General features: G+C 70.3%; 46 protein-coding genes (1 of these 46 only partly in view). 20 read left to right on the top strand and 26 right to left on the bottom strand.

Translation table 11 applies throughout. The features are described 5' to 3' along the window. The 5 genes in view from ACAV_RS04190 to ACAV_RS04170 are tightly spaced (at most 4 nt apart) and all read right to left on the bottom strand, a layout consistent with a single transcriptional unit that may run on beyond the window. Positions 1-1,064, bottom strand: the 5' portion of a protein-coding gene (locus tag ACAV_RS04190; RefSeq protein ID WP_013593328.1) for a dihydroorotase. The gene continues 232 nt to the left of window position 1, outside the view; only the first 1,064 of its 1,296 coding nucleotides appear in the window; the start codon lies at positions 1,062-1,064; the stop codon falls past the left edge of the window. Positions 1,065-1,067: 3 nt separating this feature from the next. Next, positions 1,068-2,030 (bottom strand): aspartate carbamoyltransferase catalytic subunit, encoded by a 963-nt coding sequence (locus tag ACAV_RS04185; RefSeq protein ID WP_013593327.1) that lies wholly within the window; start codon positions 2,028-2,030, stop codon positions 1,068-1,070. A gap of 4 nt (positions 2,031-2,034) precedes the next feature. Next, positions 2,035-2,559, bottom strand: coding sequence for a bifunctional pyr operon transcriptional regulator/uracil phosphoribosyltransferase PyrR (gene pyrR, locus ACAV_RS04180; RefSeq protein ID WP_013593326.1), 525 nt, complete (start codon positions 2,557-2,559; stop codon positions 2,035-2,037). Continuing rightward, on the bottom strand, positions 2,556-3,008 hold the full coding sequence (gene ruvX / locus ACAV_RS04175; protein ID WP_013593325.1) for a Holliday junction resolvase RuvX: 453 nt from the start codon (positions 3,006-3,008) through the stop codon (positions 2,556-2,558). Before ruvX ends, pyrR begins: the two co-directional genes overlap by 4 nt. Next, positions 3,005-3,652, bottom strand: coding sequence for a YqgE/AlgH family protein (locus ACAV_RS04170; protein WP_013593324.1), 648 nt, complete (start codon positions 3,650-3,652; stop codon positions 3,005-3,007). The genes ruvX and ACAV_RS04170 overlap by 4 nt, the downstream gene beginning before the upstream one ends. A gap of 21 nt (positions 3,653-3,673) precedes the next feature. Between ACAV_RS04170 and ACAV_RS04165 the strand changes: the two genes are divergently transcribed. Continuing rightward, on the top strand, positions 3,674-5,155 hold the full coding sequence (locus ACAV_RS04165) for a cryptochrome/photolyase family protein (RefSeq protein WP_041828951.1): 1,482 nt from the start codon (positions 3,674-3,676) through the stop codon (positions 5,153-5,155). Between the two features lie 31 nt (positions 5,156-5,186). Here ACAV_RS04165 and ACAV_RS04160 read toward each other — a convergent pair whose 3' ends face one another. From ACAV_RS04160 to ACAV_RS23990, 6 genes are read right to left on the bottom strand one after another with little or no spacing between them, the layout of a single operon-like run. After that, the gene (locus ACAV_RS04160; protein ID WP_013593322.1) at positions 5,187-11,705 is read right to left on the bottom strand and encodes a hybrid sensor histidine kinase/response regulator; all 6,519 of its coding nucleotides are present in this window, start codon (positions 11,703-11,705) and stop codon (positions 5,187-5,189) included. Between the two features lie 60 nt (positions 11,706-11,765). Further along, entirely contained in the window at positions 11,766-14,003 is a 2,238-nt protein-coding gene (locus ACAV_RS04155) for a methyl-accepting chemotaxis protein (RefSeq protein WP_013593321.1), read from the bottom strand. A 30-nt stretch (positions 14,004-14,033) separates the two neighbouring features. Next, complete coding sequence (locus ACAV_RS04150) at positions 14,034-14,561, bottom strand: chemotaxis protein CheW (protein ID WP_013593320.1); 528 nt, start codon at positions 14,559-14,561, stop codon at positions 14,034-14,036. Between the two features lie 16 nt (positions 14,562-14,577). Then, positions 14,578-14,943 carry a response regulator gene (locus ACAV_RS04145; protein WP_011794058.1) on the bottom strand — a complete coding sequence of 122 codons (366 nt, stop codon included), beginning with the start codon at positions 14,941-14,943 and terminating at the stop codon, positions 14,578-14,580. After that, positions 14,943-15,353, bottom strand: coding sequence for a response regulator (locus tag ACAV_RS04140; protein ID WP_011794057.1), 411 nt, complete (start codon positions 15,351-15,353; stop codon positions 14,943-14,945). Before ACAV_RS04140 ends, ACAV_RS04145 begins: the two co-directional genes overlap by 1 nt. Positions 15,354-15,396: 43 nt before the next feature. Continuing rightward, positions 15,397-15,570, bottom strand: coding sequence for a rubredoxin (locus ACAV_RS23990; protein WP_011794056.1), 174 nt, complete (start codon positions 15,568-15,570; stop codon positions 15,397-15,399). Positions 15,571-15,664: 94 nt separating this feature from the next. Between ACAV_RS23990 and thiD the strand changes: the two genes are divergently transcribed. The 3 genes from thiD to ACAV_RS04125 all read left to right on the top strand — a co-directional run bounded on the left by thiD (position 15,665) and on the right by ACAV_RS04125 (position 19,109). Further along, on the top strand, positions 15,665-16,621 hold the full coding sequence (thiD, locus tag ACAV_RS04135; RefSeq protein ID WP_013593319.1) for a bifunctional hydroxymethylpyrimidine kinase/phosphomethylpyrimidine kinase: 957 nt from the start codon (positions 15,665-15,667) through the stop codon (positions 16,619-16,621). Further along, a complete protein-coding gene (hemL, locus tag ACAV_RS04130; protein WP_013593318.1) occupies positions 16,605-17,918 on the top strand; it encodes a glutamate-1-semialdehyde 2,1-aminomutase in 1,314 nt (437 codons plus the stop codon). Before thiD ends, hemL begins: the two co-directional genes overlap by 17 nt. A 159-nt stretch (positions 17,919-18,077) precedes the next feature. Then, entirely contained in the window at positions 18,078-19,109 is a 1,032-nt protein-coding gene (locus ACAV_RS04125) for a pectate lyase (RefSeq protein WP_013593317.1), read from the top strand. A 164-nt stretch (positions 19,110-19,273) separates the two neighbouring features. Here the strand turns inward: ACAV_RS04125 and purH are convergent, their stop codons facing one another. From purH to ACAV_RS04105, 4 genes are all read right to left on the bottom strand, one after another. Next, the gene (purH, locus tag ACAV_RS04120) at positions 19,274-20,875 is read right to left on the bottom strand and encodes a bifunctional phosphoribosylaminoimidazolecarboxamide formyltransferase/IMP cyclohydrolase (protein WP_013593316.1); all 1,602 of its coding nucleotides are present in this window, start codon (positions 20,873-20,875) and stop codon (positions 19,274-19,276) included. A gap of 29 nt (positions 20,876-20,904) precedes the next feature. Beyond that, positions 20,905-21,138 (bottom strand): Fis family transcriptional regulator, encoded by a 234-nt coding sequence (locus ACAV_RS04115; protein WP_011794051.1) that lies wholly within the window; start codon positions 21,136-21,138, stop codon positions 20,905-20,907. After that, positions 21,135-22,196: a tRNA dihydrouridine synthase DusB gene (dusB, locus tag ACAV_RS04110; RefSeq protein WP_013593315.1), complete on the bottom strand. Its 1,062-nt coding sequence runs from the start codon at positions 22,194-22,196 to the stop codon at positions 21,135-21,137. Before dusB ends, ACAV_RS04115 begins: the two co-directional genes overlap by 4 nt. Positions 22,197-22,311: 115 nt before the next feature. After that, positions 22,312-23,586, bottom strand: a complete 1,275-nt coding sequence (locus tag ACAV_RS04105; RefSeq protein ID WP_013593314.1) for a GGDEF domain-containing protein — start codon at positions 23,584-23,586, stop codon at positions 22,312-22,314. Between the two features lie 280 nt (positions 23,587-23,866). Between ACAV_RS04105 and ACAV_RS04100 the strand changes: the two genes are divergently transcribed. After that, positions 23,867-24,349, top strand: coding sequence for a YqaA family protein (locus tag ACAV_RS04100; protein ID WP_013593313.1), 483 nt, complete (start codon positions 23,867-23,869; stop codon positions 24,347-24,349). A gap of 26 nt (positions 24,350-24,375) precedes the next feature. On the opposite strand, the gene rarD is transcribed toward ACAV_RS04100, so the two are convergent. Next, entirely contained in the window at positions 24,376-25,254 is an 879-nt protein-coding gene (gene rarD, locus ACAV_RS04095; protein WP_013593312.1) for an EamA family transporter RarD, read from the bottom strand. Positions 25,255-25,263: 9 nt separating this feature from the next. Beyond that, entirely contained in the window at positions 25,264-26,415 is a 1,152-nt protein-coding gene (locus ACAV_RS04090; RefSeq protein ID WP_013593311.1) for an HPP family protein, read from the bottom strand. Between the two features lie 340 nt (positions 26,416-26,755). Here ACAV_RS04090 and ACAV_RS04085 point away from each other — a divergent pair, with 340 nt between their 5' ends. After that, positions 26,756-28,393: an ATP-binding protein gene (locus ACAV_RS04085; protein ID WP_013593310.1), complete on the top strand. Its 1,638-nt coding sequence runs from the start codon at positions 26,756-26,758 to the stop codon at positions 28,391-28,393. Between the two features lie 148 nt (positions 28,394-28,541). Here ACAV_RS04085 and ychF read toward each other — a convergent pair whose 3' ends face one another. After that, positions 28,542-29,636: a redox-regulated ATPase YchF gene (ychF, locus tag ACAV_RS04080; RefSeq protein WP_013593309.1), complete on the bottom strand. Its 1,095-nt coding sequence runs from the start codon at positions 29,634-29,636 to the stop codon at positions 28,542-28,544. Between the two features lie 81 nt (positions 29,637-29,717). Then, positions 29,718-30,587 (bottom strand): MOSC domain-containing protein, encoded by an 870-nt coding sequence (locus ACAV_RS04075; protein ID WP_013593308.1) that lies wholly within the window; start codon positions 30,585-30,587, stop codon positions 29,718-29,720. Positions 30,588-30,678: 91 nt separating this feature from the next. On the opposite strand from ACAV_RS04075, the gene ACAV_RS04070 reads away from it, so the two are divergent. From ACAV_RS04070 to ACAV_RS04055, 4 genes are all read left to right on the top strand, one after another. Beyond that, positions 30,679-31,836, top strand: a complete 1,158-nt coding sequence (locus tag ACAV_RS04070; RefSeq protein ID WP_013593307.1) for an FAD-dependent monooxygenase — start codon at positions 30,679-30,681, stop codon at positions 31,834-31,836. 79 nt (positions 31,837-31,915) lie between these two features. After that, complete coding sequence (locus tag ACAV_RS04065) at positions 31,916-32,656, top strand: DsbC family protein (RefSeq protein WP_013593306.1); 741 nt, start codon at positions 31,916-31,918, stop codon at positions 32,654-32,656. A 27-nt stretch (positions 32,657-32,683) separates the two neighbouring features. Beyond that, positions 32,684-34,477, top strand: coding sequence for a M61 family metallopeptidase (locus ACAV_RS04060; RefSeq protein WP_013593305.1), 1,794 nt, complete (start codon positions 32,684-32,686; stop codon positions 34,475-34,477). 62 nt (positions 34,478-34,539) lie between these two features. After that, entirely contained in the window at positions 34,540-35,319 is a 780-nt protein-coding gene (locus ACAV_RS04055; RefSeq protein ID WP_013593304.1) for an enoyl-CoA hydratase, read from the top strand. Positions 35,320-35,367: 48 nt separating this feature from the next. Here ACAV_RS04055 and ACAV_RS04050 read toward each other — a convergent pair whose 3' ends face one another. Further along, entirely contained in the window at positions 35,368-36,489 is a 1,122-nt protein-coding gene (locus tag ACAV_RS04050; RefSeq protein ID WP_013593303.1) for a sigma-54 interaction domain-containing protein, read from the bottom strand. A gap of 5 nt (positions 36,490-36,494) precedes the next feature. Next, complete coding sequence (locus ACAV_RS04045) at positions 36,495-37,751, bottom strand: acyl-CoA dehydrogenase family protein (protein WP_013593302.1); 1,257 nt, start codon at positions 37,749-37,751, stop codon at positions 36,495-36,497. A 426-nt stretch (positions 37,752-38,177) separates the two neighbouring features. Between ACAV_RS04045 and ACAV_RS04040 the strand changes: the two genes are divergently transcribed. From ACAV_RS04040 to ACAV_RS03995, 10 genes are all read left to right on the top strand, one after another. Next, positions 38,178-39,362, top strand: coding sequence for an acyl-CoA dehydrogenase family protein (locus ACAV_RS04040; protein WP_013593301.1), 1,185 nt, complete (start codon positions 38,178-38,180; stop codon positions 39,360-39,362). A 221-nt stretch (positions 39,363-39,583) separates the two neighbouring features. After that, positions 39,584-40,168, top strand: coding sequence for an FMN reductase (gene msuE, locus ACAV_RS04035; RefSeq protein WP_013593300.1), 585 nt, complete (start codon positions 39,584-39,586; stop codon positions 40,166-40,168). Positions 40,169-40,243: 75 nt separating this feature from the next. Next, positions 40,244-41,374: a dimethylsulfone monooxygenase SfnG gene (gene sfnG, locus ACAV_RS04030; RefSeq protein WP_013593299.1), complete on the top strand. Its 1,131-nt coding sequence runs from the start codon at positions 40,244-40,246 to the stop codon at positions 41,372-41,374. A 40-nt stretch (positions 41,375-41,414) separates the two neighbouring features. Continuing rightward, on the top strand, positions 41,415-42,224 hold the full coding sequence (locus ACAV_RS04025; RefSeq protein ID WP_013593298.1) for an ABC transporter ATP-binding protein: 810 nt from the start codon (positions 41,415-41,417) through the stop codon (positions 42,222-42,224). After that, positions 42,224-43,117, top strand: coding sequence for a branched-chain amino acid ABC transporter permease (locus ACAV_RS04020; protein WP_013593297.1), 894 nt, complete (start codon positions 42,224-42,226; stop codon positions 43,115-43,117). Before ACAV_RS04025 ends, ACAV_RS04020 begins: the two co-directional genes overlap by 1 nt. Next, a complete protein-coding gene (locus ACAV_RS04015) occupies positions 43,114-44,232 on the top strand; it encodes a branched-chain amino acid ABC transporter permease (RefSeq protein WP_013593296.1) in 1,119 nt (372 codons plus the stop codon). The genes ACAV_RS04020 and ACAV_RS04015 overlap by 4 nt, the downstream gene beginning before the upstream one ends. A gap of 54 nt (positions 44,233-44,286) precedes the next feature. Next, positions 44,287-45,606 carry an ABC transporter substrate-binding protein gene (locus tag ACAV_RS04010; protein ID WP_013593295.1) on the top strand — a complete coding sequence of 440 codons (1,320 nt, stop codon included), beginning with the start codon at positions 44,287-44,289 and terminating at the stop codon, positions 45,604-45,606. Between the two features lie 40 nt (positions 45,607-45,646). Beyond that, positions 45,647-46,936, top strand: a complete 1,290-nt coding sequence (locus ACAV_RS04005; protein ID WP_013593294.1) for an SfnB family sulfur acquisition oxidoreductase — start codon at positions 45,647-45,649, stop codon at positions 46,934-46,936. A gap of 5 nt (positions 46,937-46,941) precedes the next feature. Further along, positions 46,942-47,730: an ABC transporter ATP-binding protein gene (locus tag ACAV_RS04000; RefSeq protein WP_013593293.1), complete on the top strand. Its 789-nt coding sequence runs from the start codon at positions 46,942-46,944 to the stop codon at positions 47,728-47,730. Between the two features lie 116 nt (positions 47,731-47,846). Next, positions 47,847-49,058, top strand: coding sequence for a DUF2252 domain-containing protein (locus ACAV_RS03995; protein WP_013593292.1), 1,212 nt, complete (start codon positions 47,847-47,849; stop codon positions 49,056-49,058). A gap of 19 nt (positions 49,059-49,077) precedes the next feature. Here ACAV_RS03995 and ACAV_RS03990 read toward each other — a convergent pair whose 3' ends face one another. The 5 genes from ACAV_RS03990 to ACAV_RS03970 all read right to left on the bottom strand — a co-directional run bounded on the left by ACAV_RS03990 (position 49,078) and on the right by ACAV_RS03970 (position 57,365). Beyond that, on the bottom strand, positions 49,078-50,484 hold the full coding sequence (locus ACAV_RS03990; protein WP_013593291.1) for an efflux transporter outer membrane subunit: 1,407 nt from the start codon (positions 50,482-50,484) through the stop codon (positions 49,078-49,080). 160 nt (positions 50,485-50,644) lie between these two features. Beyond that, positions 50,645-53,827, bottom strand: coding sequence for an efflux RND transporter permease subunit (locus tag ACAV_RS03985; protein WP_013593290.1), 3,183 nt, complete (start codon positions 53,825-53,827; stop codon positions 50,645-50,647). 85 nt (positions 53,828-53,912) lie between these two features. Continuing rightward, the gene (locus tag ACAV_RS03980) at positions 53,913-55,154 is read right to left on the bottom strand and encodes an efflux RND transporter periplasmic adaptor subunit (RefSeq protein ID WP_013593289.1); all 1,242 of its coding nucleotides are present in this window, start codon (positions 55,152-55,154) and stop codon (positions 53,913-53,915) included. A gap of 109 nt (positions 55,155-55,263) precedes the next feature. Continuing rightward, on the bottom strand, positions 55,264-56,697 hold the full coding sequence (locus ACAV_RS03975; protein WP_013593288.1) for a sensor histidine kinase: 1,434 nt from the start codon (positions 56,695-56,697) through the stop codon (positions 55,264-55,266). Continuing rightward, a complete protein-coding gene (locus ACAV_RS03970; RefSeq protein WP_013593287.1) occupies positions 56,694-57,365 on the bottom strand; it encodes a response regulator transcription factor in 672 nt (223 codons plus the stop codon). Before ACAV_RS03970 ends, ACAV_RS03975 begins: the two co-directional genes overlap by 4 nt. Between the last annotated feature and the right edge of the window lie 306 nt (positions 57,366-57,671).

Raw genomic sequence — 57,671 nt, 5'->3', positions numbered from 1 at the left:
GAAGTCACCGTGGCGAACGCCCTGTCCAGCGGCACGCCATGGTCGCGGGACCACTTGAGGGCGATGCTCGCCAGCAGTTCCAGCCCCGTGGCGCCGGGCTCGGCTTCGGCGAAGGGCAGAGTCTTGGCATCCTCGTCCACCGGCGTGTGGTCGGAGACGAGCGCATCGATGGTGCCGTCGGCCAGCGCGGCCAGCAGGGCGTCGCGGTCGCGCTGCTGGCGCAGCGGCGGCGACAGGCGGGCGCGGCTGTCGAAATAGCCGATATCGGTGTCGGTGAGCAGCAGCGAGTTGATGCTCACGTCGCAGGTGACCTTCAGGCCCCCGGCCTTCGCCTGCCGCACCAGTTGCACGCCCGCCGCGCTGGAGAGGCGGCAGAGGTGGACGCGCGCACCGATGGGCTTGAGCAGTTCGAAGATGGTGTGCAGCGCGATGGTCTCGGCCGCCACGGGAACGCCCGACAGGCCCAGCCGCGTGGCGAGCGGCCCGCTGGCGGCCACGCCCTTGCCCAGGTGCAGTTCCTGCGGCCGCAGCCAGACGGTGTAGCCGTAGGTGGCAGCGTACTGCAGCGCGCGCTGCAGCACCTGGGTGCTGGCGAGCGCCACGTCGGCCTGGCCGAAGCCCACGCAGCCGGATTCGGTGAGTTCGGCCATTTCGGTCAGCACGTCGCCGGCCAGGCCGCGCGTGAGCGCGCCCAGCGGGAAGAGGCGTGCCCGGTGCAGCTTCTCGGCGCGGAACTTGAGCATCTCCACCAGGCCGGGCTCGTCGAGCACCGGATCGGTATCGGGCGGACACACGAGGCTGGTAACGCCGCCGGCCACGGCCGCGGCCATCTCGGACTCCAGCATGCCCTCGTGCTCGTGCCCGGGCTCGCGCAGGCGGGCGGCGAGGTCCACCAGCCCCGGCAGCACGACGCAGCCCGTGGCGTCGATCGTGCGCGCCGGATGGAAGTCCTGCGGCGCGCGGCCGAGCGCGATCACCCGCCCCGCGGCGATGGCCACATCGACGTTCTTGTCGAACCCGCTGGCCGGATCGATCACCCGGCCGTTCTGGATCAGTATCTTCATCGTTTAAGCCTCATTCCCCGCGACGATGGACATCACGGCCATGCGCACGGCGATGCCGAAGGTGACCTGGGGCAGGATCACCGCCTGCGGCCCATCGACCACGGCGGAGTCGATCTCCACCCCGCGGTTGATCGGCCCGGGGTGCATGACGATGGCATCGGGCTTGGCCAGGCGCAGCTTCTCGGGCGTGAGGCCGAAGCTCTTGAAGTATTCCTGGCTGGAGGGCAGCAGCGCGCCGCTCATGCGCTCGTTCTGCAGGCGCAGCATGATGACCACGTCGGCGTCCCTGATGCCCTCTTCCAGCGTGTGGCACACGCGCACGCCCATCTGGGAGAGGTCTCCGGGCACCAGGGTGCGCGGGCCCACCACGCGCACCTCCGGGCAGCCCAGGGTGGTGAGGCCGTGGATGTCCGAGCGGGCCACGCGCGAGTGCAGCACGTCGCCCACGATCGCCACCGTGAGGTTGGAGAAATCCTTCTTATAGTGGCGGATGGTGTACATGTCGAGCAGCCCCTGCGTGGGGTGCGCATGCCGGCCGTCGCCCGCGTTGATCACGTGTACGTGCGGCGCCACGTGCTGCGCGATCAGGTAGGGCGCGCCCGATTCGCTGTGCCGCACCACGAACAGGTCTGCCGCCATGGCCGAGAGGTTGGCGATGGTGTCCAGCAGCGATTCGCCCTTGCTGGCGGACGAGCGCGCGATGTCGAGGTTGAGCACGTCGGCCGACAGGCGCTTGGCCGCGATCTCGAAGGTCGTGCGGGTGCGCGTGCTGTTCTCGAAGAACAGGTTGAACACGCTCTTGCCGCGCAGCAGCGGCACCTTCTTCACCTCGCGGTCGTTCACCGACACGAAGTTCGCCGCGGTATCGAGGATGTGCGTGACGATGCTGCGGGGCAGGCCCTCGATGGACAGCAAGTGGATCAACTCGCCGTTGCGGTTGAGCTGGGGGTTGCGCTTGGAGAGCACGGCGTCAGGCCTCCTGGACGTGGAAGTGGAAGGCGCCGCCGTCCGCGCGGGCCAGCGCCAGGGACTGGGTGGCGGGCAGCGCCACGCGCGCCGCGGCGAACTCGGCCTGCACGGGCAGTTCCCGGCCGCCACGGTCCACCAGCACGGCGAGCCGCACGCGCGCCGGGCGGCCGTAGTCGAACAGTTCGTTGAGCACCGCGCGGATGGTGCGGCCGGTGTAGAGCACGTCGTCCAGCAGCAGGATGTCGGCGCCGTTCACCTCGAAGCCCAGGCGGGTCTGGACGCTGGCGGCCATGCCGCGCTGGGAGAAGTCGTCGCGGTGCAGCGCCGAGGACAGCACGCCGGCCTCGCCCGGCAGGCCCAGGTCCTGCTGCAGGCGCTCGGCCAGCCAGGCGCCACCCGACGCGATGCCGGCCAGGTGCGTCTGCGGGGTGCGCAACGCGCGCACGCCGGACAGCAGTTCGCGGTAGAGCGCCTCGGCGTCGAGGGTGAGGGCCCCGGCCGGGGCGGAAGTTGGCGTCGGAGTCATGGAAGTTGCCTCAAGAACTGCTCCAGGATGATGCAGGCCGATGCGGCATCGGCATCTTTCGCGCCGCCCGCATGGGCCTCGGTGGTGCTGTAGCGCTCGTCCACCTCGAACACCGGCAGGCCGAAGCGCCCGCGCAGCTGCCGTGCGAACTTCAGCGCGCGCGCGGTGTTCTCGTGCGCGGCGCCGTCGGGGTGGTACGGCACGCCGACGACGAGCGCATCGGGCTGCCAGTCGCGCAGCCGCTCGGCCACGGCGGCGAAGCGTGCATCCGCCCCCTCGGCGCGGATCGTGGCCTGCGGGGTGGCGGTGCGCAGCATCCGCGTGCCCACGGCGACCCCGGTGCGCTTGGCGCCGAAATCGAAGGCCAGGAAGGATTGGAGATGCGCCGGAACGGCGGGGGGTGCGGCGGCCGGGGCGGCAGGCAGGGGGTCCGGCATGGGACCGCTCATGCGTGGCCCGCCTCGGGCGAGAGCATCCAGGACTGCAGGCCCAGCAGGGCAAGGGCCCGGTCGTAGCGCTGGCCCACGGGCGTGTCGAAGATCACCGACAGGTCGGCCCCCACGGTGAGCCAGCTGTTCTCGGCCAACTCGGACTCGAGCTGGCCTTCGCCCCACGAGGAATAGCCGAGGGTGACCAGCACGCGCCGCGGGCCGGCGCCGGTGGACAGGGCCTCGAGCACGTCCTTGCTCGTGGTCATCTCGAGACCGCCGGGGATGGACATGGTGGAGGCGTAGGCGGACTCTTCCGCGCCCTCGCCTTCGGCCTGAGTGCCGTCTTCGCCCGCGGAGGCCTTGTCGCCCCCCGTGGACGGGCCCATGGCCTCGTGCAGCACGAACCCGCGCTCCGTCTGGACCGGGCCGCCGCGGAACACCGGCTCGAGCGACAGGTCTTCGCGCCGCAGCGACAGGTCCACCTTGTCGAACAGGCCCTTGAGGCTGAGGTCGGACGGCTTGTTGATGATGAGCCCGAGCGCGCCGCGCTCGCTGTGTTCGCACAGGTACACGACGCTGCGGGCAAACGACTCGTCTTCCAGCCCCGGCATGGCGATCAGGAAGTGGTGCGTCAGGTTCATGGGCGCAGAATCGGCGGGCATCCCGCAATTTTAACGATGATCATGGTGCCCACTTTTTCCAAAGGCCTGGTCTGGTTCCGCCGCGACCTGCGCAGCGACGACCATGCCGCGCTCTACCATGCGCTGCGCCAGTGCGGCCAGGTGCATTGCGTCTTTGTTTTCGATACGGACATCCTGGACCCGCTGCCGCGGGCGGACCGGCGCGTGGAGTTCATCCGCGAATCGCTGGTGCAACTGGACGCCTCCCTGCGCGACCTCTCGGGCCACCGCCATGGCGGGCTGATCGTGCGCCACGGCGTGGCCGCGGAGGAGGTGCCCGCGCTGGCCGTGCGCCTGGGCGTGCAGGCCCTGTTCGCGAACCACGACGACGAACCCGCCGCCCTGGAGCGCGACGACCGCGTCCGCCACAGGTTGGGCGCAGGCGGTGTGCAAATGCTCACTTACAAGGATCACACCGTCTTCGAGCGCGCAGAGGTGCTGACCCAGGGAGGCACGCCGTACACCGTGTTCACTCCCTACAAGAATGCCTGGCTGCGCAAGGTGGACGCGTTCTACCTGAGTGCCTATCCCGTGGAGCGCCATGCGGGCCGGCTCGCCCCCCGCCCGGAAGGGGCGCGCGGCAGCGTACCCGCGCTGGCCGACATCGGCTTCGAGCCCGCGGGACTCGACCGCCTGCCCCTGCCGCCGGGCATGGAGGGCGCGCGCACGCTGCTGGACGATTTTCTCCAGCGGATCGACCAGTACGGCGAGGCTCGCGACTTTCCGGCCGTGAAGGGGCCGAGCTACCTCAGCGTGCACCTGCGCTTCGGCACGCTGTCGCCGCGGCGGGCAGCGCGCGCCGCACATGAGCGCATGCGCCAGGGCAGCACCGGCGCTGCCACGTGGCTCAGCGAGCTGATCTGGCGCGATTTCTACTTCCAGGTGCTGGCCCACCACCCGCAGGTGGCCGGCGGCGCCAGCTTCAAGCCGGCCTACGACGCCATCCCCTGGGAAGACGGCCCGCAGGCGCAGGAGCGTTTCGCCGCATGGTGCGAGGGCCGCACCGGCTACCCGCTGGTGGACGCCGCCATGGCCCAGATCAACCAGACGGGCTACATGCATAACCGGCTGCGCATGGTCGTGGCCAGCTTCCTGGTGAAGGACCTGGGCGTGGACTGGCGCCGGGGGGAGCGGTACTTCGCGGAAAAGCTCAACGATTTCGACCTGTCCGCGAACAACGGCGGATGGCAGTGGGCCAGTTCCAGCGGCTGCGATGCGCAGCCGTATTTCCGCATCTTCAACCCGGTGAGCCAGAGCCGGAAGTTCGACCCCAAGGGCCGCTTCATCCGCCTCTACCTGCCCCAGCTGGCGGCCCTGCCCGATCGCTGGCTGCACGCCCCCTGGGAGGCCGGCCCGCTGGAGCTGGAGGCCGCCGGGGTGCGCCTGGGCGACAACTACCCGCACCCGATCGTGGACCACGACGAGGCGCGCCAGAAGACGCTGGCGCGCTATGCGGTGGTGAAGTCGGAGGCTGCGCCGGCCTGACCGGTTGACCGGCGGCCGGGCGCTCCCCGCGTCAGCCGGCAGTGGCCTCCGCCGGCACGGCGTCCTCGCCGCCCTGCCCGGCCGCAGCAGCGGCCGCGGCACGGGCGTAGTGGTGCACCAGGCTCAGCAGTTCCTCGTCGGAATACGGCTTGCCCAGGTAGTGGTTGACCCCCAGTTCCGCGGCGTGCTCGCGGTGCTTTTGCGCGATGCGCGAGGTGATCATGATGATCGGCAGCTCGTGCAGTTCGCGGTCGGCGCGGATGTTGCGCGCGAGGTCGAAACCATCCATGCGCGGCATCTCGATGTCCGAGAGCACCACGGCCGGACGCTCCTCCTGCAGGCGCTCCAGGGCCTGCAACCCGTCGGCGGCGAGCGCCACGCGGTAGCCCTCGCGCTTGAGCAGGCGCTGCGTGACGCGGCGCACGGTGATGGAGTCGTCCACCACGAGCACCAGCGGTACCTGGGAGACGGGTGCGATCAGTGCGCCACCGCCGCCCGCGGCACCGGCCGCCGCTGCCGGCATGGAGCCGGCCTCCAGGGAGGCGGCCACGGGCGCGGCCATCTGGCCCCGCACCTGCTCGCCATACACCGTCGCGAGTGCCACGGGGTTGTAGATCAGCACGACGGCCCCGGAGGCCAGCACCGACATGCCGGCCAGGCCGGGCAGGCGCGAGAGCTGCGGGCCGAGGTTCTTGACCACCACTTCCTGGTTGCCCAGCACTTCGTCCACGTGCATGGCGATGCGCTGCGATGCGCTGCGCAGGATCACGACGGGCCGGGTGCGGCCCGAGGTTTCCTGGCTGCTGGCCGAGGACTGCAGCAGTGCGCCCGCCCAGAAGAAGGGCAGCGCCTCGACGCCATCCTCGAAGCTGCCGGTGCGGTAGGCCTCGTCCAGTTCGCCCGCGCCGGTGCGGCGCACGATCTCCACGAGGTTGGCCGGAACGCCCAGCGTGAGCGCACCCGCGCGCAGCATCACCACCTGCGTCACGGCCGTCGTGAGCGGCAGCACCATGCGGAACGAGGTGCCCTGGCCCGCTTCGGTGGTGGTCTCCACGCGTCCGCCCAGGGCGTTCACCTCGGAGCGCACGACGTCCATGCCGATGCCGCGCCCGGACAGGCCGGTGACCTCGGCGGCCGTGGAGAAGCCGGGCATGAAGATCAGCTGGGCGGCTTCCGCGGGGCCGACCACGGCGTCCGGGGCGATCAGGCCCTGGCTGGCCGCCTTCGCGCGGATGCGTTCCAGGTCGAGGCCGGCGCCGTCGTCGCGGAACTCCACAGACACGTCGTTGCCGTCCTGCTTCAGGGCCACGGTGATGGAGCCGGTCGCGGGCTTGCCCGCGGCCGTGCGCGCCTCCGGCGCCTCGATGCCGTGCGCCACGCAGTTGCGCAGCAGGTGCTCGAAGGCGGGCGTCATGCGGTCGAGCACGCCGCGGTCCATCTCGATGGAGCCGCCCGCGATGTCGAGCTTGATCTGCTTGCCCGTCTCCTTGGAGGCCTGGCGCACGACGGCGTAGAGGCGCTCGGAAATGCCCTCGAACTCCACCATGCGGGTGCGCAGCAGGTCGCGCTGCAGCTCGCGCGCCTGCCGCCCCTGGGCGATAAGGTCGTCTTCCGCACCTTCCATGGTGCGCTGCAGGTTGCGCTGCACGGTGGCCACGTCGTTCACCGACTCGGCCATCATGCGGGTCAGTTCCTGCACGCGGGTGAAGCGGTCGAATTCCAGCGGATCGAAGTCGGCCGAGGAATCCTTGGACAGCGCCAGCCGCGACTGCATCTGCGTCTCGGCCTGCACCTCGATGTCGCGCAGCTGCTGGCGCAGGCGCTCCAGGTTGCCGGTGAGATCGGCCAGCGAATCCTTCATCTGCGCCATGCGGGCATCCAGGCGGGAACGGGCGATCATCACCTCGCCCGCCTGGTTGACCAGGCGGTCCAGCAGCTGGGCGCGCACGCGCACCGACTGGCTCGACACCGGCCGGGCCGCCGTGAGCTGGGACGCGCCGGGCAGGGCCACGGCGCGGCGCGGCGCGGGTGCCGGAGCGGACTCCGCCACCGTGCCGGCGGCGGACGCGGCGGCCGGGTCTTCCGATGCCAGCGGCTCCACCGCCACGGGCTGGGCCAGCCCCTGGGCGCCGATGGAGCGCAGGGCATCGAAGCTTGCCTGCAGGCCGTCGAAGGACACCAGCAGCGGCTCGATCGCCTCGGCGCTCGGCGCTTCGGAGTCCACCTGCTCCACGGCCGACTCCAGCCGGTGGGCCATTTCCCCCAGCCGCATCGCGCCAGCCAGGCGGGAACTGCCCTTGAGCGTGTGCAGCGCGCGCAGCGCCTCGTTGCGGGCACCCAGGTTCTCGGGGCGGGCCGCCCACTGGCGCAGTGCGGCCCCCAGGGCGGGCAGCAGCTCGATCGCCTCTTCCTCGAAGATCGGGAACAGGTCGGGATCGATCACGTCCAGCGCGTCGATGTCGTCGTCGATGTCGGTGGTCGGCGGTTCCAGCGCGCGGACGGCACCCGGGACCGGATCCTGCGCAGGCAGCGGCACCGACAGCGCGGGCGCCACATGGCCGCGCGAGACGGGCGCTTCCGGCTCAGCCTCGGGCGCGGGCGCAGCCTCGGCCGCGGCGTCGTCGTCTGCTGCGACCTGGATGGCCGGCGGCGCATCCGGCGCCTCGCCGGCCGGCACCTCCCAGGGGGCGGGCACGATCTCGGATTCGAGGATTTCGCGCAGTTCCGCCAGGATCTGGGGATGGGGCTCCTTCAGGAACCCGGCAGCGAACTGGTGCAGCAGGCGGCGGATGTCCTCCGACGCCGCCATGAAGACGCGCGCCTGCTCCGGCGTGCCCTGCGGCTGCAGTTGCACGTGCTGCAGGGCGTGCTCCAGCGCACGGGCCATGTCCGACAACGCCTGGAAGCCCACGGTGGCGGAGCTGCCGGCCAGCGAGTGGGCCAGCGCCACGGCCGTGTCCGGCAGGGGTTCGTGCAACTCCAGCGACCACTCCTGCAGGCAGGTCACGAGGCGGCGCGACCACTCGTCCGCTTCGTTGAGATAGACGTTGTAGAGGGGGATGCCGATGCGCAGGGTCTCGATGACCTTGACGGCCTCCTCCGGCGACTCGGCACCGAGCGCCTGCTCCAAACCGGCTTCCGCCGAGGGAACGTCCTCGGGCTCGGGAACCGCAGCCAGCGCTTCTTCGGCCTCGGCTTCGTCCTCGACCGCGGGTCCGGCTTCCGGCAGCGTCGCGGCATCCGCCAGGACGGGCTCCGGCTCCACCGGCACTTCGGCGGCATCGGGCGCGGGTTCTTCCAGCGCGGCAAGGCCTGCATCCGGTGCGTCGTCGGCCACTCCGGCCGCCGGCAAGGCCACCTCTTCGGCGGCGGCGCCGTCGTCCCCGACGGCATCCCCTGGCGCAGCGGCGGGCTCGCCTTCCAGCGACAGGTCGGGCCAGGCATCGGCCGGCAGCTCCAACGGGACCGGCACGCCCCCGGACGGCATGCCGTCATCGGGAAGCCGTTCCGCTTCCGCCAGCAGGTCGGCCAGCGGCGGCATGCCTGCCGCCTGCAGTGCCGCGTCGGGCGAGGCTGCATCCGGGATCGCGGGCAGCGGTGCATCGTCGTGCCCGGCGGGCAACGCGGCTTCCACCGGCTGGCCTGCGGCACCCTCGGCCAGCGCCTCGGAAAACGCCGAGAAATCGATGTCTTCGGCCAGATCCGCCGACGGCACCTCCGCGGGAGCCTCCTCCGGTAGCGCTTCCGCGGCCGCATCGGGAACCGGCGGCAGGGTTTCCGCGAAATCCAGCGGTGCCTCCAGCGGCACTTCGTGCGCGGCGGTGGCCTCGGAAGGGAAGTCCAGATCCAGGTCCAGATCGAAGGCAGGGACGTCGTCGGTGGCGGCCCCGGGGGTTCCAGGCTCCGCCGCCGCATGGACTGCCGCGTCCTGCTCCTCGATGTCCATGGACAGATGGAAGACCGGCGCGTCAGGTGCCGGATGTTCGTCGATGACTTCAGGGTCCGCCGCAGGGATGGCGGAATGCGGCGCTTCTTCGGCCGCTGCATCGGCAGACACCACCTCCGCAGCCACGCCGGCCGCGACAGCGGCAGCGCCGGCCAGCGGCAGGTATTCACCCCGCTCGCGCATGGCCTGCGCGGACTCCGCGAAGCCCCGGGGCTCCCAGCCCCCGGCCTGGCCTGCGGCGATGTCGTCCGCCCAGCGGCCGAAGGCGCGCAATGCCTCGTCCGACAATTGCAGCATCGGCGGCTGGATGGGCTTCTGCTCCGCCAGCCAGGCATTGAGCACCTGCTCCATCGACCAGGCGGCCTCGCCGAATTCGTCCAGGCCCACCATGCGCGAACTGCCCTTGAGCGTATGGAAGGCACGCCGCAGCGTCGTCTGGGCGCTCAGGTCGGCCGGCGCGGCGCGCAGCGCTTCGACCGCCTCCAGGCCGTTGGCCACCACTTCGCGGGCCTCTTCCAGGAAGATGTCCAGCAGCTCGGCCTCGTCGTCGGCATCGTCCTCGGAGGCGGCAGGCACAGTGGGAGCCACGGCGGAAGGCGCGGGTGCCACGGGCGCCGCATGGGGCGCATCAGCCGGTGCGGCAGGCGCGGCGGCCATGGGAGCATCCGCCGGGACGGGCAACGGCGCGGCCGCAGCGTCCAGTTCATCCTCGATCGGCGGCTGCACCCGGTCCGGAATCTGCGGCAACGGGGCGGGCAGCGGCGCGCGCGCCTCGATGTGGGCACCCTGCTCTTCGGGCAGGTCGCCGGCGCGGGTGCGCGTGCGGCCCATCAGGATGCGCAACTCGCCCGCATCCTCGTCGTAGATGAACAGCTTGCGCGCCATGGTGCGCTGGTAGCTGAGCATGTCGATGAGGAAGCCCAGCGCGCCCAGGTTGCTGCCCAGCTTCTCGAAGACCGCCTGGCGCTCTTCCTCGGGCACATCGCCCCGCAGCAGCCGCTCGACGGTGTCGCGCATGTGGACCACGGCCAGCGAGGCCTGGTCCAGGCCCAGCACGGACAGCACGCCGCGCATCTGCGCGAGGCGGCCGGGCACGCTGCCCAGCACCGGCAGGTCGCCGGGACTGCGGAAATACTGGTCCAGCGATTTCTCGACCTCGCCCAGCGTGGCACGCAATTCGTCCACCACGCTGCCCATGGTCTGGTGGTCGCTCACGCGGCGGTAGAGCTCCTCCATCCAGGGCTCCAACGGCGCGGATTCTCCGCCGGCGGCCACGCTGTCCAGCCGCTCGGCCAGCCGTCTGGCGCGGTCGGCCATGTGGTCCTGGGCGGTCTCCAGTTCCTCGAAGGAGGCCTGGAGGTACAGCACGGCCGTGGCGACCTCCATGGCGAGCGCGGGCAGCGGTGGCTCGCCGGAGCGGACCGTGGAGTCCACCGCGCGCGACAGCGCACGGGACAGCGGCTCGCTGCCGGGCTGCAGCTTGGCCAGGGAATCGCAGACCAGGCTGAACTGGTCGGCCGCCGGCTTGAGCTTGTTGCGGTCGCCGCCGGCCAGGGCGGACCAGGTCTCGGTCGCCGCGGCGATGCGCTTGCGCGCCTGGGCCAGCAGCGCCGGATCGTAGAGCCCGAAGCGCGGCGTGGAATAGTCCACCGGCCGGAAGCGGTCCAGGCTGAACGCCTGGCGCACGGCCTGCAGCACGGACTGGCCGGCAGGCTGCGCCGCGGCATTGTCGGGCGCGGGCCGTGCCTGCGCGCAGAAGAAGAGCAGGTCCTGCACCAGGCGGTCGGCCACCGTGGGCTCGCCGCGGGCCAGCGTGGCGTACTGCATGAGCACGCGCGAGGCCACGCGCTTGACGTACACGTCGGGCGTGATGCGTCCCTGCGCCAGTGCCTCGAAGAAGCCGGCGCAGATCTTCCAGAACGCGCGCGCCTGGCGGTCGGACTGCCCGGCCACGAAGCCCAGGCAGATGTCCTGCATCTCGCGCGCGGCGGCCAGGTCGCCCGAGCGCACGATGCGCAGCACGGCGGCGTCCAGCCGGCTGCGCGCCTCGGCACCGTATTCCAGGGGGGCGGCATCGACGACGAAGTCGGGCTCGCGGAACCGGCGCTCCACCGGCCACAGGTCCGCGGGATGCACGCGCTCGGCACCGGTCAGGGCCTGCGCGTCGCGGTATTGGGGGAACAGCGCCACCGGCGACACCTGCTTGCCCGCCAGCACGCTTTCCAGGTATTCCACCAGCGCGAAGCTCGCGCGCTCGATCACGGCGGCGGCGTCCTGGCTGCACAGCTCGGGCCGCTGCACGAATTTTTGCACGGCCGCTTCCATGGAGCGCAGCACGAGGGCCGGCGGCCCCATGCCCACCATCTCCAGCGCGCCGCTGGCCTGGTGCAGTTGCTGGCGCGCGATGCGCAGGGCGCCGGCGTCCAGCGAGGCGAGATCGGATCCGCGCGCGGCCTCGGCGTCGCGCACGAAGCGGCGCATGGCCTTGACGGCGCCGTCGAGCGACTTGCGCAACTCATCCAGCACCCAGGCCAAGGGCCCGAGATCCTGCTCTCCCTGGCTCCAATCCGCGGCCGGTGCGTTTGCGGCGTCAATAGGTGACATGAATTCGTCCCCGGCTCCGCGAGCCGTTTCGTTGATGCTAGCTGGCTGCAGGCCGGCCCGTCAGGCGATCTTGAAACGCGCCACGGACTGGCGGAGCTCCTCGGCCATGTGCGACAGCTCACGCACCTGCTGTGCCGTGGTGCGCGTGCCTTCGCCGGTCTGCTCGGTCACCGCGAAGATGTGCTGGATGTTGTCGGCCACGCCGTTGGCCAGCTCGGCCTCGCGGGAGGCGGAAGAGGAAATCTGCTCGATCAGCTCGGCGAGGCGCCGCGACACGCGGTCGATCTCGGTCAGGGCCGTGCCGGCGGAGTCGGACAGGCGCGCACCTTCCACCACGCCCTGCGTGGAGCGCTCCATGGCGGCCACCGCATCCTGCGTGTCGGTCTGAATGGCCTTCACCAGCGCCGAGATCTGGCGCGTGGCGTCGGCGGAGCGTTCGGCCAGCCGCTGCACTTCTTCCGCCACGACCGAGAAGCCGCGGCCCGCTTCGCCGGCCGACGCGGCCTGGATGGCGGCATTCAGGGCAAGCACGTTCGTCTGCTCGGTAATGTCCGAAATCAGTTCGGTGATTTCACCGATCTCCTGCGACGATTCGCCGAGCCGCTTGATCCGCTTGGAGGTGTCCTGGATCTGGTCGCGGATGGAGTTCATGCCGCCGATGGCGTTCTGCACGGCCTGCAGGCCGGAGTCCGCGGCCTGCAGGGACTGGCGCGCCACCGCGGCCGATTCCTGCGCCTGCGCGGACACCTCGTTGATTCGGGTCGCCATGTCGAGCACCGAGCGGCCGGTTTCGCGGATCTCGCGCAGCTGTTCGGTGGAGGCGGCCAGCAGTTCGGTGGAGGTGCTGTCCACCTGCGCCGTCGTCTGGGCCACGCGGGTGGCCGTGTTCTGCACGCTGCCCACCAGCTGGCGGAGCTCTTCCACCGTGTAGTTCACAGAGTCGGCGATGGCGCCCGTGATGTCTTCCGTCACGGTGGCTTCCTGCGTCAGGTCGCCCTCGGCGACGGACTGCAGTTCGTTCATGAGACGAAGAATGGCGGCCTGGTTGGCGTCGTTGACGCGCTTGGCTTCCTGCTCCTGGCGGCGGGCGTCGCGCTGCTGCATTTCGGCAGCGGCCTGGCGGGTACGGCTGTCCATCAGCTGGACGCGGGAAATGCCCACGCCGCACAGCAGCACGAACAGGCCGGCGGCCACGAGGGCGGCCAGTTGCCCGGCGCCCAGGCCGGTCTGCTCGGAGAGCTTGGTCTGCAGGCCTTCCAGCTGGCGGCGCAGCGGTTCGCTGTCGGCGATGATGGCGGACTGCGCCTCGCGGGCGGAGACCAGGCCCTGCAGGTTGCCGAGGATGGCGCCGGCCTGCGTGCGGGTCTGGTCGTACACCTTGATCAGGCTCTCGAGCTGCTCGCGCGTCTGCGGATCGCGCGTGGCGGACAGGCGCATCTCGCTGCTGCCGTCGAGCATGCCCTGGGCGATCTCGCGGAAGGAGTTCAGGTCCTTGCCCAGCAGGAACACGGCCTCGGGGCTCACGCCCTCGGTGGTCTGGAATTCGTTGGCGGACTTGCCGATGCGCTGGGTCAGCATCACGAGCTGGCCTGCCGCGGAAATGTCCGTGGAGGGGGCGTTCTGCTGCAGCTTGAGCGAGGAGATCGTCTCGGCGATCTCCAGCAGGTCGGACGACTGGCGGTTGATGGTGCGCAGCGCATCGCCCACCTGCGTGAGGATCTTCTGCTGGCCCATCACGACGCCGGCATTGCGCTCCGCGCGCTCCATCAGCGGCGTGATCGCTTCCAGGTCGGGCTTGAACGGCTCGCCCAGGGCCTGCACGCGCAGGTCATCGTCGCCGGACGACAGCGCGCGCACGTTGCGCACCAGCACGCCCGAGCTGTCCACCACGTCGGGGAAGGCCTGCGGGCTGCCGACCAGTGCCTGCGAGACCGACTTCGCCAGCCGCTGGGACTGCATCAGGGCCTGGCCCGTGGCGGCGAGCTGCTGGGCGGAGCGGTCCGCCTGCTTCAGCACCCAGCCGGCGATCAGCGCCAGCACCACCACGCCCACGGCCAGCAGCGCGAGCAGCCGGCGCTGGTGCTCCGCCGCCGTCGCGCGGCCGAGCAGGGGCAGCGAGATCAGGTCCTCGTCGGCGACCTCGCCCTCCATCGACGGCGGAAGGGCCGAAGGCTCCCCCTGCACGCTCTGCATGCCGTCCGACTGGTAGGAGGCGGCCGCGAGCGAGTCCTGGCCGGCAGAGGCATCTCCCGCGTTCTTGCGAGCGAAGAGTTTTGCAAACGGATTCACGACGGACATGATGGTTCGGCCTTCAGAGAGGGAGTGCGCTCAAGCGCTGATGCTGAGGAATGCGGGGTGTTGGGAGAGCGCCTGCAGGTTCAGCTCCTGCCACGGGGTCCCCTCGGCATCCAGGTAGGTGGTGCCGAAGTACGGGGGTGCGTCGGCACCGGGGGGCGAGGAGTCCACGAAGGCATCGGTGCCGCGCAGGCCCGAGAGGCGATCGACCAGCAGCGCCGCGTTCACCTCCAGCGCGGCGTTCAGGACGAGCAGGCTGGCCTCGCCGAGCGCCTGCTCGGTACGGGTGGCGGACTGGCCCAGCAGGCCGGCCAGATCCACCACGCCGATCAGCGATCCGCGCAGGTTGGCGACACCGAGGAACCAGTCCTGGGTGTAGGGGACGGGCTGCACGCCCGTCCAGGGAAAGATCTCTCCGGACTGGCCCAGGGGAAGCAGGAAACGGCGGCCGGCCGACTCCACGGCCAGCCAGGAGGACACGGACGAGCCCTCGACCCGGGCGGCCTGCAATCGGGCCGCCAGCCGGGTCTGGAGTTCTCGGAGCGCTTCGCGATTGGCCATGGACGGACGGCCGGGATCAGTTCAGCGCGTCGATCTTGGCCTGCAGCTCCGCGGGATCCACCGGCTTGGTGATGTACCCGCGCGCACCCTGGCGCATGCCCCACACCCGGTCGGTCTCCTGGTTCTTGCTCGTGCACATGATGATGGGCACGTCGGCGTACTGGGGATCGCGGCTGATGGCGCGCGTCAGCTGGAAGCCGTTCTGGCCGGGCATGACCACGTCCATCAGGATGAGGTCGGGCTTTTCCTCGGCCAGGCGGCGGAAGGCCTCGTCGGCGTTCTCGGCGGTGCGCACCTGCATGCCCTTCTTCTGCAGCAGGTCGGTCAGGAACATCAGCTCGGTCTTCGAGTCGTCAACAACCAGAACTTTCTGGATGGGCATTACATCGCTCCTTGTTGGGCATTACCGAACTGCTGAACGGCTTTCAGCAGCTGGTCTTTGGTAAATGGTTTGGTGAGATATTCCTGGCAGCCCACCATGCGGCCGCGCGCCTTGTCGAATACACCGTCTTTTGACGAGAGCATGACAACGGGCGTGTCCGCGAAACGCGCATTGCGCTTGATGATGGCGCAGGTCTGGTAGCCGTCGAGTTTCGGCATCAGGATGTCGCAGAAAATCAACTGGGGTTGATAATCATTGACCTTCGCCAGGGCGTCGAAGCCATCGTCCGCCAGCAGGACCTCGTGGCCTCCCTGCTTGAGAAAGATCTCGGCACTCCGGCGGATGGTGTTGCTGTCGTCCACGACAAGCACCTTGAAGGTTGCGCCACTGGTCTGGGTCAATTTCGTCACCGCTGATGATGGTAAAAAACGACGCTTTTTGCCGGAGGCACGCTCAGATCTGGACCATTTCGAAGTCTTCCTTGCGTGCTCCGCATTCAGGACAGGTCCAATTCATGGGCACATCCTCCCAGCGGGTCTGGGGCGCTATTCCGTGCTCGGGCGAACCTGCGGCTTCGTCATATATCCAGCCGCAAATCAGGCACATCCAGGTTTTAGGGTCCGTCACAGCTTAAGGGGCCTTCACATAGAATGCAACGATTGTATCTAGACATCACCGCGGGACGCAGCTTCCGTGCCAACCGTTACGCTGGTGCGGCGCAATGACCACAGATTCCCCCTCCAAGCTCCCCTCCCCTCCCTCCTCCGGCACCGCCGACGACGACGGCGGGGTCCCCATCTGCGTGATGTCCTTCAATGCCAGCGACCCCAGCGGCGCGGGAGGCCTGACCGGCGACATCGCCACCATCGCCTCCGTGGGCGGGCACGCGGTGGCCGTCGTGACCGGCGCGTACGTGCGCGACACCGCGCAGGTATTCGACCACTACGCCCTGGACGACGAGGCCGTGGCCGAGCAGGCCCGCAGCGTGCTCGAGGACCTGACGGTGCAGGCGATCAAGGTCGGCTTCGTCGGCAGCCCCGAGAACCTCAGCGCCATCGCCTCCATCGCGTCCGACTACGACGACGTGCCGGTGATCGCCTACATGCCCAACCTGTCGTGGTGGCGAGACGACCTCATCGACCAGTACCTCGACGCCTTCCAGGAACTGCTGCTGCCCCAGACTTCCGTGCTGGTGGGCAACTACAGCACGCTTTCGCGCTGGCTGCTGCCGGACTGGGCCAGCGACCGCAAGCCTTCCGCGCGCGACCTGGCCATGGCCGCCTCCGAACTCGGGGTGCCCTACCTGCTCGTCACCGGCATTCCCGCGCCCGAGCAGCATGTCGAGAACGTGCTCACCTCCGCGCAGACCGTGCTCGGCACCACGCGCTTCGAACTGTTCGACGCCACCTTCACCGGCGCCGGCGACACGCTGTCGGCGGCGCTCGCCGCGCTCGTGGCCAGCGGCAACGACCTCGCCGAAGCGGCCAGCGAAGCGCTCACCTACCTCGACCGCTGCCTGGACGCCGGCTTCCGGCCGGGCATGGGCCACATCCTGCCCGACCGGATGTTCTGGGCCCAGCCGGACGACGATGACGACGAAGATCCCGACGACGAGCCCGGGACCGATCCCACGTCCACCGACGGCTTCGTGATGCCTCCCCATGACACCCAGCACTGACCTCAACCTTCCCCTCTTCGAACGCGCCAAGGCGCTCATCCCCGGCGGCGTCAACTCGCCCGTGCGCGCCTTCCGCGCGGTGGGCGGCACGCCCCGCTTCGTGCAGCGCGCCCAGGGCGCCTACTTCTGGGACGCCAACGGCCAGCGCTTCATCGACTACATCGGCTCGTGGGGCCCCATGATCCTGGGCCACGGCCATCCGGCCGTGCTCGAAGCGGTGCAGAAGGCCGCGCTCGACGGCTTCAGCTTCGGCGCACCCACCGAGCGCGAGGTCGAACTGGCCGAGGAGATCCTGCGCCATGTGCCGTCCATGGAGATGATCCGCCTGGTCAGTTCCGGCACCGAGGCCGGCATGAGCGCCATCCGCCTCGCGCGCAGCGCCACGGGCCGCAGCAAGATCATCAAGTTCAACGGCTGCTACCACGGCCATGCCGACGCGCTGCTGGTCAAGGCCGGCTCGGGCCTGGCCACCTTCGGCCACGCCACCAGCGCCGGCGTGCCGGCCGAGGTGGTGCAGCACACGCTGGTGCTGGAATACAACGACGTCGCCCAGCTCGAGGAAGCCTTCGCGCTGCATGGCAGCGAGATCGCCGGGCTCATGATCGAGCCCATCGCCGGCAACATGAACTTCGTGCGCGCCAGCGTGCCCTTCATGCGCCGCTGCCGCGAGCTCTGCACGCAGCACGGCGCGCTGCTGGTGTTCGACGAGGTGATGACGGGCTTCCGCGTGGCGCTGGGCAGCGCCCAGAGCGTCTATGCCCGCGACATCCCGGGCTTCAAGCCCGACATCACCGTGCTCGGCAAGGTGATCGGCGGCGGCATGCCGCTCGCAGCCTTCGGCGGACCGCGCGCGATCATGGAGCAGTTGGCTCCGCTCGGGCCGGTGTATCAGGCCGGCACGCTCTCGGGCAACCCGGTGGCCACGGCCTGCGGCCTCGCCACGCTGCGCGAGATCGCCCGCCCCGGCTTCTACGAAGCGCTGGGCGAGCGCACCCGCGCCCTGACCGGCGGGCTCGCCGACGCCGCGCGCGCCGAAGGCCTGCCCTTCTGTACGGACAGCGAAGGCGGCATGTTCGGCTTCTTCCTGCTGCCCGAGCTGCCCCGGAACTATCCGACGGTGATGACGACGGACGGCGCACGGTTCAATGCGCTCTTCCACGGGCTGCTGGACCGCGGCGTGTACATCGCGCCCGCGCTCTACGAGGCGGGCTTCGTGAGCAGCGCCCACAGCGCGCAGGACATCGACGACACCATCGCCGCGGCGCGCGAGGTGTTCCGTCGGATCTCCGCAGGCTGACCCGGGCCGGAGCCGGGGCCCGCGGAGGCGCTTCGGCTGCACGGCCGCCGCTTCGCATGGCGGCATCGGCGTGCCGGCTCCGGAGTGCAGAGTGGATGCGACGCCGTGCACCGGGCATGGCGAACCGGCGCTGCGGCGCCGCACTTTTCGCGAGCATCCATGAACCCCATCGCCTTTCTCTCGTCCTCCCTGGCCGCACGGCATGCCGCGGCATCGGAACAGGCCGCCTCCGCGGCCCGGCACCACGGCAGCCAGGCGCTGCAGCAGTCCCTCGCCACCCTGCTCGAAGGCCTCCTGAAGCGCATGCGCGGGGGAGCCGCTCCGTCGTCCCGCTCCGGCGACAGCGCCGCGGGGCATGCCGCCGGGACGGCACAGCCACCCTCGCACACCACGCAACGTGCCGTGGCGCACACCGAGGCCGGCCACGCCGGCACGGCGCACGCACCGCGCGGCGCAGGCACCCCGGCCACCACGGCCCATGCCGCGAAGCCGCCCGCGAACATGCAGGTCGGCGCGCAGACGGGCACGGTGGAGGTGAACAAACCCATCGTCGTGAAGGCCGGCCAGACCTTCGACGGCCAGGGCCGGCTCTTCAGCGCCGGGCCCGGGCTCAACGGCGGTGGCACGGCGGAGACGCATCTGCCGGTCTTCATCCTGGAGCCGGGTGCGTCCGTGAAGAACCTCCAGTTCAAGGGCGGCGACGGCATCCACCTGCTGGGCGACGCCAAGCTCGACAACGTGCACGGCCTGCAGACGGACGACGACTTCATCACCGTGGACGGCGCGGAGAACCGGGCCGTGGATGCGCAGCGCGCCGGCTATTCCGCCAAGAGCATCCCTCCGGGCCCGGCCCGCGTGGAAATCACGAACTCGTCGTTCCAGAACAGCCATGACAAGGCGATCCAGATCAACGGCGACGTCGACCTGAAGCTGCGCGGCATCTACGCGAACCAGATCGGGCAACTGGCCGTGACGCGCGGCGGCTACCCGATCACCGCGCATGTGGACATCGCCGACTCCACCGCGCAGAACCTGAAATCCTTCCTCTTCCGCTTCGACTCCCGGCAATCCACCGTGCACATCGCCAACACCGACGTGGACGGGGGCCGCACGCCGGTGAACGTGATGGCGGGCAACCCCGCCAACGTGCAGGGCACGCACAGCGTGCGCCAGTCGATCCAGACGGTCTGACCCTGGACGGGCGGGGACCCACGCGGCCGGGCGCCGCGGCGACGGGCCGTTAGAGCGGCTGCCACGACCCAGCGAAGCGGTTCTGGCTAGGCGCCGTATCGCAGGCAGTACGAGTAGTACGACAAGATGCGGCAACGACGCCAGAAGGGTCGTGTCAGCCGCTCTTAGTGGCGGAAGTGGCGCACGCCGCTGAACACCATGGCCACGCCGCGCTCGTCGGCCGCGTCGATCACTTCCTGGTCGCGCATGGAGCCGCCGGGCTGGATCACGCAGGTCGCGCCCGCATCCACCACCACGTCCAGGCCATCGCGGAACGGGAAGAAGGCATCGCTCGCCACCACCGTGCCCTGCAGCGACAGCCTGGCATGCTCGGCCTTGATGCTGGCGATGCGCGCCGAATCCAGGCGGCTCATCTGGCCGGCGCCCACGCCCATGGTCATGCCGCTCTTGCAGAACACGATGGCATTGCTCTTGACGTACTTGGCGACCTTCCAGGCGAAGAGCAGGTCTTCCATCTCTTCCAGCGTGGGCTGCTTCTTCGTGACGACCTTCAGATCCATCAGCGAGAGTTCGTGGTTGTCGGCCGTCTGCAGCAGCATGCCGGAGCCGATGCGCTTGGCGTCCATGGCATTGCGGCCGCGGTCCCAGGCGCGGGTGCCCTTGGAATGGGGCAGCGCGATCTTCAGCAGCCGCACGTTGGCCTTGGGCTTGAAGATCTCCAGCGCCTCGGGCGTGAACTCCGGCGCCATCAGCACCTCGACGAACTGCTTCACGACCAGTTGCGCTGCGGCGCCATCCACCGGGCGGTTGAAGGCGATGATGCCGCCGAACGCGCTGGTGGGATCCGTCTGGAAGGCCTTGCCGTAGGCGTCGGCGGCATCCAGGCCCACGGCCACGCCGCAGGGGTTGGCGTGCTTGACGATCACGCAGGCGGCGGCGTCGAAGCTCTTCACGCACTCCCACGCGGCATCGGCGTCGGCGATGTTGTTGTAGCTGAGTTCCTTGCCCTGCAGTTGCTCGCCCGTGACGATGGAGCCGGGCGCGGGGTACAGGTCGCGGTAGAGAGCCGCCTGCTGGTGGCTGTTCTCGCCGTAGCGCAGGTCCTGCACCTTGACGAACTGGCCGTTGCTCTGGCCCGGGAAGGGGTTGCGCTCGGGCACATAGGCCTCGGACAGCTTCTCGGCCTCGAAGCTGACGGAGGAGAGGTAGTCGCTGATCGCGCCGTCGTACTGCGCGATGCGGTTGAACGCAGCCACCGACAGCGCGAAGCGCAGCTTGTCCGACAGCTTGCCCGCGGATTTCAGCTCGCCCAGCACGGCGTCGTACTGGTCGGCCGAGGTGACCACGCCCACATCCTTCCAGTTCTTGGCGGCGCTGCGCACCATGGCCGGGCCGCCGATGTCGATGTTCTCGATGGCGTCGGCCAGCGTGCAGCCGGCCTTGGCCACGGTGGCCTCGAAGGGGTAGAGGTTCACCACCAGCAGGTCGATGGTGTCGATGCCGTGCTCCTTCAGCGCGGCCATGTGTTCCGGCAGCTCGCGGCGCGCCAGCAGGCCGCCGTGCACCTTGGGATGCAGCGTCTTCACGCGGCCGTCGAGCATTTCGGGGAACTGGGTCACCTCGGCCACTTCCGTGACGGGCAGGCCCTGCTCGGCCAGCAGCTTGGCGGTGCCGCCGGTGGACAGCAGGCGGATGCCCAGGGCGTGCAGCGCCCGGGCGAATTCGACGATGCCGGTCTTGTCGGAGACGGAGAGAAGTGCGTTCATGGTGGTGGGAAGGTTGTGGATTCGGTCGGTCAGAGCAGCTTGTGCTCCACGAGCTTCTTGCGCAGGGTGTTGCGGTTCAGCCCCAGCCATTCGGCGGCGCGGGACTGGTTGTTGTCGGCGTGGTTCATCACCACCTCCAGCAGTGGTTTCTCGACCAGGCGCACGAGCATGTCGTACATGCCGTCGGGGGTCTCGCCCCCGAGGTCGCGGAAATACCCCTGCAGGCTCTCGCGCACGCAGTCTTCGATGTTCTTGTTGCTCATGCGGGCAGTCCTTGTGGTTCCTGCGTATCGTCGGTATCCGTGCCGGTCCCCTCGGGCGGCGCTGCGGGGAGGCGGTCCATGTGCCGGCCCAGCTCCTCGAAGAACAGCGCGACGGCCTCCCACTGGGCGGCGCAGTCGTCGATGGTGTTGATGTGCTGGCGGAACGCCTCGCCGCCGGGCAGCGCGCGCACGTACCAGGCGATGTGCTTGCGCGCGCTGCGCACGCCCGTGGCCTCGCCGTAGAGTGCGTAGTGGTCGTGCAGGTGGTCCAGCAGCAGGCGCCGCACCTCGGCCACCAGCGGCGGCGCCAGGTGCTCGCCCGTGGCGAGGTAGTGGCCGATCTCGCGGAAGATCCACGGCCGACCCTGGGCCGCGCGGCCGATCATGATCGCGTCGGCGCCCGTGGCGGCGAGCACCGCCTTCGCCTTCTCGGGCGAGTCGATGTCGCCGTTGGCCACCACCGGCACGCGCACGGCGGCCTTCACGGCGGCGATGGTCTCGTACTCGGCATGGCCCTTGTAGCCCTGCTCGCGCGTGCGGCCGTGCACCGTCAGCATCCGGATGCCCACGTCCTCGAACGCGCGCGCGAGCTGCACCGCGTTCCTGTGCTGCTGGCACCAGCCGGTGCGCATCTTGAGGGTGACGGGCACGTTGCGCGGCGCGCAGGCCTCGACCACGGCCTGCGCGATCTCCACGGCCAGCGCCTCGTTCTGCATGAGGGCGGAGCCCGCCCATTTGTTGCAGACCTTCTTGGCGGGGCAGCCCATGTTGATGTCGATGATCTCGGCGCCGCGGTCGATGTTGTAGAGCGCGGCCTCGGACATCATGGCCGCGTCGGTGCCGGCGATCTGCACGGCGATCGGGCCGGGCTCGCCCTCGTGGTTGGCGCGGCGCGAGGTCTTCAGGCTGTTCCACAGGTCCTTGCGCGAGGTCACCATCTCGCTCACGGCGTAGCCCGCGCCCAGGGCCTTGCAGAGCTGGCGGAAAGGCCGGTCCGTCACCCCCGCCATGGGGGCGACGAAGAGGCGGTTCGCCAGGGGAATGTGGCCGATCTGCATGGCGCGCGGGAGTGCTGAAAAAACAGGCGGAAGAAAAAAGAGGCGGGATTGTACCTGCTTAAATTTTCAGCAAATGAAAAGCAGGGGACGCGGACCCGGGCATTGCCCGGCGCGCTCAGAAATAGCCGTGCGCAGGCACCTGCGGCTCGCCGGCCTCGGTCGGGGCGAAGGCCCCCACGGGCTCCTGCACCACCACCTGGTTGCGCCCGCCCTGCTTGGCCAGGTACATGGCGGTATCGGCGCGCGAGAAAAACTCCAGCACGGATTCGCCCAGCACGTACTGCGTGACGCCGACCGAGACCGTGACACGCCCGCGCAGCGGCTCCTTCCAGTCGTGCGACTCCACCTGCGAGCGGATGCGCTCGCAGGTATTGAGCGCGGGCAGCAGGGGCGTGGCCGGGAAGATCAGCAAAAACTCCTCGCCGCCGTAGCGGCCGAAGAAATCGTCGCTGCGCACGATCTGCTGGGCCAGCTGCGAGAAGGTGCGCAGCACCTCGTCGCCGCACAGGTGGCCCATTTCATCGTTGATGCGCTTGAAATGGTCCAGGTCCACCACCGCCAGGCACAGCGGTATGCCGCTCTCGTCGGCCAGCTGCTTCTGCTCTTCCAGCGCCGCGAGGATCGAGCGCCGGTTCAGGCAGCCGAGCGCATCCAGGCGCGCGCTCTCCGCGATGGACTTCATCTCGCTGCTGGTCTTCTGCAGCAGCCGGTGCAGCAGCCGCACGCGCCCCATCAGCAGCACATAGGCAGGCAGGGCCAGCGCGAGCGCCACGAAATGCAGGGCCTCCAGGCGCAGCAGCACGCCGTCGGCACGCTCTGCATAGTGCAGCCCCATCACGAGGGCATAGCCGGCCACGATGCCGCCGCACAGCAGCAGGGCCGTGCGGCGCGACATCGTGAGCAGCCCGTACGACATGGCGACGAAGAGGAACGGCGCCAGCGCGATCTGCGTGACGGGCTCCAGGTAGAAGACGAGCAGCAGGGTGGCGGCGGACGCCACCACGATGGGCAGCCGCAGCTGCCGGTCGCGCATCCGCCCCGGCTCCGGGGCCTCGCCCGGATGGCCGAAACGCATGTAGGCCGTGCCCAGCGCGACGCCGCAGGCGATCAGCGCCGCCACCATCAGCACCAGGGGCCCGGACACCATGCCCAGCGCATAGAACGCCAGCGTGCACACCAGGTAGAGCCCGCAGAGGAACACGGGCACCATGCGCCGGTAGGGCCGGCCCAGCCGGCGCTCGAGAATGCGCGCGGCCTGCAGGTCCGAGCCGCGGAACTGCGCGGACTCGTCGAATTCGGAAAAGGCCTCGCTCGGAGAGAACGCCTCCGTACTGGAAAAACGCTCCGGCCCGCGCGTTTGCAGCGACCCCCACAATTTGGCAAGACCCATAGCGACGGATGCCCTCTCCATGCGGCCAGGGAACCGCCCTGGCGCTTGAACTGCTTGAAAGACGTTACGGCGGCGCACATCGCCTTACCGAATGTTACATGGTGATGGGCCGTGCAGGTAGAGCAGGTGCGCTCCATGTGGGGGCGCAGCTTATCAAATCTTCCAACCGGACTGTCCGGCTGCCCCCACGCAGGCTATGGCGCGGGGCTGCCTGCCACAGCGCGACGGCGTGCCGGGCTACAGGGCCGGCCCGCCGCGGCCCCCTAAACTTGCGCCAGCTATGGAACTCTGGATGCAACACCTCATGGACCTGCTGGCGCTGCCCCAGTACGGTCTCAGCACGGTCTTCGTGGTGTCGTTCATCTCCGCGACGCTGCTGCCCCTGGGCTCGGAGCCGGCGGTGTTCGGCCTCATCCAGCTCAACCCGCAGCTGTTCTGGCCCACCATCCTCGTGGCGACCGCGGGCAACACCCTGGGTGGCGCCGTCAGCTGGTGGATGGGCCTGGGCGCCCACAAGGCGGTGGACAAGGCCCGCGGTGAACACACCAATGTGCGCGCCCTCGCCTGGCTCAAGCGCTTCGGCCCCAAGGCCTGCCTGCTGAGCTGGCTGCCCGTGGTGGGCGACCCGCTCTGCGCCGTGGCGGGCTGGCTGAAACTGCCGTTCTGGCCCTGCGTGGCCTACATGGCGGTGGGCAAGTTCATGCGCTACCTGGCCATGACCGGCGGCCTGCTGTATCTCTGGCCCAAGGTCATGGTGCACTGAGGCCCGGCTGCCAGCGGCCAGAGCACTCAGGACGCCGACGCCCGCCGGCGCAGCACGGTGCCTTCCAGGGTGTAGAGCACCAGCGCTGCCCAGATCAGCACGAAGCCCGCCAGCCGGGCCGGCTGCACCTGCTCGCCGAACAGCCACACGCCCAGCGCGAACTGCAGGCTGGGCGAGATGTATTGCAGCACGCCCATCGTCGCCAGCGGGATGCGGCGCGCCCCTGCCGCGAACAGCAGCAGCGGGATGGCGGTGATCGGCCCGGCAGCGACCAGCCAGCCCAGCGTGGCCGCATCGGCATTCAACCAGGCGGCCTGCCCTGTCCAGCCCAGCCAGGCGAGGCCGCCCACGGCCAGCGGCGCGAGCAGGGCCGTCTCCAGGGCCAGGCCCTCCATGGCGCCCAGCACCGCCGTCTTGCGCAGCAGGCCGTAGAAGCCGAAGGTGAGGGCCAGCACCAGCGCGATCCAGGGCAGGCGGCCGGCCTGCACGGTGAGCCACAGCACGCCGGCCGCGGCCACGGCCAGCGCCAGCCACTGGCCCGGGCGCGGGCGCTCGTGCAGGAAGGCATAGCCCATGGCCACGTTCACCAGCGGCAGGATGAAGTAGCCCAGGCTCGCATCCACCACGTGCTGGTTGTGCACCGCCCAGACATAGATCAGCCAGTTGGCCGATAGCAGCAGCGCCGAGAGCAGGAAGGCCGCCACCACCCGGGGCTGGCGGCGCAGCGCGGCCACCCAGGCGAGCTGCCGCCGCGCCGCCAGCACCACGGCCAGCAGCACCATCGACCAGAGCGTGCGGTGCAGCACCACCTCCAGCGCCGGCACCGAGGCCACCTGGTGGAAGTACACGGGGAAGATGCCCCACGCCACATAGGCGAGCGTGGCGTAGAGGATGCCGGTCTGCATGGGCCGATGCTAGCGCACGGCCCGGTGCAGCGCGCGCACCAGGTCAGACTGGGTGATGATGCCGACCAGCCGCCGCTCCGCGTCGATCACGGGGATGTGGTGGTGGCCGTCTTCCGTGAACAGCGGCACCAGTTCCAGCGCCGGGCGCTGCTCGCTCACCACACGCACCTGCCGGGTCATGATCTGGCCCACCACCTCCGGCTTGGTGGAATGCACCGCGCCCACGCGGCGAACCAGTGCTCGCAGCTGCTCGCCGATGCCCTGGTGCACGTCGAGGTCGATCTGGCGCATGAAGTCGGCCGTGGTGACGATGCCCACGATGCGGCGCGCGCGGTCCACCACCGGCAGCGCCTTGATGCGGCGGCGGCGCATCAGCGCCCAGGCTTCCTGCAGCCCCGTGCCGAACGCGGCCGTGACCGGCTCGCGCGACATGATGTCGCCGCAGCGCAGCTGCCCGAAATTGCGGCGGTACGCCTCGGCCTCGGCATGGTGCAGAAGCGCCTCCAGATCATCGCGGCTGACGTCCAGCACCTGGTTGTAGTGGGCCAGCGCGGCATCCAGGTCTTCGGGCGTGAAGCGCCCCGCGGCGCGCGCCTCCGTGGCACCCGCGGGGGCAGGACGGGCCTGCTGCGCGTGCGGGTAGCGCTTGCCCGTGGCCGCATGCCACGCCATGCCCGCCGCCACCAGCAGCAGGGAATTGGTCATCACGGGAAAGAATGCGAACTGCGGCGATGCGCCGTGCGCCATCACCACGAACAGCGCGGCCGCCCCGCCGGGCGGATGCAGGCAGCGCAGCGGCACCATGATCGCGATCGCCAGCGCCACGGCCAGCGCCCCCGCCACGGCCGGATCCTGCACCAGCGCCGCGCAGGCCACGCCCACCAGGGCGGACAGGGTGTTGCCGCCCACCACGGACCAGGGCTGCGCCAGCGGGCTCGCCGGAACACCGAAGACCAGCACCGCGCTCGCGCCGATCGGCGCGACCAGCCAGGGCGAAATGCCCCAGTGGCCGCCCACCCAGCGGCTGAGCAGGCCGGCCAGCAGCACGCCGAGCAGCGCGCCCAGGACCATCCGCAGGCGCTCGCGCCCATCCACCCGCATGGGCGCCGGCCAGAGGGCGAGCGCCGCGCGGCGCAGGCGCTCGGTCACGGGGAGGGACATTGGATGGCGGGGACGTGCGCCGGAATCCGGCGCGTTGTTTGGCACGGGGATAGCGTGACGCAACTCTCAAACGTCGGGTCGAAAAGCAAGTGCAAAATTCTCGTATTTGTATGAGTGCAGCGCAGCGTCGCCCAGTACACGTCGCCTGCTCCGCACGATGCCGCAAGCATACCCAAGAGAGGAAATGGCAAGGGTCATCTCGCCTGCCCGACCGGCCGACCGGCCGAATACGCTGGGTCTTATCGTTCCAGGGTCTCCAGACAATCAAACGAGTAGACTCGAAACGATCCCAAACGACCTCCATACAAGGAAAAATGAATCCAGCAGAGGAAGGTGGCTCGTGAGCCTGGAAGGACAACTTCTCGACCATAAATCCTTGCGAGCGGTCACCGGCAAGACCGCGGACTGGAGCGAAATTGCCAAGGATTGCATCGCCTTTGCCAATGCAACGGGTGGTCGCCTACTGCTGGGAATAGAGGATGGCCAGAGCGAGCCTCCTGCCGACCAGCGTATCCCTTCAGACCTGCCTGACACACTTCGCCGCAAGCTGGCAGAGCGTACGGTCAACGTGACTGTATTGCCGGATGTCACCACCTCGCCCAATGGTGGTCAGTACATCGAATTGCGCGTCCCTCGCTCCATGGCCGTCGCATCCACCACGGACGGTCGCTACTTCCTGCGGGTGGCCGACCAGAGCAGGCCCGTGACGGGCGATGACGTGATGCGCCTGGCCAGTGAGCGTTCCGCATTGCCATGGGAAACGCAAACCACCCTACATGTTCCAAGCGCGGAGATGGATATCGCGAAGCGCGACAGGTTGCTGGCCGCCCTGCGCGCATCGGATCGCGTCAAGCCCTCCGTCAAGGAGAAGTCTGACGACGAACTTCTCGATCACTATCAACTCACCCGAGGGGCGGAACTCACCAACCTGGGTGTGCTCAGCCTTGGCCGCCAGCATCATCGCGCCCGACTGACCACGGCACCAGTCATTCAGTTCATCAAGTACGACGAACATGGGCAGAAGGTGAACAAGCTGGTCTGGGATGACCATACACAAAGCCCGATGGAGCTGATCGAAGCGGTGTGGCACGAGGTGCCCGACTTTCGCGAGCGCTACGAACTGCCGGATGGCCTGTATCGCCAGAACGTGCCCGCCTTCGATGAGATCGTGGTGCGCGAACTGCTGGTCAACGCGCTGGTCCATCGCCCTTACACCCAGCGCGGCGACATCTTCCTGAACCTGCATCCAGACCGGCTGGAAGTGATCAACCCCGGACCGCTGCCCCTGGGGGTCTCGCCGAGGAATATTCTGCACACCACGGTGCGCCGCAACGAGCACCTGGCTCGCCTCTTCCATGACTTGAAACTGATGGAACGGGAAGGCAGTGGCTTCGACAAAATCTTCGAGGTATTGCTCTCACAGGGTCGCCCGGCTCCCGAGTTGGCAGAGACCCACGACCGTGTGCAAGTGACTGTGCGTCGCCGCATTCTCAAGCCCGAGGTCATCGACTTCATTGCCAAGGCGGATCAGACCTATCAACTCACGCAGCGCGAGCGGATCGCACTGGGCCTGTTGGCGCAAGACGATGCACTGACTGCCCGCGAACTGATCAACGCCCTGGATCTGCCATCGGTGGAGGCACTTCAGCCCTGGCTCAAGCGCCTGCTGGACTGGCAACTGGTGCAGAGCGCTGGACGCACCCAGGCAACGCGCTACTTTGTCGATCCGGATCTGCTACGCAGCCTGCAGTTCACCGGCGAGACCACCCTCAAGCGCATCGAGCCGCACCGCTTGGCCGCGCTGGTCATGGAAGACCTGCAGCGCTATCCCCGATCGGCCATCAGCGACATCCACCGACGCGTCGGTGGTGAAATCCACGCGAAGCAGGTCAAGCGAGCCCTGGAGGAGTTGATCGGGCGCGGGGAAGTCCGCTTTGAGGGCAACAACCGCTGGCGACGGTACTGGGCAGTGGCATGAACGGTCTATCGGACAAATAGCTCCTTATCGTCGATAGATGGGCGATACAAGTCGGGCAATTCGTCGACATCCATCGTTGAATCAAGGACTTCTATCGACCACTGCACCCGCACAAGCGGATGCAGTGACCTGAAATGGCTTGCCCGAATCAGACGTTGAACAAAAAGTTCATCACGTCCCCGTCCTTGACGACGTATTCCTTGCCTTCCGCCCGCATCTTGCCCGCGTCCTTCGCGCCCTGCTCGCCCTTGAAGGCGATGAAATCGTCGAAGGCGATGGTCTGGGCGCGGATGAAGCCGCGCTCGAAGTCGCCGTGGATCACGCCGGCGGCCTGGGGCGCGGTGGCGCCCACGGGCACGGTCCAGGCGCGCACTTCCTTCACGCCGGCGGTGAAGTAGGTCTGCAGGCCCAGCAGCTTGAAGCCGGCGCGGATCAGGCGGTTCAGGCCGGGCTCGTCCTGGCCCATCTCGGCCAGGAACAGGTCGCGGTCCTCGTCGCTCATCTCGCTCATCTCGGATTCGATCTTGGCGCAGATGGCCACCACGGGCGCGTTCTGCGCGGCGGCGTATTCCTTCAGGCGGTCGAGCAGCGGGTTGTTCTCGAAGCCGTCCTCGGCTACGTTGCCCACGAACATCGCCGGCTTGGCGGTGATCAGGCAGAACTGCTTGAGCAGGGGTGCGTCTTCCTTGCTGACGGGCACTGTGCGCGCGGGCTTGCCCTGGTCGAGCGCGGCCTGGATGGGCGTGAGCAGCGAGACCAGCTTGGCGGCTTCCTTGTCGTTGCCGCTCTTGGCGGCCTTGCTGTAGCGGTTGAGGGCCTTTTCCACCGTGGCCAGGTCGGCCAGGCACAGCTCGGTCTGGATGACCTCGATGTCGGCGATCGGGTCCACGCGGCCGGCCACGTGGATCACGTTCGGGTCTTCGAAGCAGCGCACCACGTTGACGATGGCGTCGGTCTCGCGGATGTGGGCCAGGAACTGGTTGCCCAGGCCTTCGCCCTTGGAGGCACCCGCCACCAGGCCGGCGATGTCCACGAACTCGACGATGGCCGGCACGATGCGCTCGGGCGTGATGATCCCGGCCAGCTGCTGCAGGCGGGGATCGGGCACTTCCACCACGCCGGTGTTGGGCTCGATGGTGCAAAAAGGGTAGTTCTCGGCCGCGATGCCGGCCTTGGTCAGGGCGTTGAAGAGGGTGGACTTGCCGACGTTGGGCAGGCCCACGATGCCGCATTTCAGGCTCATGGCGGGGCTTTCAGGGTTCGGGGGAAAACCGGCGATTTTACCGGGCAGCCATGTCCCTGCCGGCCCGCCCGGCGCGGAGGGTCAGTCGAAGCGCCAGTCGGCCGCGATGCGCTGGCCCACGCGCAGCACGCGGCCGGCCCCTTCAAGCACGATGGCGTTCATGCCGAAGGTGATGGCGCCGTTCACGCGGCGGTCCTGCCGGTAGGCGCGCAGGGTGTCGCCCACGTCCGGGGTGCTCTCGGCCGTGGCCGGGTCGATGTCGGGGATCGGGCAGCGCGTGCAGGGCTTGACCGGCCGCAGGCAGGCAGGGCCGCCCTCCGCGTCGATGTGCAGGCCGTCGATGCGGTCCTCGTCGTGCGCCTCCACGCCGTCGATGACGATGTTGGCCCGGAAACGCTCCATCGCGGCGGCCGGCGCGCCCGCCGTCTGCAGCCGCACGTTGAGCTCCTGCAGCGAGGCCTCGCTGGCCAGCAGCACGGGGTAGGCGTCGGCGAACTGGTTGGGCGCCTCCACCCCGTCCGTCCAGCGCAGGCTGGATAGCCGGCGGTGTGCCGGGTCGAATCGGACCAGGCGGCAGGGCCGGCCCAGGCATTCCGAGAACCACCGCGCGGCCTCGTCGCCCGCGTCCCGGGCGGGCACGGCATCGTCCCAGACGCGCACCTGCGCCACCGGCCCGCCGGCCTGCAGGGCCACGCGCAGCACCGGCATGCCGGGCGCGTGCAGCGACAGCGCCTGCGCATCCAGCTGCGGCCGCACCAGGGCCATGCGCGGCACGGTGCGCTGGGTGAGGAATTCGCCCGCCGGATCGACCACCATCCAGGACCGGTCCCACTCCAGCCCGGTGGGCGTGAGCAGGGCCTCGGGCACGGCGATGGCCGCGCAGGACTTGACGGGGTGGATGAACAGGCGGGAGATGGTGCCGCCCAGGTCGCGGTCGGTGCGGAAGGTCACGCGGAGGTCTCCGGGTAGCGCGGTGGGGAAAGGGGAAGCGGCGATTGTGCCTTCGCACGGCAGAGCACGGGCCGGCTCCTACAATGGCCGCATGGCGCAAACCTTCGATGTCTGTATTCGCGGCGCTGGCGTGGTGGGCCGCGCGCTGTCCCTGCTTCTCGCGCGCGAGCGCCTGCGCGTGGCCCTGGTCCCGGGGCCGGCCCCTGCGGCCGAGGGCACCGACGTGCGGGCCTACGCGCTCAACGCCGCCTCGCGCGCGCTGCTGGAATCCGTGCGCAGCTGGCCCGGGGCGGAACACGCCACGCCGGTGCTGCGCATGGACGTGCACGGCGACATGGGCGGCGAGGTCAGCTTCGACGCCGGGCGCCATCCCTCTACCGAGGCGCTGGCCTGGATCGTCGACGTGCCCGCGCTGGAATCCCGGCTGGCCGATGCCGTGCGCTTCCAGCCGCAGGTGGAGGTGGTCGATGCGCCCGTGCAGGCCGCGCTCACCGTGGTCTGCGAAGGCCGCGCGAGCCGCACGCGCGAGGAATTCGGCGTGCACTACGCCGAGGTGCCCTACGGCCAGCATGCGGTGGCCACGCGGCTGCGCTGCGAGCGGCCCCACGGCCAGGTGGCGCGCCAGTGGTTCCTGCCCGACGGCATCCTGGCCTTCCTGCCCCTGGGGGGGCCGGAAGGGAACTCCGTGGCCGTGGTGTGGTCCGTACGGCAGGACGAGGCGCAGCGCCTCCTGGCCATGGAACCCTCCGATTTCGAACAACGCATCCGCTCCGCCAGCCTGGACACGCTGGGCGCCCTCACGCTGGACGCTTCCCGGGCCGCGTGGCCGCTGCAGCAGGCCCGGGCCGACCGCTGGTGCGGACCGATGCCGGCCGCCGCAGGCAACGCCCCCATGTCCGCGAAGGCGCCGGCCCGCAGCTGGGCGCTGGCGGGCGATGCCGCGCACACCGTGCATCCGCTGGCCGGGCAGGGGCTGAACCTGGGCCTGGCCGATGCCCAGGCCCTGGCCCGCGTGCTGCGCGAGCGCGACTACTGGCGCGGCGTGGCGGACCAGCGCCTGCTGCGCCGCTACGAGCGCGAGCGCAAGGCCGCGCTGCTGCCGATGGGCTGGGCCATGGACAGCCTGCAGCAACTCTTCTCGCGCCACGAGGGGCCCGTGCCCTGGCTGCGCAACTGGGGCATGCGCGGATTCGAGCGCAGCGGCCCCCTGAAGGACTGGGTGACGCGCCAGGCCATGGGCCTGGGCTGACGGCCCGCCCCCCAATGACGGGATGGGGAGGCCGCCGTGCCGCCCATCCCCAGAGATTCACGCATCACGAAGGAGCACCATGAAACTGATCCCCGCCCTGCTCGCCGGCGCCGCCGCGCTCACCATCGGCTTCGGCGCCCACGCCCAGGAATCGGCGATCCGCAAGACGCTGGGCAGCCGCATTCCGCAGCTGCAGAACATCGACGAGGTGCGCGCCACGCCCATGCAGGGCCTGTACGAGGTGCGCATCGGCACCGATGTGTTCTACACCGACGCCAAGGGCAACTACCTCATCCAGGGCGAACTGATCGACACCAAGGCGCGCCGCAACCTCACCGAGGACCGCATCAACAAGCTCACGGCGGTGGATTTCGCCTCCCTGCCCTTCCAGGACGCGTTCACCATCGTGCGCGGCAACGGCCAGCGCAAGCTCGCGGTGTTCGAGGACCCGAACTGCGGCTACTGCAAGCGCTTCGAGAAGGACCTGCAGAACGTGGACAACGTGACGGTCTATCTCTTCCTCTATCCCATCCTGAGCCCCGATTCGGCCGAGAAGTCGCGCAACATCTGGTGCTCCAAGGACCGCGCGGCCGCGTGGCAGGACCACATGGTGCGCGACAAGACCACGCCGGCCGCGAGCTGCGACACCGCCGCCGTACAGCGCAACCTGGCCTTCGGCAAGAAGCACAAGATCACCGGCACGCCGACGCTGATCTTCACCGACGGCTCCCGCGTGCCGGGCGCGATCGACGCGCGCGAGGTGGAAAAGCGCCTCGCCGACGCAGGATCGGGCGCCGGCCCGGCCCCCGCCACGAACTGACCTGTCCCCGCCCCTTCCGGATACCGCATGGCCGCCCACCGATCGCACGCCCCCGCCGTCCACTACCGCGTGGAAGCCGCGCAGCTGCACGCGCGCATCTACCACGTCACCCTCACGGTGGAGAACCCCGCCGCGCAGCAGGAGCTGTCGCTGCCGGTGTGGATTCCCGGCAGCTACCTGGTGCGCGAGTTCGCGAAGAACCTGCAGAACCTGCGCGCCCGCCAGGACGGGCAGGAAGTGGCGCTCGCGCAGCGCAGCAAGAGCCTCTGGCAGGCCGCCTGCCGCGAGGGTGCGCCGCTGGTGCTGACCTACGAGGTCGGGGCCTACGACAGCTCGGTGCGCACGGCGTGGCTGGACTCGTCGCGCGGCTTCTTCAACGGCACGAGCCTGTGCCTGCGCGTGCATGGCCAGGAGGATGCCCGCCACGACCTGGAGATCGTCGCCACGCCGGAGGTGTCGCACTGGTCGGTGGCCACGGGCCTCACGGCGGAGAAGACCACGCGCGCGGGCTTCGGCACCTACCGCGCGGCCTCGTACGACGAGCTGGTGGACTGCCCGGTGGAGATGGGGCCCTTCTGGAGCGCCCGCTTCACCGCCTGCGGCGTGCCGCACCGCCTGGTCGTGGCCGGCGCGGCGCCCTCGTTCGACGGCGAGCGCCTGGTGGCCGACACGCGCCGCATCTGCGAGACGGGCATCCGCTTCTGGCACGGGGCCGGCAAGCCGCCCTACACGCAGTACCTGTTCATGCTCAACGTGATGGACGACGGCTACGGCGGGCTGGAGCACCGCAACTCGACGGCCCTGGCCTGCAGCCGCCGCGACCTGCCCCGCCTGGGCGAGGCCAGGACGCCCGAGGGCTACACCACGCTGCTCGGGCTCATCAGCCACGAGCATTTCCACACCTGGAACGTCAAGCGCCTGCGCCCGGCCGAACTGGCGGGCTACGACTACACCCAGGAGAACTACACCCGCCTGCTGTGGTTCTTCGAGGGCTTCACCAGCTACTACGACGACCTGCTGCTGCGCCGCGCCGGGCTGATCGACGATGCCACCTACCTGCGCCTGCTCGCCAAGAACATCAACCAGGTGCTGCAGACGCCGGGGCGCCGGGTGCAGAGCGTGGCGGACGCCAGCTTCGACGCCTGGGTGAAGTACTACCGCCAGGACGAGAACACGCCGAACGCCACGGTGAGCTACTACACCAAGGGCGCGCTCGTCGGCCTGTGCCTGGACCTGGCGCTGCGCCGCGAGGGCCGCACCACGCTCGACGACGTGATGCGGGCACTCTGGGACCGCTGCGACGCCGGCCCCATGACGGAAGACGACCTGCTGGCGGTGCTCGAAGCCCTCTCGGGCCGCTCCTTCGCGCGCGAGATCGCCGAATGGGTGCACGGCACCGGCGACCTGCCCCTGGCCGAGATGCTGGCCGCGCACGGCGTGGCCCTGCGCGCGGAAGCGGCGCAGCCCGCGCAGCGGCTGGGCCTGCGGGTGTCCGAGGGCCAGGGCCTGCAGGTGAAGGTGGTGCTGCGCGGCGGCCTGGCCGAGGAAGCCGGTTTTTCCGCGGGCGACGAGTGGCTGGCCGTGGAGGCGCACGGAGAGACCTGGCGCATGCAGCGGCTGGACGATGTCGCGCTCTATGCCGGCCGCGAAAAGCGCGTCACGGCGCTGGTGTCGCGCGACCGCCGCGTGCTGCGGCTGCCGCTGGCGCTGGAGCGCGAGGGCGGCGCGCCGGACGACACCGTCGCGCTCTCGCTGGCGGAGGCGCCCCTGGCACGGCGCTGGCTGGACGGCCAGCCGGACACGGGCATGGCCGCGGGCTAGGGCGCGGAAGGCGGCCCTTGGGTATAGTCGTCCGCACCACAACGACACCCAGGAGATACCCCTTGGCCTACGAAGTCATCGAGGTCCGCACCGAGGCGGACAAGGTCGGCGTCATCACGCTGAACCGCCCCAAGCAGCTCAACGCGCTCAACGACCAGCTCATGGACGAGCTGGGCGACGCACTGGCCGCCTTCGATGCCGACGAACGCATCGGCTGCATCATCCTCACGGGCAGCGAGAAGGCCTTCGCGGCGGGCGCGGACATCGGCGCGATGGCCAAGTACGGCTTCGCCGACGCCTACAAGGGCGACTACATCACGCGCAACTGGGAGCGCATCCGCTCCATCCGCAAGCCCGTGATCGCGGCCGTGAGCGGCTTCGCGCTGGGCGGCGGCTGCGAGCTGGCGATGATGTGCGACTTCATCATCGCGGCTGACAACGCGAAGTTCGGCCAGCCCGAGATCAAGCTCGGCGTGATTCCCGGCGCGGGCGGCACGCAGCGCCTGCCGCGCGCCGTGGGCAAGTCCAAGGCCATGGACATGGCCCTCACCGCCCGCATGATGGATGCCCAGGAGGCCGAGCGCGCCGGCCTGGTGAGCCGCGTCGTGCCCTACGACAAGCTCATGGACGAAGCCCTGGGCGCTGCCCTGGTGATCGCCGGCTTCTCGCAGGTGGCCGTCATGGCGGCCAAGGAAACCGTCAACCGCGCCTTCGAAGGCTCGCTCTCCGACGGCCTCATGTACGAGCGCCGCCTGTTCCACGCGCTGTTCGCCACGCAGGACCAGAAGGAAGGCATGGCCGCCTTCCTGGAGAAGCGCCCGGCGGCCTTCACGCACCGCTGAGTCCAGCGCGGCGAGATCGGTGAAGCAGCGCAGCCGCTAGAGGGGCCGTCACCTCACCGCAGTGATGTCCCCATGCCGGATCAGGCGCGCGCGCAGCACGTTGCGGCTGATGCCCAGCAGGCGCGCGGCCTGCACCTGGTTGCGGTGGCAGAACTCGAAGGCGGCGCGCACCACGGTTTCCTCGATGCGTTCGTACAGCTGCTCGCCCTGCTGCTGGAACAAATCCGACAACGCCGTCTCCAGCGCCTGCAGCGGCGTCGCTTCCGCCTGCGCTTCGCCCGCGGGGCGGCGCTGCAGGCCCAGCGACGACAGCTGCAGGTCCTCCGCCAGGAGCACGCCGCGGCGGCAGATCAGCAGGCCGTGGTGGATCACGTTCTCCAGTTCGCGGATGTTGCCGGGCCAGTCGTGGGCGAGCAGCTTGCGCTCCGCGCCCCCGTCGAGCCGCACCGGGCCGTAGCCCAGGCGGTGCCGGTACTCGTCGATGAAATGGCGCGCGAGCGGCAGGATGTCGCCCGGCCGCTCGCGCAGCGTGGGCAGCGCCAGGCCCACCACGTGCAGCCGGTAGAACAGGTCCTCGCGGAAATTCCCCGCGGCCACGGCGTCCTGCAGGCGCACGTTGGTGGCGGCCACCACGCGCACGTCCACCGGCAGGCTCCTGCGCGCGCCCAGCCGCACCACCTCGCGCTCCTGCAGCACCCGCAGCAGCTTGACCTGAATGGACAGCGGCAGGTCGCCCACCTCGTCGAGGAACAGCGTGCCGCCGTTGGCGGCCTCGAACCATCCGGCCTTGGCGGTGAAGGCGCCGGTGAAGGCCCCCTTCTCGTGGCCGAACAGTTCGCTTTCCACCAGCGTTTCGGACAGCGCACCGCAGTTCACGGCCACGAACGGCCCTTCGCGCCGCGCGCTCAGCGCATGCACGTGGCGCGCGATCAGCTCCTTGCCCGTGCCCGTCTCGCCCAGGATGAGCACGTTGGCTTCGCTGGGCGCGACGAGGCGGATGCGCTCGAGCAGCGCCAGGGAGCGCGGGTCCTCGAACACCTGCGCGGTGGCGCGGATCGACGTGGGCATGGCCCGGGCACCGGGCAGCGTGAGCAGCGGCGCCGCCTCCCGGTGCCGGGCCGGTGCGTCGCCGTCTTCGGGCAAGGCGGTATGGAAGTGCAGGGAGGACATGGCGTTCAGGAGTAGAAGCTGGGATCGGGATGGCGCTGCTGCAGGGCCCACTCCCCGAGTTCGCGCAGCTTGTAGGCCAGCGGGTCGTGCAGCGTGTGGGTGCGCAGGTTGCGCCAGTGGCGGTCCAGGCGCAGCCCGCCGTGCGTGGCGCGTGCGCCGGCCACGTCGAACATGCGGGTGCAGAGGTCCAGGCCGGTGCGCGTGGCGGCCACCTTGGCGGTCGCCACGGCCACGGCCACGTCGCCGCGCTCGGCGGCCGTAAGGCCCGCCCCCCGCGCCCAGGCGTCGTCGAAACGGCCGGCGGCGCGGTCCAGCAGCACGCGCACGCTCTCCAGGCCCACCCAGAAATCGCCGTAGTGGCCCAGCACGTAGGGATCGTCCATCGCCCGCGCCACGCCCGAGCTGCGCCAGGGCCGCGCCTCATGGAGCGTGTAGTGGCGCGCGTCCTGGAAGGCGCCCTCGGCGATGCCCAGGTAGATGCTGGCGAGCACGAGCTGCGCCAGCAGGGGCCGCAGGCAGGCGAAGGGCGTCGCCAGCGGCCCCGGGTCGGCCAGGATCTCGTGCGGCTCCACCCGCACGCGCTCGAAGGTGACGCTGCCGCTGTCCGTCTGGCGCTGGCCGATGCTGTTCCAGTCCGGCGCCACGGCGATGCCCGTGCGCCCCGTGGGCAGCGCCGCCACGATCAGCTCGCCGGACTCCGCATCGCGCGCGGAGGCGATGAGCATCTCGGAATCGAGCGCGCCCGAGCAGAAGCTCTTGCGGCCCGAGAACTCGCTCCAGCCGCCCTGGAGCGTGCGCTGCGTGCGGTCGTCCAGCGGGTTCAGGGCATTGCCCCAGAACCACCGCAGGCGCGCCGTCTGCGTGAACCAGGGCTCCCACTGGCGCGGCTGGGAAAAGAGGCGCGCGGTGGCCAGCATCAAATGGTGGAAGCCCAGCAGGTGGGCCAGCGACGAATCGGCGCGCGCCAGGATGCGGATCACCTCCAGCGTCTCGCGCCAGCCGGCCCCGCCGCCGCCCTGCGCGGCCGGAATGCTCATCGCCAGCAGGCCGCTGTCGCGCAGGGCGTCGCGCTCTGCCTTGGGGGTGCCGCCGCGCTCGTCGCGCTCGGCCGCCGTCCGGGCGAACTGCTCCGCCAGCCGCTGCGCGACCGCCTCGGGCGCCGGGGGAACGATGGGCCGGTCCGGCCCATCACCCGCCACCGCGGTGGCCGCGTCCCCGCCGTCGGCGGCGGGATCGTGCGCTGGCATCGTCGCAAGGCTCATGTCGGGCTCTCTCCTCGATAAGGGTTCCGCCGCGGCACGGGGAAAGGCTGCGGCGCGGGCGGAATGACGGAACTGCTGCCTGAACAGCAATTCTGGGAATCCGCATGCCCCGCGGCAAATAAGGATTCCAAGCATCGATAGACGTTTTGCGGCTGCAGCAGCAACTGCACCCTGGCAGACACTGCCGCAGCAGCCCGGCGCCGCAGTTGCTGATCACGCAGCAGGCTCCCACGCCGTTTCCCATGGGGGCCCATGGCACGGACCCTGCGACGCCTGCTGTTCCCATCCACCACGCACCCACTCCTCCATGCACGCAATACCTTCTGCCGCACCCGGCGGCCCTCCTCTGCACAGCCCCCGGCACCGCGGCACCGTGCGAATCCGGTCGCCGCACCTCTCCGCCTCCCATGCGCAAGGAGTGCGACCATGAAGCACTTCGCCGCCGAAGCGCACCGGGACTGGCACGGTGCCCGCGACCGGATGGTCGAATCCCTCGCAGCCACGGCCGTCGCGCGCGACCAGGCCGGCGGCGTGCCCCTGCACGAGCGCCGCCTGCTGCGCGAAAGCGGCCTGCTGGCCCTGTCCGTTCCCGCATCCCTGGGCGGGCTGGGGGCCTCGTGGAGCGAGGTGCTGGGCGTGGTGCGCCACTTCGCGCGCGTGGACAGCGCGGTCGCCCACGTGTTCGGCTTCCACCACCTGCTGCTGGCCACGGCGCAGCTCTTCGGCCGGCCGGCGCAGTGGCAGCCCTGGCTCGAGGCCACCGTGGCGCGGCAATGGTTCTGGGGCAACGCGCTCAACCCGCTGGACCGGGGCACCGCGGCCACGCAGCAGACGGACGGCTCGTGGTCGTTCTACGGCCGCAAGAGTTTCTGCTCGGGCGCGGGCGATTCCGACAGGCTGCTCGCTTCCGCGTTCGATGCCTCGGGCAGGCTGCTGATCGCCGTGGTGCCGACCGACCGCCAGGGCATCGGGGTGCAGGGCGACTGGGACAACATCGGCCAGCGCCAGACGGACAGCGGCAGCGTGGTCTTCGACCAGGTGCGCGTGCAGGCGCATGAGCTGCTCACCGATCCGGGCCCCCTGTCCTCCCCGTTCGCGGCGCTGCGCCCGCTGCTGGCGCAGCTGGTGCTGGCGCACGTGTACCTGGGGCTGGGCGAAGGCGCGCTGGCCGAAGCACGCGGCTTCACGCTGCAGCATGCGCGCCCGTGGCATGCATCCGGCGTGGACCAGGCGGGCGAAGACCCGTACCTGCTGGGCCATTACGGCGACTTCTGGCTGGCCCTCGAAGGTGCGCGCCTGCTGGCGGACCGTGCGGCCGCGATGCTCGACGCGGCATGGTCCGAAGGGCTCGCGCTATCGCCCGGGGCGCGCGGCGACGTGGCCGTGGCCGTGGCGGCCGCCAAGGTGGCCGCGGGCCGCGCCGCGCTCGACGTGGCGCACCGGCTCTTCGAGGTGACCGGCCCGCGCGCCACCACGGCCGCACTGCGCCTGGACCGCTTCTGGCGCAACCTGCGGGTGCACACGCTGCACGATCCGGAGGACTACAAGCGCCGCGAACTGGGCCGGTGGGCGCTGCACGGGCAGCGGCCCGAGCCTTCCTTCTATTCCTGATCCGCTGCTGCGGGAAACGCATATGCATGCACGTTTCCCGGCGGGCTGCTGATCCTGCAGCAACGCGACAGCAGCGTGCTGTGCAGCACACACCCGTTGCGTGATAGCGAATGCGCAAGCCATTGATTTCAAAGGAAAAAATCTCTGGCACGCAAGCTGCTGAAGGCAGGACGGACACCGCGCCGCGGTGCCGCCCCCTTCACCGCAACGAATGGATCACCATGGCCCGCACCCTGAATCTCGTCGCCGTCTCCGGCAGTCTCCAGCGCCCGTCGCGCACCCTCGCGCTCGTCGAGCACCTCGTCGAAAGGATCGGTGACGCCGTTCCCATCCGCGTGCGCACCATCGAACTCGGCACGGTCGGCCCGCGCCTGGCGGGCGCCCTCTACCGCAACCAGCTGCCGCCGGAGGTGGAGGCCGACATCGCCGCCGTCGAACAGGCCGACGTGCTCGTGGTGGGCAGCCCGGTGTACCGGGCCACGTACTCGGGCCTGTTCAAGCATTTCTTCGACTTCGTGCACCACGAAGCCCTGGTGGACTTGCCGGTGCTGCTGGCCGCCACGGGTGGCAGCGAGCGCCACGCGCTGGTGATCGACCACCAGCTGCGCCCGCTCTTCAGCTTCTTCCAGGCACGCACCCTGCCCCTGGGCGTGTACGGCACCGACAAGGATTTCACCGACTACCGCATCACCGACGCGGCCCTGCTGGACCGCGCCGCCCTGGCGGTGGAACGCGCGCTGCCGCTGCTGCGTGCGGGGCGGGAAGGCTCCGCACCGGCGCGCCCCGCGCTGGCTGCCGTGGCCTGAGGACCGGACCGCACCGCCCACCAGCACCCCACTTTGCACGCCCCTGCCCTCCATCCCATCCAAGGAGCCTTCACCATGAGCACATCCCGCAACGAGCCCGTCAAATTCGCCTACTGGGTGCCGAACGTCAGCGGCGGCCTGGTCGTGAGCACCATCGAGCAGCGCACCGACTGGAGCCTGGAATACAACCAGCGGCTGGCGGTGGCGGCGGAACAAGCCGGCTTCGAATACGCCCTGAGCCAGATCCGCTTCACGGCGGGCTACGGCGCGGAGCACCAGCACGAGTCCGTGTCGTTCAGCCAGGCCCTGCTGCACGCCACCACGCGGCTGAAGGTGCTGGCGGCCATCCTGCCGGGCCCGTGGAACCCGGCCGTGGTGGCCAAGCAGATCGCCACCATCGACCACATCTCGGGCGGCCGCATCGGCATCAACGTGGTAAGCGGCTGGTTCAAGGGCGAGTTCCAGGCCATCGGCGAGCCCTGGCTGGAGCACGACGAGCGCTACCGCCGCTCCAACGAATTCATCCGCGCGCTCAAGGGCATCTGGACGCAGGACCACTTCACCTTCAAGGGCGACTTCTACCGCTTCAACGACTACACGCTCAGCCCCAAGCCGCTGCAGAAGCCCCATCCGGAGATCTTCCAGGGCGGCAGCTCCCGCGCCGCGCGCGACAACGCGGCCAGCGTGTCCGACTGGTACTTCACCAACGGCAACACGCCCGAGGGACTCCAGGCCCAGATCGACGACATCCAGGCCAAGGCCCGGGCCAACGGCCACACGGTGCGCATCGGGGTGAACGCCTTCGTGATCGCCCGCGATACCGAGGAAGAGGCCCAGGCCGTGCTGCAGGACATCATCCGCCACGCCCACGTGGAAGCGGTGCAGGCTTTCGGCGACGCCGCGAAGCAGGCCGGCCGTTCCTCGCCGGAAGGGGAAGGCAACTGGGCGACCTCCACCTTCGAAGACCTCGTGCAATACAACGACGGCTTCCGCACCAACCTGATCGGCACGCCGCAGCAGATCGCCGAACGCATCGTCGCGCTCAAGGCCATCGGCGTGGACCTGGTGCTGACCGGCTTCCTGCACTTCATCGAAGAGGTGGAGTACTTCGGACGCAAGGTGCTGCCGCTGGTGCGCGAGCTGGAGGCCCGCCAGGCCGCCGCGCAGCCGCGGACGCAGCCCGCCCTGGAGACCGCGGAAGCCTGACGCCCCGGCACATCCCGCCCCCAGCACATCGCCCACCGCCATGGCCATGTTCCCGCCCACCCCGGCTACCGTGCTGCAGTTGCGGCATGTCGCCCTCTCCTTCGGCGGCGTGCAGGCGCTGTCGGACATCGACCTCGACATCGCCCCCGCCGAGATCCGCGCCGTCATCGGCCCCAACGGGGCCGGCAAGAGCTCGCTGGTCAACGTGGTGTGCGGCCTGTACCGCCCGGACAGCGGCCGCGTGCGGCTGGGCGCGGAGGAATTCGCGCACGTGCCCACGCAGCGCCTGGCGCGGCTGGGCGTGGCGCGCACCTTCCAGAACCTCGCGCTGTTCCGGGGCCTCTCGGTGCGTGACAACGTGGCGCTGGGCTGCACCGGCCCGCAGGGCAGCTGGGTCGAGCAATGGGCGGATGCGCCCCGTGCCCGCGCAGCCCGCCGCGACACGGCCGCGCAGGCGGATGCGGTGCTGGACTTCCTGGGGCTGCAGGCCGTGCGCGAACGGCCTGCCTCCACCCTGCCCTACGGGCTGCAGAAGCGCGTCGAACTGGCCCGCGCGCTGGCCGCCGCGCCGCGCCTGCTGCTGCTGGACGAACCCATGGCCGGCATGACGCTTTCGGAAAAGCGCGACATGGCCGGACTGGTGCGCGCGGCGCGCGACCGGTTCGGCACCGCCATCCTGCTCATCGAGCACGACATCGGCGTGGTGCTGGGCCTCTCCGACCGGGTGGCGGTGCTGGACCACGGCCGCAAGATCGCCGACGGCACGCCCGCGGAGGTGCGCAACGACCCCGCCGTGATCGATGCCTACCTGGGCGTGGAGCATGCCGGCACCGAAGCGGAGGGCGCGTGATGGATGCGGATTTCACCTTCTTCGCCGAAGTGCTCGTGGGCGGCCTGCTCTCGGGCGTGATGTATGCGCTCGTGGCCATCGGCTTCGTGCTCATCTACAAGACCTCGGGCGTGCTGAACTTCGCGCAGGGCGCGCAACTGCTGCTCGCGGCGCTCACCTTCGTGAGCCTCGTCGAGCGCGGCATGCCGTTCGCGCTGGCGCTCGCGGCCACCCTGGCATTCATGGTGCTGCTCGGGCTGGCCATCGAGCGCACCGTGCTGCGGCCGCTGGCCGGCCGCTCCCCGATGGCGCTGTTCGTGGCGACGCTGGGCCTGTCCTACGTGATCGAGGGCGTGGCGCAGCTCGCGTGGGGCACGCAGGTCCACGCGCTGGACCTGGGCATCGAAGACACGCCGCTGGACATCGCCGGCATGCTGGTCTCGCGCTTCGACCTCGTGGCCGCCGCGTGCGCGGGCACGCTGGTGGCCCTGTTGTCGGCCTTCTTCCGCTTCACCCGCACGGGCCTCGCCTTCCGGGCCGTGGCGGACGACACCTTCGCCGCGCTCGCCGTGGGCCTGCGCCTGCCCCGGGTGTGGGCCGCCGTGTGGGCCGCGGCCGGCGTGATCGCGCTGGCCGCCGGGCTGCTGTGGGGCGCGCGCCTGGGAGTGCAGTTCTCGCTGTCGCTCGTGGTGCTCAAGGCCCTGCCCGTGCTGGTGCTGGGCGGATTCGATTCGGTCGCAGGGGCCATCGTAGGCGGGCTGCTGGTGGGCGCGTTCGAGAAGCTGGCCGAGGTGTACCTGGGCCCGATCGTCGGCAGCGGCATCGAAGGCTGGTTCGCCTATGCCGTCGCCCTCGTCTTCCTGCTGGTGCGCCCGCAGGGGCTGTTCGGCCAGCGCCTCGTGGAAAGGGCATGACCATGAGCGCCATCCTGCCTCCCGCCGCTGCAGCCCACCAGGCTCCGGCCGCGGCCTCCCCGGCGGACACACTGGCGGCCCCCGCCGGCCGCGTGGCGCCGCGCTGGCTGCCCGCCGCCGCGCTGCTGGCGCTGGCCTACGGGCTCGTGCCCGCGCTGGCCACGCCCTACTGGTTCGACGCCATCCTGCTGCCCTTCCTGGTGCTGTCGCTCGCCGGGGTGGGCCTGAACCTGCTCACGGGATATGCCGGCCAGCTCTCGCTGGGCACGGCGGCTTTCATGGCGGTGGGCGCGTTCGCGGCCCTGAACCTGCAGCTGCGGGTGCCCGGGTTGCCGCTGCCCGCCGGCATGCTGCTGGGTGGCCTGTGCGCCACGGCGGTGGGGCTCGTATTCGGCCTGCCCAGCCTGCGGCTGCGGGGCTTCTACCTCGCCGTCGCCACACTGGCCGCGCAGTTCTTCGTGCAGTGGGCACTCACCCGCTTCGGCTGGTTCACCCTCGATAGCCGCTCCGGCGTGGTGGACGCGCCCGCGCTGCGCGTGGGGCCCTGGGTCTTCGATACACCCGCCGCGCGCTACCTGTTCGCGCTCACCGTGGTGGCGCTGCTCACGGCGGCTGCATGGCGGCTGGTGTCCACGCGCACCGGCCAGCACTTCATCGCCGTGCGCGACAACGAACTGGCCGCCCGCGTGATCGGCATCCCGGTGCTGCGCACCAAGCTGCTGGCCTTCGCCGTCTCGTCCTTCATCGTCGGCGTGGCCGGGGTGCTCTGGGCCTTCGTGTACCTGCGCACCGTGGAGCCCGCGGGCTTCAACCTCGACCGCTCCTTCCAGATCCTCTTCATCGTCATCCTGGGCGGGCTCGGCACCCTCCGCGGCGCCTTCCTCGGCGCGGCGCTCATGGTCGCATTGCCCCTGCTGCTCTCGCGCCTGGGCGGCTGGGCGCTCGGCGGGGTGTTCGATTCCGGCGTGCTGGAGATGGTCCAGCGCATCGTGCTGGGCGTGCTGATCATCGGCTTCCTCATCGCAGAGCCCGAAGGCCTGGCGGCACTCAGCACACGCCTGCGGCAGGCCTGCACGCGCCGCATCGCCGCGCTCTTCCCGCAGTCCCCGCGCTGACCCCCTCCCCTCCCTTTCCATCGCTTCACCACCGTCCTCCAGGAGTTGTCTTCCATGCGCCTTCTTCCGCACCTGCGCGCCGCTGCCCTCGCGCTGGCCGCCACCGCCACCCTCGCCGTGCAGCCCGTCCGGGCCGACGAGCAGTTCTTCCCGCTGCAGAGCTACCGCGTCGGCCCGTACGCCGCCGGGGGCACGGGCTTCTTCGGCGGATTCATCGACTACCTGAACCTGGTGAACCTGCGCGACGGCGGCGTGGGCGGCGTGAAGCTGACCTGGGCGGAAGGGGAGACGCAGTACGAGGTGGAGCGCGGCGTGGAGGTGTACGAGCGCTTCAAGACCCGCCCCGGCATCGCCGCCTGGAACCCGCTCTCCGTGGGCATCGCCTACGCCATGCTGGACCGCGTCACCGCCGACAAGGTGCCGCTCGTCACCATCAACCACGGCCGCACCGACACCACCGACGGCCGCGTGTTCAAGTACGCCTTCCCGCTCCTGCTCAACCCCTACAGCGAGACCTCGGGCATCGTGAACTACATCGCCGCCAAGGAAGGCGGCGCGGACAAGCTCAAGGGCAGGAAGATCGTGGTGCTCTACCACGGCTCGCCCTACGGCAAGGAGACGATCCCCATCTACGAACTGCTGGCGAAGCAGTACGGCTTCACGCTGCAGCAGATCGAGGTGCCGCACCCCGGCAACGAGCAGCAGTCGCAGTGGCTGGCCATCCGCCGCGCCAGGCCCGACTACGTGGTGCTGCGCGGCTGGGGCGTGATGAACCCCGTGGCCCTGCGCACCGCGCAGAAGACGGGCTTCCCCGCCACGCGCATCATCGGCAACGTCTGGTCCAACTCCGAGGAAGACGTGCTGCCAGCGGGCGACGCCGCCAAGGGCTACACCGCCATCACCACGGTGGCGGCGGGCGACCAGTACCCCGTGCTGCAGGAGATCCGCAAGACCGTGTACGCCGCGGGCAAGGGCAACCTCGAGGACCAGCGCCGCATCGGCAGCGTCTATCACAACCTCGGGGTGCTCAACGGCATCCTCAACGTCGAGGCCGTGCGCATCGCGCAGGCGAAATTCGGCCGGCGCACCCTCACCGGCGACGAAGTGCGCTGGGGCTTCGAGAACCTGCGCATCGACGAGGCGCGCGCCGCGGCGCTCGGCGCCAAGGGCCTCTTCCACTCCATCCACGTGACCTGGGACAACCACGAAGGCGACGGCCGCGTGGCCTTCCAGCAATGGGACGGCAGGCAGTGGAAGGTGGTCTCCGACTGGATCGCGCCGGACTGGAAGCTGCTGCGGCCGCTGATCGAGGCGTCCTCCGAAGCCTATGCCCGCGACCGGAAGATCCCGCTGCGCCGCAGCATCGACGACTGATTTCGCCCTCGCCCAACCCACGCCACCAGGAGGAACCACCATGTCCGCCGTGCTCCAGAGCCCCGCCACCGAACAGCCCGTCCGCCCGCATGCCCTGCAGGCGGCCCTGCAGCCCGGCCAGCCCGTGCCGGGGCTGCCGCGCCCCAAGGCCCCGGCCCACGTGATCCGCGATGACGCCGAGGCCATCGCCATCGCCCACGGCCTGGCCGAGCGCTTCCGCGAGGGCGCCGCGCTGCGCGACCGCGACCGCCTCTGGCCGGTGGAGGAGATCGATGCCTATTCCCAGAGCGGGCTCTGGGCCATCAACGTGCCCCGCGCCCATGGCGGCGCGGAGGTGTCGTACGCCACGCTGGCGGAGGTCATCGCGATCATCTCCGCGGCCGACCCGTCCATCGGACAGATCACCCAGAACCACCTGGGCATCGTGGCCGCCATCCGCACCGTGTCGGACGAGGCGCAGCAGCGCCTGCTGTTCGGCGAGATCCTCGCGGGCGCGCGCTTCGGCAACGCCTTCTCCGAATCGGGCTCGCGCCGCGCCGCGGACTTCGAGACCCGCTTCGTGGAGGACGGCGACCACGTCGTGGTAAGCGGTCGCAAGTTCTACTCCAGCGGCGCGCTGCTGGCGCACTACGTGCCCATCGTGGCCAACGATCCGCAGGGCCGCGCCTGGTATGCCATCGCCGAGCGCGACGCACCCGGCCTGTCGGTCATCGACGACTGGAGCAGCTTCGGGCAGCGCACCACGCTGAGCGGCACCGTGCTCATCGACCGGGTGCGCGTGCCCCGCACCCACCTCGTGCCGGCCTGGAAGGGCTACGACCGGCCCTCCGCGGACGGCGCGATCTTCCAGATCATCCAGGCCGCGGTGGACGTGGGCATTGCCCGCAACGCGATCGAGGACACCCAGGACTTCGTGCGCACCAAGACCCGCCCCTGGGTGGACAGCCAGCGCGATACCGCCGCCGAAGATCCCTACACCATCCACGCGGTCGGCGACCTGCAGATCCGCCTGCACGCGAGCGAGGCGCTGCTGGAGCGCGCGGGCCGCGCCATCGACCGCGCGCTGGCCACGCCCGATGCGGACACCGTGGCCGCCGCGCAGATCGCGGTGGCCGAGGCCAAGGTGCTCTCCACCGAGATCGCCCTGCAGGCCGCCAACAAGCTCTTCGAGCTCGCCGGCACGCGCTCCACGCTGGGCCAGTACCACCTGGACCGCCACTGGCGCAACGCGCGCACCCACACGCTGCACGACCCGGTGCGGTGGAAGTACGCCATCGTGGGCAACTACCACCTGAACGGCGTGAAGCCGCCCTTCCACGCCTGGAGCTGAGCGCCATGGCCGCACAGGACGACGGCGCACCCCTGCTGCGCCTGCAGGACGTGCATGTGCACTACCGCGGCGCCATCGCCGCGCTGCAGGGCGTGAGCCTGGACGTGCGGGCCGGCGAGATCCACGCCCTGCTGGGCGCCAACGGCGCGGGCAAATCCACGGTGCTGCGCGCCGTCTCCCAACTGCTGCCGGCCCTGCGCGGCCAGGTCGCGCGCGGAAGCATCGCCTTCGCGGGCGCCGACGTGCTGCGCGCCACGCCGGATATGCTGGTGCGCAGCGGCCTCGTGCCCGTGCTGGAGGGCCGGCACTGCTTCCCGTCGCTCACGATCGAGGAAAACCTCGTCGCCGGCGGCCTGGGCGGCGGCGCGCCGCGCTCGCGGTTCGCGCAGGACCTGGAACGCGTCTATGCCGCCTTTCCACGCCTGCACGCCCTGCGCCGCACGCCCGCCGGGCTCGCCTCCGGCGGCGAACAGCAGATGGCCGCCATCGGCCGCGCGCTGATGGCGCGGCCCCGCCTGCTGGTGCTGGACGAACCCAGCATGGGTCTCGCGCCCCGCACCGTGGAGGACATCTTCCGCGAGCTGGCGCGCCTCAACCGCGAGGAAGGCCTGACGCTGCTCATCGCCGAGCAGAACTCCACCGTGGCGCTGCGCCACGCCCACCGGGCCACCGTGCTCGAGACCGGCCGCAGCGCCCTGTGCGGCAGCGCCGCGGACCTGCGCGGGCGCGCCGACATCCGGGCGCTGTACTTCGGCGAAGGCATGCCGGCGCAGGAATGGGCGCAGGCGGCCTGAGGCCGCGGCGGTGCAGCGGCGCGGCGGGAAGGCACAACGGGCACGAGGGGGCTTCCAGGGCCCGCACGGCCGCCAGCGGGCGCACAATGGGGTTCCCTACAGCCGAGTTCCTCTCCATGGACGCCGTACAGGAAATCCTCCACTACAACGCGGGCCGCGACCCGGAACGACTGGCGCTCAAGTACGAGCGCATGCGCAGCGATCCCTTCGTCTTCCTGCGCGGCACCTGCCACCTGTTCTACGCCCGCCTGCCGCGGGGCGGCATCTTCAAGTCGGCCCCGCCCGCCTGGTGCTGCGGCGACCTGCACCTGGAGAACTTCGGCAGCTACAAGGGCCAGCACCGCATCGCGTATTTCGACCTGAACGACTTCGACGAAGCCGCGCTCGCCCCCGCCACCTGGGACCTCGTGCGGCTGCTGGCCAGCCTGCGGGTGGGCGCCGGCAGCCTGCAGCTCGAGCCCCTTGCGGTGGAAGCGCTCTGCACGGCCTTCCTGTCCGCCTATGTGCATGCGCTGGGCGACGGCAAGGCCTACTGGGTGGAGCCGCAGACCGCGCAGGGACTGGTCCGCACCCTGCTGGACGGGTTGCGGGACCGGCAGCGCGCCACCTTCCTCGATGGCCGCACGGTGAAAAAAGGCCGCAAGCGCACGCTGCGCACCGACGGCCGCAAGGCCCTGCCTGCCTCCGACGCCCAGCGCGCCGAGGTGATGGGCTTCATGGAAGACTTCGCCAGGACGCAGCCGCACGATCCGCATTTCCCGCACTTCTTCCGCGTGCTCGACGTGGCCCGCCGCATCGCCGGCACCGGCAGCCTGGGCGTGGACCGCTACGCCATCCTCGTGGAAGGCAAGGGCTCGCCCGATGGCAACTACCTGCTGGACCTCAAGCAGGCCCTGCCATCCTCGCTGGTCCCGCACCTGAAGACGAAGCAGCCCCGCTGGGGCTCGCAGGCCGAGCGGGTGGTGGCCGTGCAGCGGCGCGTGCAGGCCGTTTCCATGGCGTTCCTGCAGCCGGTGGAGATGGGTGGGCGGCCCTATGTGCTGCGCGGCCTGCAGCCCCTGGAGGACCGCGTGACGATCGCCGGCGCCAGCCAGAAGCTCGCCGACATCCGCGGTGTCGTCGCCACCATGGGCAGGCTGGTCGCCTGGGGCCAGTTGCGCAGCGCGGGCCGCCAGGGCTCGGCCATCGCGGACGAGCTGATCGACTACGCGCGCCGCGGCAAGTGGCAGGCCAAGCTGCAGGCCGCTGCAGCGGAAATGGCCGAGAAGACGCTGCGCGACGCGGCCGACTACAACGCCGCCTACGACGACGGCGTGTTCCGGCCCTGACAGCACACGGGCGCCGGCTTCACGGCTGGACGCCGCCGCCCACCGCCTGGTACAGCGCCACGCTGTCGCCCAGCAGCGTGCCGTAGGCAGCGGCCCGCGCGGCCTGCGCCTGCCGCCAGGCCTGCTCGGCGGCCAGCAGCGACGGCCGCGAGGCATAGCCCTGCGCGAGCTGCGAGCGCGTGAGTTCGTAGCCGGACCGGGTGGCCTCCACGCTGGCATTCGCCACCTGCAGGGCCCGCTGGTCGATCGACAGCGCATACAGCGTGTCCGCGACGTTCTGGAACGCGGTCAGCACCGCGCCGCGGTACTGCGCCGCCGCCGCATCGAACTGCGCTTCGGCCGCGCGCTGGCGCGCCGCGAGCGTCCCGCCGTCGAAGATTGGCATCAGCAGCCCCGCACCCAGCGACCAGACCGCGTTGCCCGCGGAGAACATGCGGCCGAAATCCGTGGCCCCGCCACCCAGCGCCGCCGTCAGCGACAGTTGGGGAAAGCGCGCCGCCTCCGCCACACCGATCGACGCGCTGGCCGCATGCAGCGCGCTCTCGGCCGCGCGCACATCGGGCCGCTGTGCCACCAGCTGCGACGGCACGGCCTGGGGCAGAGGCGGCGGGGCCAGCTCCGCCAGCCGCGGCAGTGGCAGCACGGCGTCGGGCGTGCGGCCCGCCAGCACCGCCACGAGGTTGCGGGTCTGCTCCAGCTGCTTCTGCAGCGGCGGCAGCGCCTGCTGCGCCTGGCCCAGCAGGTTCTCCTGCGTCGCCACGTCCAGGCCGCTGGCATAGCCGGCGCGCTGCAGGTTGCGCATCACGCGCAACTGCTCCTGCATCGCGGCCACGGCCTTGTCGGTCAGTTCCACCTGCTCGGCCAGCATCGCCCCCTGCAGCACGGCGCCGACCAGGTTGCTCGCCAGCGTCAGGCGCGCGCCTTCCAGCTGCCAGCGCTGCTGCTCGGCCGACGCCTGCAGCGATTCGACCTGCCGCCGGTTGCCACCGAACAGGTCGGGCGTGTAGGCCACGCTGAGCTGCGCGGTGTGGTAGTTGAACACCGTGTCGCCCGAATTCAGCGGCGACGACTGGGTTTTCCCCGTGTTCTGCCGCGTGTTGTTCTGGCTGGCCTGCACCTGCGGATAGAACAGCCCGCGCTGGGCGGCAACGTTCTCCTGCGCCGCACGCAGCGTGGCGCGCGCGGCATCGACCGTGGGGCTGTGCGCCAGCGCCTCGGCCACCAGGGCATCGAGCGGCGCGCTGCCGAACACCGTCCACCAGTCCTGCGCCACGGGCCCGGGCTGCAGCGGCAGTGCCAGCGCATCGCGGGTGAGCGACGCCGGGGCCGGCGTGGCCGGCGCGGTGTAGTCGGGCTCCACCGCGCACCCGGCCAGGGCCAGCGACACGCAAGCCGCGCAGAACGTCCGTTCAAAGATCGTGGTCATATCCGCCCCCCCATGGCGCACTGCCTGAAAGTCTGCGCGGCCCCAGTCCAGCAGACGCCGCGCAAGGGCCGCCCCGCCGCGCTGGCGTCGTCCCCCTTCCCCGGGCGCGCAGCGCACGGAGAGAAGGGGGAAGCGGCAAAGCCGCTCAGGGGGATGTACCTCATCTCTTGCCTCCCAGGCCTTGCCGGCGGTTCGACGACTTCATGCGCCGCAGCACCAACAGGCGCAGCGCCGGCACGACCAGCAGCAGGAACAGCGGCCCGATCAGCATGCCGCCCACCACCACGGTAGCCAGCGGCCGCTGCACCTCGCTGCCGATGCTGTGCGACAGGGCGGCCGGGAACAGCCCGATGCAGGCCGAAAGCGCCGTCATCAGCAGCGGCCGCATGCGGCTCTCGTACGCTTCGGTGATCGCGTCCAGGGCATTGCGGCCCGCTGCGCGCAGTTCCTTGAAGCAGGTCAGGATCAGGATGCCGTCCATCACCGACACGCCCAGCAGCGAGATGAAGCCGATGATGGCCGACACGCTCAGCACCTGCCCCGAGATCCAGAGCGCCAGCACCCCGCCCAGCACGGTGAAGGGCACCGCCGCCAGCGTGAGCAGGCTGTACGCGAAGTTGCTGAAGAGCGCGTAGAGCAGCACCACGATCAGCGCCACGGCCAGCGGGATGGCGACCATCATGCGCGCCTTGGCCTGCTGCAGTTCCTCGAACTCGCCGGCATAGGTGATGCGGTAGCCCTCGGGCAGCTGTACCTGCTCGGCCACCTTGCGCTGCACCTCCGACACCGTGCTGCCCAGGTCGCGCCCGCGCGCGCTGAACTTGATCGGGATGTAGCGCTCGTTGCTCTCGTGGTAGATGTAGGTCGCGCCCGTATCCACCGAGATCGTGGCCACGTCGGTCAGCGGGATGAAGGCCGTGCCGCCGCCGCTCGTGGTGTAGCCGATGCGCAGCGCCCGCACCGCGTCAATGCTGCCGCGCTGCTCCTTCGGGAAGCGCACCGTCAGGCCGAACTGCCGGTCGCCCTCCAGCACCGTGGTGGCATTGGTGCCGGCCAGCGCGGCCTGGATGGTGGCGTTCACGTCGCCCGTGTTCAGGCCGTAGCGGGCGGCGCGGGCCCGGTCGATGTGGATGTTCATGTTCGGCTGGCCCAGCGTGTGGAAGGTGCCCAGGTCGGCCACGCCATCGACCTGCCGCATCACGCCCATCACCTCGTCGGCCAGCCTCTCCAGCGTGGGCAGGTCGGGCCCGATGATCTTGACCGAGTTGGCACCCTTCACGCCCGACAGGCCCTCTTCCACGTTGTCCTGGATGTACTGCGAGAAATTGAAGCCTACGCCCGGAAAGGCGCTCTCGAACTTCGACTGCAGCTCGGTGACCAGGCGCTCCTTGGTCATGCCGGGCCGCCAATCGCCGAAGGGCTTCAGCGGCGCGAACAGCTCCACGTTATTGAAGCCCGAGGCATCGCTGCCGTCGTCCGGCCGGCCGTGCTGCGAGACCACGGTGACGACCTCCGGATAGGCCTTGATCAGCGCCCGCATGCGGTTGACCTGCTCGGTGCCGGCCTCCAGCGAGATGGTGGGCGGCATGGAGGCGCGTATCCACAGGTTGCCTTCTTCCAGCGCCGGCAGGAACTCGCTGCCCAGCCGCGTCGCCAGCAGCCCCCCGGCCAGCAGCGCCACGCAGCCGATCGCCACCGTGGTGCGCGCATGGGCCAGCACCCAGTGCAGCGCCGGGCGGTAGGCATGGTGGATGGCGCGCACGATGAGCGTCTCCTTCTCTTCCACCTTGCGCGGCAGCAGGTAGCTCGCCAGCACCGGCGTGATGGTGAAGGTGGCCAGCAGCGCGCCCGCCAGGGCGTAGCCGTAGGTGCGCGCCATGGGCCCGAAGATCTGCCCTTCCACCCCCTGCATGGTGAAGAGCGGCGTGAACGCGGCGATGGTGATGCAGGTGGAGAACAGCACCGAGCTGTCCACCTGCCGGGCGCTCAGGTAGATGGTGCGCAGGCGCGCCGTCCAGCCCGTGGCGGGTGTCAGTGCTGCCCCGTCGGGCTCGCGCGCCAGCGCACGCAGCGACGTCGCACGGTCGCCGCGGCTGCGCTGGAAGTTGCGGAACACGTTCTCCACCAGGATCACCGCCGAATCCACGATGATCCCGAAGTCCACCGCCCCGAGCGACAGCAGGTTGGCCGATTCGTTGGTCAGCACCAGGATCATGATGCTGAAGAACAGCGCGAACGGAATGTTCACGCTCACGATCACCGCGCTGCGCAGGTCGCCCAGGAAGATCCACTGGATGAGGAACACCAGCAGGCAGCCGAACACCAGGTTGTGCAGCACCGTGTGCGTGGTCACGTTCACCAGCGCCGAGCGGTCGTAGTACGGCGCCAGGTGCACGCCGGGCGGCAGGCTGTGGTCGCCGTTGATCTTCTCCACTGCCTGCTGCACGCGCTCCATCACGTCCTTGGTGTGCAGCGTGCGGTTCATGATCACCACGCCGGTCACCACGTCGTTCTGGTCGTCGCGTCCGGCCTCGCCCAGGCGCGGCACCGTGCCCTCGGAGATATGCGCCACGTCCTTGACCTGGATGGGCAGCCCGTTCTGCTGGGTGATGACCACGTTGCCGATGTCGGCCAGGCTCTCGACTGCACCCAGGCCGCGGATGTTGACCGACTGGTCGCCCACGCTGATCGCACGGCCGCCCACGTTGAGGTTGGCATTGCCGATGGCGGATATCAGCTGCTGCAGCGTCACGCCGCGCGACTCCAGCAGCTTCGCGTCCGGCTCCACGTGGTATTCCTTCGTGGTGCCACCCCAGGTCACCACCTGCGCCACGCCGGGCACCGTGAGCAGCCGGCGCTGGATCACCCAGTCCTGCAGCGTGCGCAGCTGCGTCAGGCCCATGCCCGGTGGCCCCTTGACCTGGTAGCGCAGGATCTCGCCCACCAGGCTGGACGCCTGGATCTGCGGCTGCACGCTGTTCGGCAGGCTGACGTTGGCCTGCAGGTTGTTGGCCACCTGGGTGAGCGCGAAGTAATAGTCGGTGCCGTACTTGAAGGTGACGCGCACGAACGACAGGCCGTAGAACGAGGTCGAGCGGATGTTGTCCACGCCCGGCGTGGTGGCCAGGCCCACTTCCATCGGCCGGGTGTAGTAGCGCTCCATTTCCTCGGCCGACTGGCCGGGCGCCTGCGCCGTGATCTCCAGGATCACCGGCGCCGGGTTGGGATAGGCCTCCACGTTGAGGTGGAGGAAGGCGAGGATGCCGGCGGCCATGAAGGCCAGCAGGCCCAGCAGCACGATGGGCCGGCGCGAGAGCACGAAGGCCAGAAGGGGGCGAAACACGGGACGGGCTCCTGCGGAGGATCGGTGGGCGGAGAGTTGGCGTGCGGGGAACGCAGCGGGTGGCCGGCGGCCTGGAGTGAAAGGGCTACTCGGCGGCGCCGGTCTCGTACAGGTTGCTCAGCAGCAGCGCATTGCGGCGCGCTATGCGGTCGCCCGGCTGCAGGCCGGCCGTGACCTGCACCTGGCCCCCATCGCTGCGCCCCACGGCGACGGCGCGGCGCTGCAGCCGCACGCCCAGTGGGTCCTTGGCGCCCTCGGCTACCCAGACCACGTTGTCGCCCGAGGTTTCGCGCACCACGGCCGTCGCCGGAACCGCGGCGGCCTCCTGCGGCGGCGCGAGCGTGATGCGGAAGTCCGCCAGCATCTGCGGGCGCAGCGCACGATCGGGGTCGGCCACGTCGGCGCGCACCACGAAACGGTGAGTGCTGGCATCCACCGTATCGCCCACGTAGCTGATGCGGCCGGTGAAGGCCCGGCCCGGCCACGCCTGCACATGCACGCTCACCGGCTGGCCCACCTGGTAGTGCGAGAAATCCGACTCGGGCACGCTGGCCACCATCCAGAGCGTGCGCACGTCCGACACCGTGACCGGCGCGGGCGACGCGCCGGGCTGGGTCAGCAGCCCCGGCTGGGCGGACCGCGCGACGACGCGGCCGTCAATCGGGCTCTTGACCGGCATCTCGACATCGATGGCGTGGTCGCGCTCGATGCGCTGGATGTCGGCCTCGGCCAGGCCGAACAGCTGCAGCGTCTTGCGCGCTGCGCGGTACGCCGCATCGGCCGCCTGCTGGTCCGACAGGTTCTGCTGGTATTCCTTCTGCGCGATGCTGTTGTCGCCCACCAGCGCCTGCGCGCGGCGCAGGGTCTCGGTGGCCGAGCGCAGCGTGCCGGCGGTCGATACCAGCGCCGATGCGGCCTGCGCGATGTCGGGCACGTTCACCGTGTAGAGCGTCTGCCCCGCGCGCACGGTGTCGCCGGCCTTGACCAGCACCCGCGCGATGCGGCCCGCATAGGCGGTGGAGACGGGCACCGTGCGGTCCTGGTTGAAGTCGATGTTGCCGATGGCCTGCTGCACGTCCTCGAAGGCGCGCCGCTCCGCCGGCCCCAGGTCCAGCGTGGCCGCCTGGCTGGAGGAGACGCGCACCACGCCGTCGGCCACCTTGCCGGACCGCGACAGCTCCGGTAGCGACGGCGCAGGCGCATCGGCGGCGGCCGACTCCCTGGAAGGCAGCAGCACCAGCACCGCCGCTGCGGCGACGGCGGTCAGCAGGGCCGCGCCGCCACACCAGGCCAGGCGCTTGCGCAGGTTCGGGAACGTGGACTTCATGGATCGCTTCCTGTGGCGAGGCCTCACCGCGAGGCCTGCGGGCGGAGCGATTCTTCGGGGGAAACCCTTATCGTTGGCTTAATGCCCGCAGGCCTGCGGCATGCCGCGCTCAGGTGGCGCGCAGCAGCAGCCGCACCCGGGTGCCCCCGCCGGGCGGCACCTCGGGCACGGGCAGGTCGCCCCCCATGCGGCGCAGGGCCTTGAGGGCGATGGGCAGGCCCAGGCCGGAGCCTTCCGAGCCGGATTCGCCTGCGCGCCAGAACGGCGCCAGCATGGCCTCGCGGTGCGCCTGCGGCAGCGGCGGCCCGTCGTCGTCCACCTGCAGGCACCATCCACCACCGGGCAGCCCGGGCTCGGGCACCAGGTCCACGCGGATGCGCCGGCCGCCATAGCGGATGGCGTTGTCCAGCACATTCGCCAGCGCCTCTTCCAGCAGCAGCGGCAGCGCCAGGGCCTGCGCGCGGTACCCGTCCTCCCGCAGGCCGTCGCCGGCCTCGACCGACTTGCCCGCTTCGGCCGCTGCCGCCGCGTAGCGTTCCATGGCACGCAGCGCCAACGGCGCCAGGGCCACGGGCTCCACCGCCGCGCCGGCATCCACCCCGCCGTGGGCCAGGGACAGCAGCTGGCGCACCAGCCGCGTGGCCCGGTCTGCGGCCGAATGGAGTTCGAACAGCACCTCCGCATCGGGCGGCTGCGCCGGGTCGGCCTGGTACACCCGGCGCAGGTCTTCCACCAGCAGATGGATGCCGGCCACGGGCGTGCGCAGCTGGTGCGCGGCATCCGAGATGAAGCGGCGCTCCGAATCGACCGATTCCCCCAGGCGCCGCAGCAGGTCGTTGGTGTGCTGCACCATGCTGCGGAGTTCGTCGGGCACGTCCTCCAGCGGCAGGGGGGACAGGTCGTCGATGCCGCGCCGCCCCATCGCGTCGCCCACGGCACGGGCCGGCTGCAGGCCGCGGCGCACGCCGAACAGCACCAGCGGCACGATCACGAACCCCAGCACCGCGACCGGCAGGAAGATCGACTGCGCCAGCTCCCGGGTCAGCATCTGCCGCTTGGCCACCGACTCGCCCACGATCACCCACACCCCCGGCGAGCCGGCATGGCGTGCATGCACCGCCACCTGCCGCAGCCGCCCCCAGGGCGTGTCGTGCTCGAAGAAGAACGATCCGTCGGCATCGCCCTGCCGGTCGCCCCGCTGCGGCGGCAGGGCGAGCTCGGCATTGCCGGCCAGCACGGCCCCGTCGTCGGTGCGCAGCGTGAAGTGCGACGGCGCGAAAGAGTCATAGACCATGGACGACGCCGTGCGGGCATCGATGGCCAGCACGGGCCCGTCCGGGTTCCACTGGATCTGCGACGCCAGCGCCACGGCATCGTCGCGCAGCACGCGGTCCAGCACCAGCTGGGTCGCCCGGCCGGTCAGCCAGAACGCCGCCAGCGACGCCGCCACGGCCGAGGCGATCCAGGTCCACAGCAGCGGCGCCACCAGCTTGCGCCGCAGGCTGTTGGCGCCGTGCAGCGGCCACGGCAGCGGCCGCGTCACGGCTCGGCCTCCATGGCATAGCCGACGCCGCGCACCGTGACGATGGCCACGCCGCTGCCGGCGAGCTTGCGGCGCAGCTTCAGGATGTAGATCTCCACCGCGTTCGCGCTGAAATCCGTCTCCCAGGTGGACATGGCGGAAACGATCCGGCTCTTGGCCACCGCCTTGCCGGGCGACGCCATCAGCAGCTCCACCAGCGCGGCCTCGCGCGGGCTCAGCGGCAGCCGCTCCTCCCGCAGGCGCAGCTCCCGGCTCTCGGTATCGAAACTCAGGTCGCCGATGCGCAGCACATTGGTCATGAGCCCCTTGCTGCGCCGCCGCGTGATCGCCCGCAGGCGGGCGACCAATTCCTGCGCCTCGAACGGCTTGGCCAGGAAGTCGTCCGCCCCTTCGTTCAGGCCGCGCACGCGCTGGTCCAGCTCGTCGCGGGCCGTGAGGATCAGCACCGCCAGGTCGCGCCGCTGCTCCCGCCAGCGGCGCAGCACCTCGAAGCCGTCGCGCCGCGGCAGGCCCAGGTCCAGCACCGCCGCCTCGTATTCGGCCGTGGCCACCGCCGTCAGGGCCAGCTCGCCATCATTGGCGACATCCACCTGCCAGCCCTCGGACTGCAGCATCCGGCGGATGCCGAGCCTGAGCGCGGGGTCGTCTTCGACGACGAGGATGCGCATGTCAGTTCCGCCCCCCGCGGCACGGCCGGCTGCGGCGAACGGAAAGCGGAAGAATCGGGAGGTGGATCACGGGAGCACCGGGCCGGACGTTTCGGACATGGCCGGGATTATTGGCCGCGGCCTCGCGCACTGCACGGCCACCCGGAGAAAAAAGCCCTGCAGCCTGGGCATGCCATCGTCTCAGGCAGAGGCGCCACCATCAGGAGCGTGCATCGCAGGTGCGTCCTGACAGCCCACCTCGACTCAGTTAGACTGAGAACCGTTCTCACTTACTCGGCGCCCTGCCGAGGTTATGAAGGGTCGGGG

It is taken from the genome of Paracidovorax avenae ATCC 19860 (assembly GCF_000176855.2).
Taxonomy (GTDB): Bacteria; Pseudomonadota; Gammaproteobacteria; order Burkholderiales; family Burkholderiaceae_C; genus Paracidovorax; species Paracidovorax avenae.
The sequence above is the reverse complement of the archived record's forward strand: the minus strand, read 5'-3'. Positions and strand labels throughout refer to the sequence as shown.

Bases quoted from the DNA above. Each gene is read 5' to 3' on its own strand.
- pyrR (WP_013593326.1), bottom strand. From the start codon at position 2,559: ATGACTCCGACGCCAACTTCCGCCCCGGCCGGGGCCCTCACCCTCGAC.
- ruvX (WP_013593325.1), bottom strand. From the start codon at position 3,008: ATGAGCGGTCCCATGCCGGACCCCCTGCCTGCCGCCCCGGCCGCCGCA.
- ACAV_RS04170 (WP_013593324.1), bottom strand. From the start codon at position 3,652: ATGCCCGCCGATTCTGCGCCCATGAACCTGACGCACCACTTCCTGATC.
- ACAV_RS04165 (WP_041828951.1), top strand. From the start codon at position 3,674: ATGGTGCCCACTTTTTCCAAAGGCCTGGTCTGGTTCCGCCGCGACCTG.
- ACAV_RS04160 (WP_013593322.1), bottom strand. From the start codon at position 11,705: ATGTCACCTATTGACGCCGCAAACGCACCGGCCGCGGATTGGAGCCAG.
- ACAV_RS04155 (WP_013593321.1), bottom strand. From the start codon at position 14,003: ATGTCCGTCGTGAATCCGTTTGCAAAACTCTTCGCTCGCAAGAACGCG.
- ACAV_RS04150 (WP_013593320.1), bottom strand. From the start codon at position 14,561: ATGGCCAATCGCGAAGCGCTCCGAGAACTCCAGACCCGGCTGGCGGCC.
- ACAV_RS04145 (WP_011794058.1), bottom strand. From the start codon at position 14,943: ATGCCCATCCAGAAAGTTCTGGTTGTTGACGACTCGAAGACCGAGCTG.
- thiD (WP_013593319.1), top strand. From the start codon at position 15,665: ATGACCACAGATTCCCCCTCCAAGCTCCCCTCCCCTCCCTCCTCCGGC.
- hemL (WP_013593318.1), top strand. From the start codon at position 16,605: ATGACACCCAGCACTGACCTCAACCTTCCCCTCTTCGAACGCGCCAAG.
- ACAV_RS04125 (WP_013593317.1), top strand. From the start codon at position 18,078: ATGAACCCCATCGCCTTTCTCTCGTCCTCCCTGGCCGCACGGCATGCC.
- purH (WP_013593316.1), bottom strand. From the start codon at position 20,875: ATGAACGCACTTCTCTCCGTCTCCGACAAGACCGGCATCGTCGAATTC.
- ACAV_RS04115 (WP_011794051.1), bottom strand. From the start codon at position 21,138: ATGAGCAACAAGAACATCGAAGACTGCGTGCGCGAGAGCCTGCAGGGG.
- dusB (WP_013593315.1), bottom strand. From the start codon at position 22,196: ATGCAGATCGGCCACATTCCCCTGGCGAACCGCCTCTTCGTCGCCCCC.
- ACAV_RS04105 (WP_013593314.1), bottom strand. From the start codon at position 23,586: ATGGGTCTTGCCAAATTGTGGGGGTCGCTGCAAACGCGCGGGCCGGAG.
- ACAV_RS04100 (WP_013593313.1), top strand. From the start codon at position 23,867: ATGGAACTCTGGATGCAACACCTCATGGACCTGCTGGCGCTGCCCCAG.
- rarD (WP_013593312.1), bottom strand. From the start codon at position 25,254: ATGCAGACCGGCATCCTCTACGCCACGCTCGCCTATGTGGCGTGGGGC.
- ACAV_RS04090 (WP_013593311.1), bottom strand. From the start codon at position 26,415: ATGTCCCTCCCCGTGACCGAGCGCCTGCGCCGCGCGGCGCTCGCCCTC.
- ychF (WP_013593309.1), bottom strand. From the start codon at position 29,636: ATGAGCCTGAAATGCGGCATCGTGGGCCTGCCCAACGTCGGCAAGTCC.
- ACAV_RS04070 (WP_013593307.1), top strand. From the start codon at position 30,679: ATGGCGCAAACCTTCGATGTCTGTATTCGCGGCGCTGGCGTGGTGGGC.
- ACAV_RS04065 (WP_013593306.1), top strand. From the start codon at position 31,916: ATGAAACTGATCCCCGCCCTGCTCGCCGGCGCCGCCGCGCTCACCATC.
- ACAV_RS04060 (WP_013593305.1), top strand. From the start codon at position 32,684: ATGGCCGCCCACCGATCGCACGCCCCCGCCGTCCACTACCGCGTGGAA.
- ACAV_RS04050 (WP_013593303.1), bottom strand. From the start codon at position 36,489: ATGTCCTCCCTGCACTTCCATACCGCCTTGCCCGAAGACGGCGACGCA.
- ACAV_RS04045 (WP_013593302.1), bottom strand. From the start codon at position 37,751: ATGAGCCTTGCGACGATGCCAGCGCACGATCCCGCCGCCGACGGCGGG.
- ACAV_RS04040 (WP_013593301.1), top strand. From the start codon at position 38,178: ATGAAGCACTTCGCCGCCGAAGCGCACCGGGACTGGCACGGTGCCCGC.
- msuE (WP_013593300.1), top strand. From the start codon at position 39,584: ATGGCCCGCACCCTGAATCTCGTCGCCGTCTCCGGCAGTCTCCAGCGC.
- sfnG (WP_013593299.1), top strand. From the start codon at position 40,244: ATGAGCACATCCCGCAACGAGCCCGTCAAATTCGCCTACTGGGTGCCG.
- ACAV_RS04025 (WP_013593298.1), top strand. From the start codon at position 41,415: ATGGCCATGTTCCCGCCCACCCCGGCTACCGTGCTGCAGTTGCGGCAT.
- ACAV_RS04020 (WP_013593297.1), top strand. From the start codon at position 42,224: ATGGATGCGGATTTCACCTTCTTCGCCGAAGTGCTCGTGGGCGGCCTG.
- ACAV_RS04015 (WP_013593296.1), top strand. From the start codon at position 43,114: ATGACCATGAGCGCCATCCTGCCTCCCGCCGCTGCAGCCCACCAGGCT.
- ACAV_RS04010 (WP_013593295.1), top strand. From the start codon at position 44,287: ATGCGCCTTCTTCCGCACCTGCGCGCCGCTGCCCTCGCGCTGGCCGCC.
- ACAV_RS04005 (WP_013593294.1), top strand. From the start codon at position 45,647: ATGTCCGCCGTGCTCCAGAGCCCCGCCACCGAACAGCCCGTCCGCCCG.
- ACAV_RS04000 (WP_013593293.1), top strand. From the start codon at position 46,942: ATGGCCGCACAGGACGACGGCGCACCCCTGCTGCGCCTGCAGGACGTG.
- ACAV_RS03995 (WP_013593292.1), top strand. From the start codon at position 47,847: ATGGACGCCGTACAGGAAATCCTCCACTACAACGCGGGCCGCGACCCG.
- ACAV_RS03990 (WP_013593291.1), bottom strand. From the start codon at position 50,484: ATGACCACGATCTTTGAACGGACGTTCTGCGCGGCTTGCGTGTCGCTG.
- ACAV_RS03980 (WP_013593289.1), bottom strand. From the start codon at position 55,154: ATGAAGTCCACGTTCCCGAACCTGCGCAAGCGCCTGGCCTGGTGTGGC.
- ACAV_RS03970 (WP_013593287.1), bottom strand. From the start codon at position 57,365: ATGCGCATCCTCGTCGTCGAAGACGACCCCGCGCTCAGGCTCGGCATC.